Here is a 57,671-nt window from a genome sequence, read left to right on the forward strand (position 1 = left end):
ATCAGGCAGCGGTTTTCTTCGATTCTTTGGACTTTAGATACAATAAAGATGTGATAGACAATTCAAGGAATGCGCATGCAATTCCTAGATGGAAGAAGGGCTCTTGGAATGATCTCTAAACAAAAAGGTTTTAACCTTCTTGAAGTTCTAATTTCTTTTCTGCTTATCGGTGTTGGGGCTCTAGGTTTAACGAAGCTAAACGTGTATCTAGAACGCGAATCCGAATATGCCATAAAAAGTATTGAAGCACTGCGTCTAGCAGAAAACCAGCTCGAATGGTTCCGGACGCGTGGTGCTTCTGCGGCGATGTCTACCATCACACCTGCAAATTTTGCTTCTATTGCAACAGGCTCTTCTGTTACTGGATCTTATGTCGTCGAGTGGGAAGTTCCAGCTGCCACGGTTTCAGGAACACTGAAAACTATCACTATTACCTCTAGCTGGAAGGATAGAATCGGCGAGACGCGATCAGTTCAGCTTAAAACGATGATCTCACAATACAGTGAATTCGAAAACTAAGTTCAATTGCATGCATGCGCTGAGACAAATGCGGGTGTAATTCCTGTTTGATACCGGATTTGTCACGGTTAATAAATGGTTTTTGAACTGTTAATCGAGTTGATGTGCTACTGTTTTTATTATGTTTAATTGAAGTGGTGTTTTTGCAAAATATGTCTCCAATTATGAAAAAAAATATAGAACCTTGTGCTTTCTCCATTAGTGTTTACTAGAATACTCGTTGGATAGTAGGCCGTCATAATTACTCAAATAGGCCTTGGCACCAACATCATTCACTATGGAGTTACCATGAGTAACCAAGCTGTAAATAAGGCACCATCATCGAAGCCGAGCGGGATGGAGCGCTTTTTAAACTTTATCGAGAGGACAGGTAACAAAATCCCTGATCCTGCGATTTTGTTCTTCTGGGCATTGATCATTACTTGGGCGGCGTCAGCACTTTTGTCGAATGTATCATTCGATCTTCCAAACCCTCGAACGGGCGAAGCTCTTACTATCACCAACTTACTTACGGGCGAAGCGCTAGCAAGTTTCCTTGCGAACATGGTGACTACCTTTACAGGTTTTGCGCCACTGGGTATCGTACTTGTCGCGATGCTAGGTGTGGGCGTTGCAGACTCTTCGGGCTTTATTACGACGGGTCTTAAGAAGATGCTGAACTTCACGCCAGCTAAGCTTCTTACTCCAATGCTTATTTTGGTTGCTATTGTGTCGCATACTGCGGCAGATGCAGGCTATGTTCTGGTTATTCCTCTGGGCGGTATTATCTTCCATGCGGCAGGTCGTCACCCTCTAGCGGGTATTGCGGCAGCATTTGCAGGTGTATCTGGTGGCTTCTCTGCAAACTTTATCCCTTCTGGTATCGATCCACTACTTGCAGGCTTTACGCAAACCGCGGCGCAGGTTCTTGATCCTGAATACGTGGTTAACCCATTAGCGAACATCTTCTTTACTGGCCTATCTTCCATCATTATTGTAGCGATTGGTTGGTACGTGACAGAAAAAATCATTGAGCCTCGTTTGTCAAAAATGCCAATTGATGACGATGCGGAAACTGCGCCAAACCTAGGCTCATTTACTGAACTGGAATCAAAAGCATTTCGTTATGCTGGTTGGGCAATGATGGCGGGTATTGCCTTACTTGTTGCAGCATTAATTCCAGAAACATCAGCGCTACGCTCGCCTGAAGGTGAAATTACGGCCTTCTCAGCACCGATCATGAAGTCTATCGTTCCGCTGATCTTTATTCTGTTTATCATTCCTGGTTACGTTTACGGTAAAGTGTCAGGTACGTTCAAGACCAGCAACGACATTATCAAAGCGATGGCTGATACTATGTCGACCATGGGCGCATACATTGTAATGTCGTTCTTCTGTGCTCAGTTCCTATCTGCATTTGCTCAGTCAAACATCGGTACGATGCTAGCGTTGTATGGCGCAGAAGGCTTAAAAGCGATGAACCTACCAGGTGAAGTGACTATCATCGGTATGATCCTTCTAACCGCGTCTGTAAACCTACTTATTGGTTCGGCATCGGCAAAATGGGCTTTAATTGGTCCAATCCTAGTGCCAATGCTAATGGCGGTTGGTATCTCGCCTGAGCTATCTCAAGCGGCTTACCGTGTGGGTGACTCTGTATCGAACATCATTTCGCCTCTAATGGTATTTTTCCCTCTTGTAGTGGTTTACTGTCAGCGTTATGTGAAGTCGGCTGGTATCGGTACGCTTGCGTCACTAATGATGCCATTCTCGATCGCAATGCTGATCGGTTGGTCTATCTTCCTAGTTGCTTATTGGATGGTAGGTATCCCGCTAGGCATTCAAGCTCCTTACACTTACACAATGTAAAAACGTGTAGGGTGTGAAAGCCGCTAATTGGCAGCCGAAAAGCGCAGGTCTTCGATCTGCGCTTTTTTGTTATCGCAAAACGAACATTGATAGATCTTGTAACTAGGCTTTTTGGAGTAGCAAACTTTGCCCCGTGATGTGTTGCTGTAGTGAAACCGAAGTTAGTGATAAAATTCCTGAATTCAATCGTTTTTTGTTTCTTTGGAGCCTCCTTTGTCTAACCATCCGTTTACCCCTCAAGATGAATTGTTTATGCGCAGAGCGATGGTGCTTGCTGAGCAAGCAGAAGCAGAGGGGGAAGTACCTGTCGGCGCAGTGCTTGTCAAAGATGGTGAAATTATCGCTGAGGGGTGGAATCGCTCTATTGGTACTAATGACGCTACCGCACATGCTGAGATTCAAACACTGCGTAAAGCAGGCCAAAAGCTAGAAAATTACCGCCTTCTGGATACGACTTTGTATGTAACACTTGAGCCATGCCCAATGTGTGCAGGAGCCTTATTGCATAGCCGCGTTAAGCGGGTCGTTTTTGGAGCGCCAGATTTAAAAGCTGGAGCTGCAGGAACAGTGCTTAATTTGTTTGAAAGCCAAGCTGCTTACCATTACGCCTTGGTTGAAAAGGGGCTACTAGAAGATGAGTGCCGTACTCAGCTACAAGCGTTTTTTAAGCGTCGCCGAAAGGAAATTAAAGCGAAGAAACAAGCACAAAAAGCATTAGAAAATGGAGAGAGTGGACAAAACTATGGAAATAGTGAGAGTTAGCAAACATCTACTACGGGGTAGATGTTTGCCTGAACGTACTAGTGATTGACTAAGTGTACAAAAACACGATTACGTGAACTTACTTTCTTTTTCATACATGTCAGTTTACGTTTACGTCGGATAGCAGCTACTGTGTTATTTAAACGCTTTGACTGCACTCTACGTCTTCTCATATTCAAAACCTCCTGCAGACAAGACTTATACCAGTAAAGCGCGGCTCATCGATGCTTGGCAATAGGCTCGATAATCGCACTAAACATTTGATGGTTTAACGTTCTTCATTTGACTTCTGCATTGCACAGAGCCAGCAAACAATTTCAATACGATACTTAATAATAGGAGTGACGTTACTTCGGCCGAGTGTAGCCGAAAGCGCCGCTTCATCAGTGAGCTAAACCGTGTGGTTACGAAGCAAGCAATCTGTTACAAAGCAATCAGTTTAACTAACGGTGAAAAAAAGGCGACCAACCAAAGGAATGGTTGAGTGTGGTTGGTGTCACTCAGAGTCTTGGATTCTAGATAAGTTTTCGCTAGGACTCAACAAAAATGACGAGCTTCATAGGCTCGTCATTTTTTAGTTTACCGCGGGTCTATTCTTCAGGGCTTTCTTGTTCGGTGTCTTCTTCAACTGTGACGTCAGAAGCACCTGATACTTGCTCTACAACGGTCTCTACTGCTCCTGATATCAAAATGTCAGGGTTGAGCGGCGGAATCACTTGTAAGTCATCGCTATTCTCATCAATCGCTGGTCTTTGGCTGACATGACCAATGATGGATTGATAATAACGTCGAATATTTTCTACGTAATTACGCGCTTCATCACCTCTGGCGTACCCATAGCGAGTTTGACTGTAGTAACGCTTCTGACGCAGTAAAGGCAATCTGTCTTTTACATCTGCCCAAGCGTTTGGATCGCCACCTTGCGCTTTAGTAAGTCGCCGTGCGTCCATCATGTGGCCGTAGCCAATGTTGTATGAAGCCAGAGCAAACCATATTTTTTCATGCTCGTTGATGCTATCAGGCACGCGACCTACAATGCGACGTAAGTACTCGACACCACCACGAACAGATTGCTCAGGGTCTAAACGATTTGTTACCCCGACGCTTTTCGCTGTTGGCAGAGTAAGCATCATCATCCCTCTAACACCTGTTGGCGATTTTGCCGCTGGCTTCCAGTGTGATTCTTGATACGCCAATGCTGCAATTAAGCGCCAGTCGAACTCTTCGCTGTACTTTTGGAATAAAGGTGCCCACTTAGGCAATTTGTCATCCAGAGCTCGAATGAATGCGCGAGTATCAACGTAGTCAAATGCTTCAATATGACCAATGTACTTCTCTTCGAGAGTGGACAGTTCTCCTGATTGTTTAATGTTACCGAAAAACTCTATCAGCATCGCATACAAACTTTCGTCTTCAGAGCGTCGAGTAAACCACGATACTGGTTGATCTTCTGTAAGTTCAAACGCGAGCGCAAGATCGGGATAAAGGCGCTGAGCTAGGGAAAGTTCCACAGAGTCAGTCACAGTAAAACGCAACTCACCAGTGGATACATATTTAAGTAAGTCTCTCGTGTCAGCATCGCCAACAATTTCAAACTGCAGCTCTGGGTATTGCTTCTTTAATGCGGTTAGGGTCGGAACATATTGCGATTGTTCGACGATCTTTAATGTTTGCGCGCCTGCATTTGTATCTTCGTCAGATTCGCTGTCTTTCGATGCTTGGTATTCAATCAGCTGTTCGATATCACGTGGTCGAAGTTGCCCCTTTTTATACACAACTTGTTGGCTTACATAATAATAAGCAGGGCCAGGTCTAAAGCGTTTTACCGCTTGTGACGTTTGATTTAAGCCCGTAGCGATGAGATCAATATCTCCTTTCTTAAGAGCAGGAAAAAGCTCGGCTTGGCGAAAGGCCGGTTTAATCTCGAGCTTGACGCCGAGCTGCTCCGCAAACTGACGCGCCAATTCGTAATCCAACCCAGCGGGACCATCGGGACCAATATAATAGGAAAGCTGATTGTTTAGCGTGCCAACACGAAGCACGCCACGTTCCTGAATTTTTTCGAATTCACTTTTGGGTTCCGACTCAATCTGGCAGGCAGAGAGTAGTAGCACAGAAACAAAAATTAGGGCGCTGCGCTTGAGTCGGTTGAGCTGGCTTATTTGCATTAATAGGTACATCTTAGGAAATTTCTATTTGCCTTTATATCAAAGCGAGCTCATGGGGCAAAGTGAATCACACACTTATAGCGTGACATTGTGTGTTTTATCGACATTTTAGCCGTAATTCAAATTTGACAAAAAAAATGACGCAAACGGTTGCTTTTGGTGTTACATCACAAAAACAATTGCTATATAATGCGCTCGCAATGACGAGGTGGAATCGGCATAGGTTCGACAGGGCTTATTTTAAGCGTCTGAATTTATTCCAATATCACCTTAATCAATTGCATAAGAGACCTAAGCACATGAGAATTTTGCGTGGCTCCCCAGCTCTTTCTGAGTTTCGTGTTAATAAACTACTGGAACTTTGTCGTGAACAAGATCTGCCTGTAACTGGCATTTATGCCGAGTTTATGCACTTTGCCGATCTAAAGTCTGACCTTGATGACCAAGAGTTAGAAAAACTTGAAAAGTTACTAACTTACGGCCCAACCATCGAAGAGCATGAGCCAGAAGGTCTTCTATTTCTTGTTACGCCTCGTCCAGGCACTATCTCGCCTTGGTCTTCTAAATCTACCGATATCGCTGTTAACTGTGGCTTGGATAAAGTGAAACGTCTAGAGCGCGGTACGGCTTATTATGTCGAATCTTCAGTTGTTCTATCAGAAGCTCAAGTTGGCGATGTCAAAGCGTTAATTCATGACCGCATGATGGAAACGGTATTTACAGAATTTGAAGCTGCGTCAGCGCTGTTTACAGTCGCTGAGCCTAAGCCAGTGGCGCATGTTGATATCTTAGCGGGCGGTCGTCTTGCGCTTGAGGAAGCAAACGTTTCCCTAGGCTTGGCACTCGCAGAAGATGAAATTGATTACTTGGTAGAGAACTTTACTAAGCTTGGGCGTAACCCAAACGACATTGAATTGATGATGTTTGCTCAGGCGAACTCAGAGCACTGTCGCCACAAAATTTTTAACGCAGATTGGACTATCGACGGGGTAGATCAACCTAAGTCTCTGTTCAAAATGATCAAAAACACGTTCGAAACGACACCTGACTATGTACTGTCTGCATACAAAGACAACGCGGCCGTTATGACGGGTTCTAAAGCGGGTCGTTTCTTCCCAGATCCAAAATCACGCCAATATACTTACCACCATGAAGATGCACACATCTTGATGAAGGTAGAGACGCACAACCACCCAACGGCAATCTCTCCATGGCCGGGCGCATCGACTGGTTCAGGCGGTGAGATCCGTGACGAAGGCGCGACGGGTATCGGCGGTAAGCCAAAAGCGGGTCTGGTTGGTTTTACAACCTCTAACTTACGTATTCCTGGTTTTGAACAGCCATGGGAAACCGACTTTGGCAAGCCAGGTCGTATTGTTAACGCGCTAGACATCATGCTTGAAGGTCCTCTAGGCGGCGCGGCATTCAACAACGAATTTGGTCGTCCAAATCTATTGGGTTACTTCCGTACTTACGAAGAAAAAGTCACTTCTCATGCGGGTGAAGAAATCCGTGGTTACCACAAACCAATCATGATTGCTGGTGGTATGGGTAACATTCGTGACGAACACGTGCAGAAGAAAGAAATTCCAGTGGGTGCGAGCTTAATCGTACTTGGTGGTCCGGCAATGAACATCGGTCTTGGTGGTGGCGCGGCGTCCTCAATGGCGTCTGGTCAGTCAGCAGAAGATCTGGACTTTGCTTCAGTACAGCGTGAAAACCCAGAGATGGAGCGTCGCTGTCAGGAAGTGATCGACCGTTGTTGGCAGCTAGGCGACGACAACCCAATCGCATTTATCCACGATGTGGGTGCGGGCGGTATCTCTAACGCATTGCCTGAACTTGTCGACGACGGTGAGCGTGGCGGTAAGTTCCAATTACGCGATGTACCAAACGATGAGCCGGGCATGAGTCCGCTAGAAATTTGGTGTAATGAATCACAGGAACGTTACGTTCTTGCGGTAGCGCCAGAAAACATGGAAGCATTCGATGCAATCTGTAAGCGTGAACGCGCACCATATGCAGTGGTGGGTGTAGCAACTGAAGAGCGTCATCTAACGCTAGAAGATTCTCACTTCGACAATACGCCAATCGATATGCCAATGGATATCCTGCTTGGTAAGCCACCGAAGATGCACCGCGACGCAACCACACTAAAGGTGGAAAGCCCTGCCATTGTTCGTGATGGTATTGAGCTTAATGAAGCGGTGGATCGCGTACTTCGTCTTCCAGCGGTTGCAGAAAAAACATTCCTAATTACTATCGGTGACCGAACAGTAACGGGTCTGGTTGCTCGTGATCAAATGGTTGGCCCTTGGCAGGTACCAGTAGCAAACTGTGCAGTAACAGCGGCAAGCTATGACACTTACCACGGCGAAGCAATGTCGATGGGTGAGCGCACGCCAGTGGCATTACTAGACTTTGGTGCATCGGCTCGCCTAGCGGTTGGTGAGTCACTAACGAACATTGCGGCAACAGACATCGGTGATATTAAACACATTAAACTGTCTGCGAACTGGATGTCGCCAGCGGGTCACCCAGGTGAAGATGCAGGTCTTTATGAAGCAGTCAAAGCGGTGGGTGAAGAGCTCTGTCCTGCATTAGGTTTGACGATCCCAGTTGGTAAAGACTCCATGTCGATGAAAACCAAGTGGGAAGAGAACGGCGAGAGTAAAGAAGTCACTTCTCCACTGTCGCTAGTTATCACGGCATTTGGTCGTGTGGAAGACGTACGTAAGACCGTGACTCCACAACTACGCACTGACAAAGGCGATACTTCTCTAGTTCTTGTTGACTTGGGTAACGGCAAAAACCGCTTAGGTGCGACAGCATTGGCACAAGTATACAAACAGCTGGGTGACAAACCTGCTGACGTAGATAACGCTGAGCAGCTAAAAGGCTTCTTTGATGCAATGCAAACACTGGTTCGTGATGACAAACTGGTTGCTTACCACGATAAAGGTGATGGTGGTCTATTTGTAACGCTTGCTGAGATGGCATTCGCGGGTCACTGTGGCGTAAAAGCGAACATCGCAGAGCTGGGTGACGATGCGCTAGCCGTTCTATTTAACGAAGAGCTAGGTGCGGTTGTTCAAGTTAAGAATGATGATCTGGATTCAGTTCTATCTACTCTGGCGGCAAACGGCTTAGAGGCATGTTCACATGTGATTGGTTCAGTTAACGCTTCAGACGACTTTATTATCTCTTCTGGTGATGCAGTTGTGCTTGAACGCTCACGTACCGAACTACGCGTTATCTGGGCTGAAACAACGCATAAGATGCAGGCGCTACGAGATAACCCAGCATGTGCAGACCAAGAGCACGAAGCTAAGAAAGACAACTCTGACCCTGGTCTAAACGTTAAGCTCAGCTTCGACGTAAATGAAGACGTTGCAGCACCGTACATTGCGAAAGGTGCTAAACCTAAGATGGCGATTCTACGTGAGCAGGGTGTTAACTCCCACGTTGAAATGGCTGCAGCGTTTGACCGCGCAGGTTTTGAAGCAACCGATATTCATATGAGCGATATCCTAGCGGGTCAAGCGGTACTAGATGAATACCATGGCCTAGTAGCTTGTGGTGGCTTCTCTTACGGCGACGTACTAGGTGCGGGTGAGGGTTGGGCTAAGTCTATCCTGTTTAACGCACAAGCTCGTGAACAGTTCCAAGCCTTCTTTAACCGTAAAGAGACGTTCTCTTTAGGTGTATGTAACGGTTGTCAGATGCTTTCTAACCTGAAAGAGCTGATCCCGGGTGCAGACTTGTGGCCACGTTTTGTTCGTAACGAATCTGAGCGTTTTGAAGCGCGCTTTAGCCTAGTTGAAGTTCAGAAATCTGATTCTGTATTCTTCGACGGTATGGCAGGTTCGCGCATGCCAATCGCGGTTTCCCACGGAGAAGGGCGTGTAGAAGTACGTGATGCTGAGCACCTAGCAGCGATTGAAGCATCAGGTACGGTTGCGGTTCGTTACGTGGATAACCTCGGTAACCCGACGCAACAATATCCGAACAACCCGAACGGTTCGCCAAACGCGATTACTGGCTTAACAACAGCAGACGGTCGCGTGACAATCATGATGCCTCACCCAGAGCGCGTATTCCGCACAGTTGCAAACTCTTGGGCTCCGGAAGGTTGGGGTGAAAATGGCGCTTGGATGCGTATGTTCCAAAATGCCCGTAAGAATATCGGTTAATTAACCAAAGGTTAATCTAGCTTAAGTAAAGCGTTGGTTGAGAGACCAGCGCTTTCTTTTTTCTTATTGCTCTTTTTCTTCGTCGCTCTTTCTCGTGACTAGGCTAAACGTTGCTTTGTTCTGCCTCTTCTTTGTCATCTATTATCTCGCGTAAAAAACTTGCAGCGTTTAGATTACTTTTATGCTCTAATACCGCGCTTACCAAGGGATGGTGTTAAACAGCTCAGCTTAGATGGAGTTATCAAGTTGACCGAATCCCTGATTGATCCCTAAATCCCTTAGGAAATGAAATAAATGTCTAAGAATCCAAAATTTGCTATCCGCGTCACTGAAAAACGTAACGGCTGGAGCGCAGAAATCACTCGCCAAGTGACATCTCGTAAGACTGTAGTATCAAAGCGTGAAACTGGCTTTGACAGCGAAGAGAAAGCACAAGCTTGGGCTGAACAAGAACTGGCTGGTTTTATCCAAAACCAAGTGGTTCGTAACGAGCGTAAAGCAGCGCAACGTCAAGAGCGTGAAGCAGAACAACTAGCGGCAAAAGTTCGTAAAGAAGAAGCCCGCAAAGCACGTGACGCTGAAGTAGACGCTGACGAAGAATAGATTCAAGTCGGTGAGATGGTGACGTCACCCATCAAACAAAAAGTGAAAATGCCCTGAGCTTTGTCTCAGGGCATTTTTTATTGTATCGACTTAAAAACAATCCGAAGATACTGACAGACTAAACGTACCGTCTTCAGGGGCTGCAAATTGTTTATTGCCAGGAAGAAGGTGAGGGTTATTAGCATAAGTGCGATGTGTTGACTTGCCCTTTGCCGAGTGCCTCTCTGGTAAATCAAAGTGTTGCAATCCGTCAGATAGATCGTTTGCTTCACCGTAGTCGAAATGTGTTGTGACGTCTTTGGGCTGCTTGGCGTAACGACAGTGATCCGGCTTTTCTTCTTCATGCCAAGTTAACGCGTTTGCTTTGGTGTCTAGATTCAGATTATTTGTTGTTGGTTGTGCGTAATGATCCTCAATAACTTGGTGCTGACTCTGCTCTTGTAAGTAGTCAGCAATGCTCTCAGAAGTCTGTGCCAGGCTTTGACTTGCTGGAACGAAGCAAGCAAGAAGAAACAGTGTTTTTAAGTTGTTCATAGTGTGTATGCAAGCAAAAAGAAATGATAGTACTGGTAAATAAAACGGCGTGCAATTATGTCCGTTGGACACGATATAGCAGGGCAGTTAATGTCTGCCCTGCATCTTTTAGGTATGGTTAGTATTGATAAGTGAGGTGCAGTTTGACTTCGCGACCAGGCGAAGGCACGCCATTAGATAGGTATGCTTCGTAGTAACGATCGGTTAAGTTTTTCACAACCGCGCCAACACTCAAGCCTTCGACTTGTTGTATTTCCCAAACCACGTAAGCGTTTTGTAGCGTGTATTGCTCACTTGGCGATTTCACTTTTAAATTGTTACCGCTTGCCTTGGTTTTGGTTTGCGCATCATACCAACGGACTTCCCAGCCAGTGCGTAAACCTGGAATCCATTCGTAACCTAAACCTAAGTTGATATTTAATGGTGGCACATCAGGGTGATCATCATCTGAACCTGTCGAGTCAGATAGGCTACCTTTGTTTTTGCCGCGAATGTAACTTGCTGAGAAATTACTGTAGAAATCTTCAATCCGGTATTGTGAAATTAGCTCAAAGCCGTAGTTTTTAAAGCCATCTAGGTTTGTATTCCAGCTTTGTAACTCAGTAGTATTTTTGTCGAGGTTTTCGCCCGTTCGTATATCAACTGTGTCGCTAACATCGTTATAGAACAAAGTTAACTCTGTTGCGAGGTTATCGCGAGAGTTCACCAGCCCTTCCGTTAAGTTGATAACGCTTGCTTGATAAGCATGGATACGAGACACGTCCAGATTCAAAGCAGTAGCCGTAGCGGTAGCTCGCGCATATTGCACTGAGTAGATGTTATCAACGGTTGGTGCTTTTAAAGCGTAGGCGTAGGAGGCGTTTAAACGCGTATTATTGGTCGCATCAAAGTCGATATCCAAACGTGGGCTAAAGCCTTTATGCGTCGTTTCACCGTAGTCATGTCCAGCGGCTGGGTCATTATAATCCGGCGCAGCGTTCCCTTTTCCTTCACTCTTAATGTATTCGTAACGCAGAGAAGGTGTGATGGTTAGACGGTCTGTTGCTTGATAGTGATCAGCAATGTAAGCCGCATAAATTGACTGAGTGCCAGATGGTTCGTAGTAAGGGGTATACCAACCGTAGTTTTTGGCTTCATTACTGTCGTATGATGCGTTGAATACTAATGAGTCTCTATCGGTTTTTTGATATTGAAGCCCTGTGACTAGAGTGTGGTCTCCGAACTGCGCTTGGTTAAACACATCAGCATAGTCTCGCTCGTAACTTAACCAAGACTCGTGACCGTAACTGCCAACAGAAACGAACATTTTCTCGAATGCCACGTCAGGGCGAACCCAGTGACGATCGTTTTCAGAACGTGCCATTTTGATATTGAAATCAATATACGGATTAGTCGGCATGTAGTGGTAAGAGATGGTCGTGGTGTTATCCGTGTATTTATTATCGACGGTGTATGCGTATTTGGCTTTTTCTAATGATCCGTATTTCTTGATGTTGTACTCAGTGATGTTAGGCATTTTCCCGCGGCGGTTAGCCCAAGGTTTACGACCTTCATCTTTATAGCGCGTGTGGCTAATTTCAAACTCGTGATCGTTGTTTTCATAACCGACTTTTACGAGCATGTTTTCTTGCTCATAACCTGAGTAATCCAACGTTTCACCACCACCGACTTTAATGTCATCAGAATCTTTTACAGAGCCATTCGCTAGAAAATAAAAACCAGCATCGTTTTTACCATAGAGTGTTAGCGTGTAGGCATTCTCATCGCCGTTGTTGTTATATGCACTTGAGATGCGAGCACCAAAGTTTCTGTCGCCGTAAAGGAGATCATCGACACTTTTGGTTTTAATGCGAATGGAGCCACCAAACTTTCCGTTGAGTGCTCGATAGTCGTGCGCGCCCTTGATAATTTCTGCTTCACCAATCAAGAACGGATCAAAAAAGAAAGTTCCGTAGCGGTATTGTTGAAAGCCAATTGGAGCGCCATCGACAAATACGGCGATATCGCTTGGATCATCAAAACCACGAATATTAATACGTTCGCCGCCGGAACGGCCGCCGCCATCTAATGATGCGCCCGGAACGGCATCGATCATTGAGGCAAAATTGGAGTACTGTTGCTCTTCAATCTCTGACCAATTAATGGTGGTTTGCGCAGGCTCAGCAACGGTGATGGGTTTGGCATAACGCACACCGATGACTTCGAGCTCTTCATTTGGCGTTGTCTCGGCATATGAATAAAGAGGGAAGAGCAAAGTCAGTGAAATGAGATTTACTTTGAATGGGTGACTTTTTAATCGTTTCATATTGATGATTTATAGTGTTTTTATGAAGCTCGGATTATAAGAACATTATTACGATTAATAAATGATAATGAGATTAATTATCAAATGTGTTTTTGCGATGGCTTGTAAAGTTTTTTATCCATTCGTGGAAACTACGATGAGTATCGTTAGCTTACAGAAAACAAAAAGCCCAGCATCATGGACGCTGAGCTCATTGGCTTTTAAACAAGATGGTGCGAGCACTGTTGCTCCTTTCGAGCTAATCAAGTGCGTACTTGGTAGGAATTACTGAGTTTCTAACGGGATCTGTCCGGTAGTCAGTGGCTCGACATCGAACTCGGTCAGTCCTTCAATGTAACTTTCAACGGCTTGTTCTACCGAATCATCACCTTGGTTGAAGTAAGCAAGGTGGAAGATCGCATCGCCTTCATTAACCAGTGGCAAAGTTTGTTGACCGATCACCAAGCCACGCTTAGGCGCTTTGAGCTCTACCTCATCATGTCCAAGAGGAGAGCTGATATAGGCGAGCGTTTCACCCTGTTCCACTTTGTCTCCCAGATTAACGACAGTACGCAAAATACCGTTACCTGACGCACGAACCCAGCTGGTGGACTTCGCTATGATAGGCTCTGGCAGCTTTTTCCTGCTCGCACGCAACATACCAATGGCTTGCATTACGCGCCGAACCCCGAGTACACCAGCGCTGATCGAAAGTGGATCAAAACGCAATGCTTCGCCAGCCTCGTAGGTGAGCACGGGGATGTCACATTTTTCTGCTTCACTGCGCAAAGAGCCATCACGCAATGCTGAATCAACAATCACTGGCGTCGCAAACGCCTGAGCAATACGCAGAGTTTCTGGGTTGCTTAAGTTTGCGCGAATCTGTGGCAGGTTCGTGCGGTGAATGGCTCCGGTGTGCAGATCCAAGATGTAGTCACAACGCTTGGCAATGTTGTTAAAGAACCCGTGTGCCATTCGAGATGCAAGCGCGCCTTTTTCACTGCCAGGAAAGCAACGGTTGAGATCTCGTCGATCGGGCAAGTACCGTGATTTATGGATGAAACCAAAAACGTTAACGATAGGTACTGCAATGACAGTGCCTTTCAGTTTTTGTGGATCCAGTTGGTTAATGATCTGACGAACGATTTCTACGCCATTAAGCTCATCACCATGGATAGCAGCATTGACCATTAACACAGGCCCTTCTTGTTTCCCATGGATGATTTCCACAGGAATAGATAAAGGCGAATGTGTGTATAGCTTCGCTGCTTCAAATTCGATCTCTAATCGTTGTCCTGGTTGTATTTGATGCCCTAAGAGCTCAAACACTTTGCTTTTTTTACTTCTGGCCATAAACCATCTCTGTCAAATGCGTTATCAGCAATGTAACAATTGCTGCAAAATCGTACTAATCATTCTCATTAAGGACACGACAAATTACTTTAATCGTCATGCGCGAAATCTCAGCATGTGTGACGTTTTTGTTTTCAATATGATCTTTTATATCAGTTTAATACATAACGAGAGGTACAGAAGGAAGAGCAATCATAGGCTTAAAAAATGTGACTGTATTAAAAATAATACTGATAATGAGGGACAAAAAAACGGACTTTTAACCCTACTTTTTATCCGATAATATCCGCGCCGAATTTGAGGTCTAACATTTCTAACTAGAGGTTTTGATGAAAAAGGCAATTGCTAAAATTGGTGCATTGACTGCTTTAGCAGTTTCACTTTCAGGTTGCGTTGGCAGTAATGCCGTGACAGGTTATGTCATGGGGTTTAACTTGAAAGCTGTAGATAACCGTTACGCTCGAGGTGGTCTAAACATGCTTTTAGCACCTGTTTATGGTGTCGCAATCGCAGCGGACTACATCGTGTTTAACTCTCTAGAGTTTTGGACGGGTAAGAACCCTTTAAATGGTAAGCCACATATCTTCGATACAAAGATGGATACTTACATCGATGTAAACCACCAGTTAGATAAATCGTTAACGACGGCGCCAATTGCACCGTTAGCGAATAACCGTGTTATTGAGCAGGGTCGAATGCAGCAAATCGATGAGAATACTGTTCAAATGGATATTACTTACAATAACGGCGAGAAGGCGACACTCATGGGTGTGCGCGATGGTGAGTTTGTCACTTACTACATTGATGGTGAAGTCGTTGCACAAACTTCAATGGATGAGCTAGCTGCTTATACGCAAAATCGCGTGTAATTTGGTCCAGCCAAACAAAAAAGGGTGCCGTAAAGCACCCTTTGTCGTTTTTCGTGCTTGAATTACGCTTTCTCTGGAATTGCCTCTAGAAGCGCGACCATTTGGTCCCAGTACAGCTGAACGGTATCAATCTTCACTTTCTCATCTGGTGAGTGAGGGAATTTAATTGTTGGACCGAAAGACACCATATCCATGTGTGGGTATGGTTCTTTAAACAGGCCACACTCAAGACCAGCATGGATGACCATGATGTTCGGCTTATGACCGTAAATGCCTTCATACATATCACGGAAAATTGCCATGATCTCGGAATCTGCATCTGGCTTCCAGCCAGGGTAAGCACCTGAGAACTGAATTTGTGCGCCTGCTAATTCAGCAATTGAACGTAGCATACTCTCAACTTGGCTGCGGCCAGAGTCAATCAAAGAGCGAATCAGACACAGAACTGTCACTTTATTTTCTTCAGTAGTGATCACGCCAACGTTCAGTGACGTTTCGACCACACCTTCAATTTCGTCGCTCATGCGCATGACGCCATTTGGGCATGCGTTAAGTGCGGCAATGAAGCGTTGCTGATCGGCGATTGAAAATACTTGCGCGTCAGTAGCGAGCAATTCATTAAAGGTTACGATACCTGTTTCGATTTTACCCAGTTCAGTTTTCAGCAGCTCAGTGTAGTGGTTGAACAGCTCAGCAAGCTTGTCTTGGTTTTCTGCAGGAAGAGCGACAGTGACAAACGCTTCGCGAGGGATTGCATTACGTAAACTACCACCACGGAATTCTACCAAACGTAAATCAAGCTCTTGCGCATGACCCGCGAGGAAACGACCAAGTAATTTGTTGGCATTACCGCGACCTGTGTGAATGTCACAACCTGAGTGACCACCTTTTAGGCCTTTCAGCGTCAGTTGGCGTGTTACGAAACCGGCAGGCGTTGCTTCTCGAGAAATGCCGAAAGTCATGGTGCCATCAACACCACCAGCACAACCCATGTAGACTTCGCCTTCTTGTTCAGAGTCTGTGTTGAGAAGGATCTCACCTTCTAACCAACCAGCCTCAAGACCAAATGCGCCAGTCATGCCTGCTTCTTCATCAATCGTCAGCAGAACTTCGATTGGGCCGTGCTTAATGTCTTTAGATGCCAATACAGCAAGGCAAGAAGCCATACCAATCCCGTTATCTGCACCAAGCGTCGTGCCTTTCGCCGTTACCCATTCGCCATCGATGTAAGGTTGGATTGGATCTTTGGTGAAGTCGTGTTCGGTGTCTTCGTTTTTCTGCGGCACCATGTCGATGTGTGCTTGAAGTACAACAGCCTTCTTATTTTCCATTCCAGGTGTCGCGGGCTTTTTGATGAACACGTTACCGGTTGGATCACGGCGAACGTCAAAGCCTTGCTCTGTTGCCCAGTTGATAATGTACTGTGCTAATGCTTCTTCATGTTTAGATGGGTGAGGGATAGAACAAATCTTATCGAAAAACTGCCAAAGTGGAGCAGGTGATAAGGTACTGATCTCAGAATGGAACTCAGACACGGAGGACTCCTTTTGATGTGCTTTGCCAAATATATACCGTAAAAATATTGTCGAGATAGCATTAAATGCTAGACGATTTGGCCTTCAAATTGCCGTTTAGCATACCACCAGATAAGGAGTACGAGTAGTCGCGTGCACAAGGATTTCTCTCAGAACTGTCACAGTTTGTGAACACAATAACAGGCACTATGTGTTCTTTATCATACATTCTGAAAGTGGCTTTATTTTTTAATTCACAAAACTGTAATTTAATTACATTTAAACTCTGATAAAGATCAATTTGTACATTTTTTGTGATTTAAATCACTAAAAGGCTTGTAATTAAATTTCTTGGTGGTATATTTGTAACCAGCTTCTGAGAGAAGAATGAAATGCTCAAAGGATGAGTCCGTTTTATCGCCTCCAAGGAACCGAGAAATCAACGAATGTTTAATTGATTTAAAAGGTGATAGTTATGAAAGGTTTACCAAGTACAATGTTCTGGAATAGCAAGTCTGTTTACACCGGCAACTTTGTATACCCAACAAGCTTTGGCTACTAAGTGAAGTCAACGCATGTGACTCGAACAGTTTGTTCACCCCTATAAATTGGAATTTTTTTTCAGTGATAGTGCTGACATGATTCGCCGCCACCCAAATTGGGTGGCGTTTTTTTATCTCCACTTTCTCTTTCTGACACATTTTCTGCCATCAAGGCTAGATTCTATTCTCCGTTCTTTAGTTTTATCGACTTCCCCGTCAAATCCACCTAGATATGACGCTTAAAACGCCCAGTTTCTATTTGAAAGTTTAGTACATTGTTCAGTTTTTATTCTGTTGTTGGGTTCTGAACGATAACTATTAATTGTTGTTTTATAAGAATATATTTCCTGTTTTGCTTTTAAGAATTAGCGAATGGGTTTCATATCCAAAGAAAAAAATCGCATTAGAGTGAAGATTCTATCTAGAATTTGCTATTTGATAACTTTATAATTCCCGCCAATCGATTACGCAACCGTTTACTTTTTACCTTTACAGGATTCGATCATGCTCGAGAGGCTTTTTAAGCTCAGTGACAATGGCACAAATGTGCGCACTGAGATCATTGCAGGTGTTACCACCTTCCTAACCATGGCTTACATTATTTTTGTAAACCCAGCGATCCTGTCGGATACCGGTATGGACCGTGGTGCCATTTTTGTTGCAACTTGTCTTGCGGCCGCTATCGGCTGTTTCATCATGGGATTTGTTGCCAACTACCCAATTGCACAAGCACCAGGAATGGGGCTGAACGCATTTTTCACTTACTCTGTTGTGTTGGGGATGGGCTATACGTGGCAAGTTGCGTTAGCGGCGGTGTTTGTTTCAGGCCTGCTGTTTATTCTTTTGAGTATATTTAAGATCCGTGAGTGGATTATTAACTCGATCCCGCATTCTCTTAGAACTGGTATTTCAGCTGGTATCGGTCTTTTCTTAGCATTTATCGCATTAAAAAATGCAGGCATCGTCGTTGATAACCCTGCGACATTAGTTTCTATGGGAGACATCACATCATTGCCATCTGTATTGGCTGCGATTGGTTTCTTCCTTACTATCGCGCTTGTTCACCGTGGTGTGAAAGGTGCGGTGATGATCGCCATTCTTGGTGTTACAGCGCTTGGCCTTCTATTTGGTGATGTGCAGTGGAGCGGCATTATGTCAACGCCACCAAGCATTGCACCCACTTTCATGCAACTGGATTTCTCTAGTTTGTTTGAAGTTGGCATGATTTCCGTTGTGTTTGCTTTCCTATTTGTCGATTTGTTTGATACCGCAGGTACGCTAGTTGGTGTTTCTCAAAAAGCAGGCCTCACGGATGAGAATGGCAACATCCCGCGTCTAAACAAAGCGTTACTTGCAGACTCAACGGCAACGTCAGTAGGTGCATTACTTGGTACCTCAAACACCACATCTTACATTGAGAGTGTTTCTGGTGTGGCGGCTGGTGGTCGTACTGGTCTAACAGCAGTGGTTGTTGGTGTGCTCTTCCTACTTGCTCTGTTGTTCTCACCACTAGCAGGAATGATCCCAGCTTACGCAACATCGGGCGCTCTGTTCTATGTCGCGATTTTGATGCTGTCTGGACTGGTAAGCATTGATTGGCGTGACCTAACGGAAGCATCACCAGTTGTTGTGACTTGTTTGGTGATGCCATTAACGTTCTCGATTGCAGAGGGTATTACGTTAGGCTTTATCGCGTACGCGGCGATCAAATTATTCAGCGGCAAGGGCCGTGAAGTGTCGATGAGTGTGTGGGTGATGTCTGCCATCTTCATCGTCAAATACCTCGTCGGTTAATTTCTCGAGCAAAAAGCCAGTGTGGATTTATTCACGCTGGCTTTTTCTTTTTTCACGTTGTTCACTTCAGACGGTTTTTCTGCGGAATAGGCAGAGAATTTTGATATCACCGTTGGTATTAGCGGTGTGTTTCGGTAGAATAATCGTTTGCGCAGCTTGAAATCCTCATCTCCATACGTTTTGGAGAGGTCAGTGAGCATTCCGCTTTTGAGTGAGTTCGCTAGATTTTGAGGATGCATATTTTCAAATTATTAGGTTATTACAATGAGTAAAAAATTCATTATCACTTGGGATGCAATGCAGACTTACTGCCGTGAACTGGCTGAAAAACAAATGCCAGCTGAGCAATGGAAAGGGATTTGGGCGGTAAGCCGCGGTGGTTTGGTTCCTGGCGCTATCTTGGCTCGTGAACTGGGTATTCGTTACGTTGATACAATCTGTATTTCAAGCTACGACCATGATCATCAGCGCGATATGACAGTACTAAAAGCACCTGAAGGCGATGGTGAAGGTTACCTAATCGTTGAAGACCTAGTAGACAGTGGTGATACGGCGCGCAAACTACGTGAGATGTATCCAAAAGCGAAGATGATCGCTGTGTGTGCAAAACCTTCAGGCAAAGCGTTGCTAGATGATTATGTGGTAGATATCGCGCAAGACACTTGGATTGAACAACCTTGGGATATGTCAATCCAGTACGCTGAGCCTGTAAACCGCAAGCAAAAATAAACGCTATTAAAGAATATTGAGAAATGCCCCTGTATAGGGGCATTTTTTTTATTATCATAACAACTCATGCTAATAGCCTAAGGTTCTTCCTATGTCTGAAGACGTCAGTAAAAATCTTTCCGAAACTTTGTTCGTGAAACATAAGCAAGCAAAAGAAACCTCTGCGCTTACCCAGTACATGCCGACCAGTCAAAAAATACTTGATGAGCGAGAGGCGCAGGGTGATCGTGCTTGGTATCGTCATTTGCGCCGCTTGCAATGGGCTTGGCAAGGGTTGTCTCCGATAGAGATGGAAGGTGTGCTTTCTAAAATCGCTTCTTCTTCCCACTCTCGAACCAATGATGATTGGTTAGACACCGTAATGGGATACCACAACGGTAACTGGACATTTGAGTGGATTAAGCTCGGCATGGAGCATCAGAAGCGTTCAAATGAAATGCAAGGTGAGGAGGCCGCCGATGAACTATTCACCGCTTCTTTGTGTTTTAGTATCGCAGGCTACCCACATCTGAAGAATGATAATTTGGCCTTGCAGGCTCAAGTGCTGGCAAACAAAGCGTACTCTGACGGCGCAGAGAAGACCAAGTACACCATCAAGCAAATTGAAGTGCCTTACCAAAATCGCAAAATCATCGCGAACCTTCATTTGCCAAGAACCGACAAACAACTGCCTGTGGTGATGGTGAGCGCTGGTCTCGATACGTTACAAACCGACATGTGGCGTTTGTTCCGCAATCATCTTGCACCACGAGATATTGCGATGTTGACGGTTGACATGCCTTCGGTAGGGCACAGTTCTCACTGGCCTTTGACTGAGAACTCAAGCTGTCTGCACCAAGCGGTACTAAATGAGCTGTATTCATTGCCTTGGGTGGATCATCACAAAGTGGGGTTAGTTGGATTTCGTTTTGGTGGTAATGCCATGATCCGACTCTCTTTTGTTGAGCAAGAGAAGATCAAAGCTTGTGTAGCCCTCGGCGCACCCGTACATGATATTTTTACTTCCCCTGAGAAGCTGCAAAAAATGCCGAAGATGTATCTGGATCTGTTGGCTTCTCGCTTAGGGAAAAGCGCGGTTGATATTAATAGCATGGCGGGCCAGATGATGGCCTGGTCATTGAAGGTTCAGGGCTTCTTGAGCAGTAGAAAAACCAAAGTACCTATTTTAGCTTTGAGCCTTGAAGGCGATCCGGTGTCTCCACACAGTGATAACCAACTCGTCGCGCTGTTTAGCCAGTATGGCAGAGCGAAAAAAATCAGTTCCAAAACGATTACAAAAGGATATGAGCAATCCCTCGATTTAGCCATAAAGTGGCTAGAAGATGAATTATTAGGGTGACAATTCTCCTAAATTAGTTAAAAGTGATATATCTGAGCAAAAAATAAGCTCATGATAATTAAAAATAATAATCATTCTTGGGTGTTTACTTTTAACTATGAAAACGGAGATTCATATGTCAGAGACGACTCAGGGCCCGACTCACTTTCGCTTGATGTCAAAGTTGAAGGCGATAGGGCCTTACCTGCGCGAACCACAATCGCAAGAAGGGCGCTATTATTTTGATTGTCTATCTGTTTGTGTAGACGACAAAAAATCGCCTGAGAAGCGTGAATTTTGGGGCTGGTGGATGGATTTAGAATCCATCGAAGGAGGCTTTACTGCCAAATATCATATCGGCAAGTACAACAAAGAAGGGCAATGGGTATCGGAAGCCCTGCCTAAAAAAGCGGTAGAGGAAGTGTATCTGACGCAGAGCACATTCCATCAAAAGCTGGTTGATACTTTAGAAGAACACTTCAAATTAGAAGTCGAATATCACACGGAGTCTTTCGATTTCGCTTAATTTGGTTGTTTTCATTTAATACCAAACAAAAAGGTGCGAAAACGCACCTTTTCTCTTGTTAATTCCCTCTTTGATTGTTAAAACATCCTCTCTTTATTTGTTTTTCACTTCAGAAGACATCATGACAACGAATCAACAAAATGCAGTTGTTTCACAACCACAAACTGTCGTTGTGAAACTGGGTACAAGTGTGCTGACAGGCGGCACTCTGGCACTCGACCGTGCTCACATGGTTGAGTTAGCGCGCCAGTGTGCTGAGCTTAAAAAACAAGGCCATTCAGTGGTAATGGTTTCGTCTGGTGCTATTGCAGCAGGCCGTGAGCATCTTGGTTACCCCGCATTGCCCAACGAGATGGCGAGTAAACAATTACTTGCGGCGGTAGGGCAAAGTCGCTTGATTCAAACATGGGAGTCTTTGTTTGGTATTTACGGTATCAAGATCGGCCAAATGCTACTAACTCGTGCTGATTTAGAAGATCGCGAGCGATTCTTAAACGCACGTGACACCATCAATGCGCTCGTTGCGAACGATATTATTCCAATCGTAAACGAAAATGATGCCGTTGCGACCAGTGAGATTAAAGTGGGCGATAACGACAACCTTTCCGCTTTGGTAGGCATTTTATGTGGTGCAGATAAGCTCTTACTTTTAACTGACCAAAAAGGTCTGTTTACTGCTGACCCTCGTAAAGACCCAAATGCAGAGTTGATCAAGGAAGTAAAAACCATCGACGATACGCTGCGTAAAATCGCAGGAGGAAGTGGTACAACATTGGGTACTGGCGGTATGGCAACGAAGCTGCAAGCCGCAGACATCGCTCGCCGCGCTGGTATCGAGGTTATTATTGCTGCCGGTAGTGCACCGAATGTTATCTTTGACTCTTTGAGTGCAGAGCCACAAGGCACACGCTTCCTACCTTGCGCTGAAGCTTTAGAAAACCGTAAACGCTGGATTCTGGCGGGACCTGCGGCATCGGGCGACATCATTATTGATGATGGTGCGGTAAATGCAGTGGTCGGTAAGGGCAGTAGCTTACTTGCTAAAGGGGTAATCAAAGTAAGTGGTGACTTTGCACGAGGCGAAGTGGCGCGTGTAACAAATTCTCACGGTAAGTTGGTGGCTCGTGGCATCAGCGCCTACTCAAGTGATGACCTAACTAAAATTACTGGTAAGCACAGTAAAGATATCATCTCTATTTTGGGGCATGATTATGGCTCTGAGGTGATTCATCGCGATGATTTGGTCGTCATTCAGGAATAGAATTAGAGGGAAGCAAAGTGGATTTAACGAATATGGGTAAAGCTGCTAAAGATGCAGCTTTCGAATTAGCGACAGCGTCAACTGCGCAGAAGAACCAAGCATTAGCCATCATTGCTGATGAGCTAGAAGCAAACTCCGTTGCTATTTTGGCGGCAAACGCTAAAGACATCGAACTTGGCCGTGAAGCGGGTTTAACCGATGCACTGCTTGATCGCCTTTTGCTGAATGAAGAACGATTGACTGCAATTGCGAATGATGTTCGCAACGTCATTAGCTTGAACGATCCTGTAGGCAGCGAAATCGACAGTAAGGTACTGGAAAATGGGATGTCACTGTCTCGTCGCCGCGTACCACTGGGTGTTGTAGGCGTAATTTATGAAGCGCGTCCTAACGTGACTATTGATATTGCGGCGCTGTGCTTGAAAACCGGCAACGCAAGCATTTTGCGTGGCGGCAAAGAGACATTTTTCTCGAATATGGAATTGGTAAAGGTTATTCAGTCTGCGCTAGCAAAGGCGAACCTTCCTGCCGCTTCGGTTCAGTACATTGAAAAGCCAGATCGTGAGCTAGTCTCTCAACTGCTTAAACTGGACGATTACGTCGACATGATCATTCCACGCGGTGGTGCTGGCCTACACAAAATGTGTAAAGAAAACAGCACGATTCCGGTGATTATTGGCGGCTTTGGTATCAGCCATATCTTTGTCGACGAATCCGCTGATCTAGAGAAATCCCTGAATGTGGTTGAGAACTCTAAAGTTCAACGTCCATCTGCGTGTAACTCATTAGATACGCTGCTCGTGCATGAAAAAATTGCAGCACAGTTTCTGCCAATGATCGTTGAGCGTATGGACGAAAAAGTGACGTTCGTGGCAGAGCCAAAAGCAAAAGAACTCATGGAGCAAGCGAAACAAGTTCGCGATGCTGTTGAAGGTGACTTTGATACGGAATGGTTGAGCTACACCCTTGGTGTAAAAGTCGTGTCTGATGTGAAAGATGCAATTGATCATATGCGTGTTCATAACGCGAGCCACTCAGATGCGATCATGACCAATAGTTTGGAAAACTCAGAACTGTTCATCAATTCTGTCGGTTCGGCGGCGGTTTATGTGAATGCTTCAACGCGCTTTACAGACGGTGCGCAATTTGGCCTTGGCGCAGAAGTCGCAGTATCTACGCAAAAGCTACATGCCCGTGGTCCAATGGGTTTAGAAGAGCTAACTAGCTACAAGTGGGTTGGTAAAGCGAATTACTTAGCACGCAGTTAACACATTCAACGAGATCTTGAGTGAAAAAGGGGCCTTTGGGCCCCTTTTTGTTTTGTCTAACATACCAATTCCGCTACACTACATGAGCTTTTATTTCGGTTTGAAAGCGTTATACCCAAATAGCTTTAATAGAGTCCGTATAACCATGAACGCGTGGTTATTCGTGATTGCTCATGAGGTTATTTTGGTATAGATATGGAGGTGATATGCATTGTCCTTTTTGTTCCGAGAACGATACCAAAGTTATTGATTCCCGCTTAGTGGCTGATGGCCATCAAGTTCGACGTCGCCGTCAGTGCTTGGCGTGTAGCGAGCGTTTTACTACGTTTGAAAGCGCAGAGTTAGTGATGCCTAAAGTGATCAAATCGAATGGCAACCGTGAACCATTTGATGAAGATAAAATGGTTGGCGGTATTCAGCGCGCATTAGAGAAACGCCCAGTGAGTGCCGATTCTATAGAGTTAGCGATCAGCATGATCAAATCACAACTGCGTGCGACGGGTGAACGAGAGGTTCCGAGTGAAATGATTGGTAATTTAGTCATGGACCAACTCAAAGAACTCGACAAGGTCGCTTATATCCGTTTCGCCTCAGTTTACCGCAGTTTTGAAGACATTCGCGAGTTTGGCGAAGAGATTGCCCGCCTAGAAGACTGAGTAGCTCATGACTCAACACACTCCTGAAAGAGCGTTTTCTGATTTAGATTTCGCCATGATGTCACGAGCTATTAAGTTAGCGAGACGTGGCATTTATACCACCGCCCCAAATCCAAATGTGGGGTGCGTCATCGTTCGTGATGAAGAAATTGTTGGTGAGGGCTATCACCACCGCGCTGGTGAGCCGCATGCCGAAGTGCACGCGATGCGCATGGCGGGTGAAAAAGCAGTTGGTGCAACCGCTTATGTGACGCTCGAACCTTGCTCTCATTACGGCCGTACACCGCCATGTGCTGAAGGGCTAATCAAAGCTAAAGTGGCACGTGTGGTTTGCGCAATGGTAGACCCAAACCCTAAAGTTGCGGGGCGGGGCATCCAGATGTTGCGTGATGCCGGAATTGAAGTACAAATCGGCTTGTTAGAGCAAGATGCCCTTGCCCTTAACCCTGGTTTTATAAAGTACATGCGTACAGGCATGCCGTTTGTTCAATTAAAAATGGCAGCCAGTTTGGATGGGCAAAGCGCACTCAGCAATGGGCAGAGCCAATGGATCACCTCCCCAGCGGCCCGCCAAGATGTGCAGCGTTATCGAGCGATGAGTGGTGGTATTCTCTCTACCAGCAAAACGGTGATTGATGATAATGCGTCACTCAATGTGCGTTGGGATGACTTACCTACCAGTGTTCAAGCGCAGTATTTACGAGAAGAACTTCGTCAACCAGTACGTGTAATCTTAGACCGTCAGAACCATTTAACGGATGCGCTCAAGCTGTTCCACACCGATGGAGAGCGAGTTATTGTTAGCCCAGATGGAGACTGTATCCCTCTATTGGACAGCGCTGACCAAATTGACTTATCAACAACATTAAAACGTATCTCGGATGAGCACCACATCAATCACTTATGGGTTGAAGCTGGAGCCACGCTAGCGAGTGCGATGATAAAGGCTAATCTTGTAGATGAGCTCATTGTTTACCTTGCGCCAAAACTCATGGGCAGCGATGGTCGGGGGCTTATCGGTGCTTTAGGATTAAGCGCTATGGCTGACGTCATTGATTTAAACATTACAGACGTTCGTATGGTCGGGGTAGACATTCGTATCACCGCCACCATCAAACGTAATGAACTTAGATAAGAAATAGTATGTTTACAGGAATAGTAGAAGCAGTTGGCAAGTTAGCTGCGATTACGCCGAAGGGCGAAGATATCACCGTCACGGTTGAAACGGGGACGCTTGATATGTCAGACGTTAAGTTAGGCGATAGCATCGCGACCAATGGTGTTTGCTTAACGGTAGTTGACTTCGGAAGCCACTATTACAGTGCTGATCTGTCATTAGAAACCTTGAAGAAAACTGGGTTTGCTGAATACCAAGTGGGCGATAAGGTGAATCTAGAAAAAGCCATGTTACCAACAACGCGATTGGGTGGACATATCGTTTCAGGTCATGTCGATGGGGTTGGTGAAATTGTCGAACGCAATTTAGTTGGCCGCGCGATAGAGTTTTGGGTTGCAATGCCTGCGGAAATTAGCAAGTACGTCGCAGAGAAAGGCTCGATTACTGTTGATGGTATTAGCCTAACCGTCAACGACTTACGTAAAAATGCTTTTAAGCTGACGATCGTTCCTCATACGAGTGAAGAAACTACGATTGACCAGTTTCAAGTGGGGCGCAAAGTCAACTTAGAAGTTGATGTACTTGCGCGTTATATGGAGCGTTTACTGCAAGGACAGCAAGAAGATAAGGCCGAGTCTCGTATCACGATGGACTTTTTACAGCAAAACGGTTTTGCATAAGTCTTGGGAGTGGCTGCGTGAGGCATGCGATAAAGAGCAGACTCACAGAACACCGCGAGATTCATTGACTTGCTTGGTGCAAAGCTCAAACTATTGACCTAACTAGCATTCACTGCAACATGATATTTCATTGCTGTCGCAATAACAAATTTAGAATAACGGGATAACAGACTATGCCAATCAGTACGCCACAAGAAATTATTGATGATATTCGCGCAGGCAAAATGGTCATCCTAATGGATGATGAAGACCGCGAGAATGAAGGTGACTTGATCATGGCTGCCGAGCATATTACGCCGGAAGCCATCAACTTTATGGCAACCTATGGCCGTGGCCTGATTTGTTTAACCATGACCAAAGATCGTTGCGAAAGCCTAGGTCTGCCACCAATGGTGCAAGACAATAATGCGCAATACACAACCAACTTTACCGTTTCTATTGAGGCGGCAGAAGGGGTAACGACGGGTATTTCAGCCGCGGATCGCGCACGTACCGTTCAAGCAGCAGTCGCACCAAGCGCCAAAGCTGCGGATTTGGTGCAGCCTGGTCATATCTTCCCGCTCGCGGCCCAAGATGGCGGTGTACTGACTCGCGCAGGTCACACTGAAGCTGGCTGTGATTTGGCTCGCCTTGCTGGTTTAGAGCCTGCATCGGTTATTGTTGAGATCTTAAATGACGACGGCACTATGGCTCGTCGCCCTGATCTAGAGATCTTTGCAGAGAAGCACGGTATTAAATTGGGCACTATTGCCGACCTAATTGAGTACCGCAATAACACTGAGACAACGATTGAACGTGTGGCAGAGTGCAAGTTACCGACAGAGTTTGGCGAGTTCACGTTAGTCACGTACAAGGACACCATTGATAACCAAGTGCACTACGCAATGTGCAAGGGCGATTTGAAAGAAAAAGCGCCACTGGTTCGCGTACATCTTCAAGACGTTTTTACCGACTTACTACGTAGCGATCGTAATGCAGAGCGCAGCTGGACACTAGATAAGGCAATGAAACGCATTGGTGAAGAAGGTGGTGTGCTGGTTGTTCTTGGCCATGAAGAATCGACCGATCTACTTATTCATCGCGTGAAGATGTTCGAAGCGCAAGACAAAGGTGAAGCCCCAACGCTTGCTAAAAAACAAGGCACGTCTCGCCGTGTTGGCGTTGGTTCACAGATTCTTGCGGATCTCGGTGTACATGATATGCGCCTTCTGTCATCGACCAACAAAAAGTACCACGCGTTAGGTGGTTTTGGTCTGAACGTTGTTGAGTACGTCTGCGAGTAACAACCGAACAATAAGTTCCTAGTCTTTGACGTGCTTAACTCGTCAATGGCTAGGAACCGGTGATTTGCCTCCAATTTCCATTAGATATTGCTCACAAATTTGTGCTAGAATCCGGCGATTCTCACTTGATGAACATATTTCACTTATAAATAGAGTTAAAGGAAAGCTTATGAAAGTGATCGAGGGTGGCTTCCCAGCGCCAAATGCAAAAATTGCTATCGTTATTTCTCGTTTCAACAGTTTTATTAACGAAAGCCTACTTTCTGGTGCGATCGATACACTAAAGCGTCACGGACAAGTAAGCGAAGACAACATCACGGTTGTGCGTTGTCCAGGTGCCGTAGAACTACCTCTAGTAGCTCAGCGTGTTGCTAAAACTGGCAAATTCGACGCTATTGTTTCTCTAGGGTCTGTTATTCGCGGTGGAACGCCTCACTTTGACTATGTTTGTAGTGAAATGAACAAAGGTCTAGCACAAGTGTCTATGGAATTCAGCATTCCAGTAGCATTTGGTGTTTTGACTGTTGATACGATCGATCAAGCGATTGAACGCGCAGGAACCAAGGCTGGTAATAAAGGTGCAGAGGCTGCACTAAGCGCACTTGAAATGATTAATGTACTATCTGAAATTGATTCCTAATGGGGGCCAGTGTGAAACCAGCCGCACGTCGTAACGCACGTCAATTCGCTCTACAGGCGATCTACTCATGGCAAATTACTAAAGAGAATGTTGCCAAGATTGAAGAACAGTTTTTGTCTGGCGACAAATACGATGAAGAAGAACTTCATGCATCTGAGCCAGCGCTTGCTGCTCCAGAGACAGACGTAGCTTACTTCCGTGAACTATTAAGCGGTGTTGTACTTAGCCACGCTGAGCTAGATAGCAAAATTCGTCCATACATCTCTCGTCCTATGCAGGATTTAGATATGATGGAACTTGCTCTTCTTCGCCTTGCTATGTACGAGATGACTCGTCGCGAAGATGTTCCTTACAAAGTTGTTATCAATGAAGCGATTGAACTTGCAAAAGTTTTTGCAGCAGAAGATAGCCACAAGTTTGTGAATGGTGTACTTGATAAAGCAGCACCTCACATTCGTAAGAAATAACGATTTCTTCAATGAAAAGGTCAGCACATGCTGACCTTTTTTGTATCAAAAGCTTTTACATCAAAAAGTAAGTGAATTATGTCTGGTGAATTTAATCTGATAGACAAGTATTTCGTCGGTCGTCAGAGCCAACGTAAAGATGTCCATCTAGCCGCTGGTGATGATTGCGCTTTGGTCAAAGCGCCAGCTAATGTTCAGATTGCGATTAGCACGGATACATTGGTAGCTGGAACGCATTTCTTAGCCGACGCGAACCCAGCATGGGTCGCACACAAAGCATTGGCTTCTAACATCAGTGATTTGGCGGCGATGGGCGCAACGCCTGCGTGGGTGAGCTTTGCATTAACGATGCCTGAGCCAGATGAAAAATGGCTTGCTCCTTTCTGTGATGCATTTTTCGAACTGGCTGATTACTATGGTATTCAGTTAATAGGCGGTGATACCACCAAAGGGCCATTGTGTCTGACACTCACGGTGCAAGGTTTTGTACCTGAAGACAAAGCGCTCACGCGATCCGGAGCCAAGCCTGGGGATTGGGTATATGTAACGGGAAACCTTGGCGATGCAAAAGCTGGCTTGGATGTGATTCTAGATGACTCTCTGCGCAGCAGAGCCGGCGCGGAAGCACTAGAGCGAGCTCATTACCTTAGTTCTCCGCGTGTGCTTGCTGGACAAGCTCTTGTTGGCTTAGCCTCGTCGGCGATAGATATTTCAGATGGTTTAATCTCTGATATTAAGCACATTTTACAGCGATCTCAGGTTGGGGTTAGTATTGATGTCTCTCAGCTACCGATCTCTTCAGAATTAGTTCAGTTTTTAGATGATAAGATCAGCGCGCAGCAGTATGCTTTAGCAAGTGGCGAAGAATACGAGTTGTGTTTTACCGTGCCGGAGCAAAATCGAGGCTCGTTACAAAGCGCTTTATCTCATACTGGCTGTAAGGTCACATGTATTGGTCAAATCCGACCAAATGGAACCTTCGAGCTGCATGATAACAATCAACCACTTGATTGGGACTTAAGTGGCTTCGACCACTTTAAATGATCTGAGCTAAGCTCTAGCCAAGAGCCTGTTACTATTGAGTAACTCGCAGGCATGACGATTGAAACCAAACTAGCAGTATAGGTTTAAGGATATGACCAACCCTCTTTCTCTGATTTCATTAAAGAATCTGTGGCATCTATTGGCGACGGGTTTTGGCAGTGGATTATCCCCGTTTATCCCTGGAACAATGGGCACACTGGCGGCCGTGCCTTTCTTTTTGCTGTTGGCACAATTACCATTTACGGCGTATGTCATTGTTGTTCTGATTTCGTGTGTGATCGGCATTCAAATATGCCAAGTGACGTCTGCAGACATGAAAGTACATGATCATGGTTCAATCGTATGGGATGAGTTTGCGGGCTTTTGGATTACGATGAGCATTGTACCTGCACTGAATATTCCACTCACTGAATGGAAGTGGTTGATCACTGGCTTCATCTTATTTCGTTTTTTCGATATGGTAAAACCTTGGCCAATTGGGTGGCTAGATAAGCGAGTTCACGGTGGGCTGGGTATTATGGTTGATGATATCGTGGCGGGAATTATGGCTGGTGTTGCCCTGTTTCTAGTCGCAAAATACGCTGGCTGGATGAATTAAACCATGAACTAAACACTGGACGTAAAAAAGGGATGCCATGAGCATCCCTTTTTACATGCTATTTTGCTAAATAATCCAAGATGGATTTTTCAATTCCTTTTGCATCGAGACCAAGCTCTTCATGCAGTTCATCTTGTGTTCCCTGATGAATAAACTCATCGGGTAAACCTAGGTTTAAGACTGGCTTAATGATTTTATCTTTCATCATGAACTCAACGACACCCGCACCTGCACCACCTGCGATAACATTTTCTTCTAACGTCACGAGCACGTCATGATCTGCGGCTAATTGACGAATTAATGCTTCATCGAGCGGCTTCACAAAGCGCATATCAGCAACAGTGGCGTTAAGGTATTCTGCCGCTTCTAGCGCGTTACCCAAGAAAGTACCAAAGCTCAGAATAGCAACTTTTTCACCTTGGCGAACCATGCGTCCTTTACCGATTTCTAAAGCCGTAAACTCAGTTTCGATTTCTACGCCCATGCCGCTACCACGAGGGTATCGAACCGCACTCGGGCCAGAATGCTTATGGCCAGTGTAAAGCATTTGTCGGCACTCGTTTTCGTCGCTTGGCGCCATGATCACCATGTTTGGAATACAGCGCATAAAGCTCAAATCGAACGCACCTTGGTGAGTTTGACCATCTGCGCCAACGAGACCTGCGCGGTCGATCGCAAACATCACTGGTAAGTCCATGATCGCGATGTCGTGGATCAATTGGTCATAACCACGTTGCAAGAAAGTCGAATAGATAGCAACGATTGGATGATCGCCCGCAATTGCCATGCCTGTTGCCAGTGTCACTGCGTGCTGCTCAGCAATCGCCACATCAAAGTATTGGTCTGGGTACTCTTTTGAGAAACGCACCATACCTGATCCTTCGCGCATTGCTGGCGTAATTGCCATTAGCTTAGGATCTTGGGCCGCCATGTCACATAAAAAGTCACCGAAGATCTTTGAGTAAGTTGGCTTACCGCCACTGCTCTTCGGCAGACAATTATGCGTTGGATCGAATTTAGGAACACCATGGTAGCCGATAGGATCTTTCTCGGCAGGCTCATAACCTTTGCCTTTCTTGGTCATGATGTGCAGGAATTGAGGGCCTTTGAGCTCACGCATGTTTTTTAGCGTTTTGACGAGTTCATTGACGTCGTGTCCATCAATCGGGCCAATGTAATTAAAGCCGAACTCTTCGAACAGAGTACCAGGCACTACCATGCCTTTGAGGTGTTCTTCCGTACGGCGAACCAACTCTTTAATAGGTGGAACACCAGACAACACTTTTTTACCGCCTTCACGGATAGAAGTGTACAAGCTGCCAGAAAGTACTTTCGCAAGGTGGTTATTCAGGGCGCCGACGTTTTCTGAAATCGACATTTCGTTGTCGTTCAAAATCACCAACATATCAGGATGAACGTCGCCAGCGTGGTTCATGGCTTCGAATGCCATGCCTGCTGTAATTGCGCCATCACCAATCACACTGACAATTTTACGACCTTTACCTTCTTTTTGTGCGCTGATGGCCATGCCAAGACCTGCACTAATCGATGTCGAAGAGTGGCCGACAGATAAGGTGTCATATTCACTTTCTTCACGCCAAGGGAAAGGGTGTAGACCATCCTTTTGGCGAATTGTTGGCATTTTATCGCGACGTCCGGTGAGGATTTTATGCGGGTAAGCCTGATGACCAACATCCCAGATCAGTTTGTCGATAGGGGTGTTGTAAACATAATGCAGAGCGACAGTTAGCTCCACGGTGCCTAAGCCAGACGCTAAGTGTCCGCTAGATTGGCTCACTGAATTTAGCAGATACGTTCGCAGTTCATCACACAGATTTGGTAATGTTTCTTTCGGAAGGAGACGTAATTCTTCCGGTGTATTTGCTAACGCCAGTGTTGGGTACTTTGAAATATCAAGAGTCATATAAATGCGCGCTTATAGTGTTAATTTTTGCGCTCGATGACATATCGGGCGAACTCTTCGAGTAACTGAGTATTGTATGGGATAGCTTCCAATGCTTGAAGTGCTTCCTGTAACAGAGTGTGAGCTTTCTCTATGGCTCCCTCTAAACCCAGCAGGGAAGGATAAGTGCTCTTATTCAGACCTTGGTCGGAACCTTGAGGCTTACCCAGTGTTTCTGTGTCACTGATGATATCAAGAATATCGTCTTGAACCTGAAACGCCAAACCAATTGCTTTTGAGTAGCGCTCCAAGTGAGGTAGAACCTCGATACCTTTCTCACCAGCAGCTAATGCACCTAATTTTACCGCACAATCAATCAGAGCTCCGGTTTTTTTACGGTGTATCTCTTCCATTTCTTCAAGAGAAACTTGGCGATTTTCTGCGCCTAAATCTAAGGCTTGCCCAACACACATGCCGTTGGCGCCAGAAGAATGCGCCAACGCTTTGATCATGTTGATGCGTTGAGTCTCGGCTGCCGGGTTTAATTGACCATCGGCAATAATGGTGAAGGCGAGAGTTTGTAGTGCATCACCTGTCAGTATTGCGGTTGCTTCATCAAACTTAATGTGACAAGTTGGTTGACCTCGACGCAGTTCATCATCGTCCATGGCTGGCAGATCATCATGAATGAGTGAGTAGGCATGTATACATTCGATAGCAGCGGCAGGAGTGTCTAAGTCTTCTGGTTTACAGCCGAGCATTTGACCTGTGATGTAAACAAGAAAAGGGCGAACGCGTTTTCCACCTAGCAAAAGGCCGTATTTCATTGCTTGAATCAATGGCTGCTCTTGATATGGAAGCTGATCGAGCCACAAATTCAATTGCTGATTGTTTCTTTGTTGAAAAGACGTCAATGTCTGTTGCATCACATTGCTCACTACTGATGGTTATTCTGAATCTGGTTTGAAGTCACTCAGTGGTGCTTCATCATCTTCGCTGAGAAGAATACTTACGCGCTGTTCGGCGTCGCTAAGTTTAGTTTGGCCAGCACGAGCTAAGGCAATGCCTCGTTCAAACTTACGTAGAGCATCATCTAGGGCAAGATCGCCATTTTCTAATTGATCAACCAAGCTATCAAGCTCTTCAATGGTTGCTTCGAAGGTCATGTTTTCTGGTTTCTTGACCGCCATCTTTTTTCTGCCTTAATCAAGCCTTGGAGAAGATGCACGAAAGTTACCTTAGCCTAGTAACTTGGTCAAATTTAACCTTATATAATTGTCACAAAATTAGCGTTAAACGAGCCTAAGCGCTGAAACCCCATATTTTGGTTAAGGTTGTTAAGTCTAATTTGTGATCCATTAGCTAAGATTTTTCTAAAAATTCTGCGCGAGTTGTCGATACAGGTAATAATCCGCCCAATGGCAGTATTTGAGTATAGCGTGAGGAGTGCTTTGTGGATTTAGCAACCCTATTAGGTTTGATTGGTGGTTTTGCATTCGTCATTATGGCGATGGTGCTTGGTGGCAGCATCGGCATGTTTGTCGATGTCACGTCGATCCTTATTGTCGTTGGTGGCTCAATATTCGTCGTATTGATGAAGTTCACAATGGGACAGTTTTTTGGTGCGACAAAGATTGCTGGCAAAGCCTTCATGTTTAAAGCGGATGAACCCGAAGACCTGATCGCAAAAATTGTGGAAATGGCCGATGCGGCGCGTAAAGGTGGTTTTCTTGCTCTTGAAGAGATGGAAATAAACAACACATTCATGCAGAAAGGCATTGATCTACTGGTTGATGGCCATGATGCCGACGTTGTGAGAGCGGCACTCAAAAAAGACATCGCGCTTACAGATGAACGACATACGCAAGGTACTGGCGTATTTCGCGCCTTTGGTGACGTTGCTCCTGCGATGGGGATGATTGGTACCTTGGTTGGTCTTGTTGCGATGCTTTCAAACATGGATGATCCAAAAGCGATTGGACCAGCAATGGCGGTTGCACTCTTAACCACATTGTATGGCGCGATCCTGTCCAATATGGTGTTTTTCCCTATTGCGGATAAGCTTTCTCTGCGCCGTGACCAAGAAACGCTAAACCGCCGTTTGATCATGGATGGTGTATTAGCGATTCAAGATGGTCAAAACCCGCGAGTGATTGATAGTTACTTGAAGAACTACCTCAACGAAGGTAAACGTGCCCTTGAGATTGACGAGTAACTTGGAGAGTAGTGATGGATGATGAAGATAACAAATGCGATTGTCCGCCACCCGGTCTCCCGTTATGGATGGGGACATTCGCGGACTTAATGTCGCTACTGATGTGTTTCTTTGTTCTTCTGCTCTCGTTTTCTGAGATGGACGTGCTGAAGTTCAAACAGATTGCGGGATCAATGAAATTTGCCTTCGGTGTACAAAATCAACTTGAAGTGAAAGACATTCCCAAAGGTACTAGCATCATTGCTCAAGAATTTCGACCGGGCCGACCGGAACCAACGCCGATTGATGTCATCATGCAGCAAACCATGGACATCACTCAGCAGACGCTCGAATTTCATGAAGGGGAGTCTGACCGAGCTGGTGGCACAAAGCGTGATGAAGGCAAGTTAACGGGGAGCCAGTCGCCAGAAACGTCAACGCAAAACAATCAATCTGCAGAAGCGGACATGCAACAGCAGCAATCTGAAGAGATGTCGCAAGAGATGGAAACCTTGATGGAAAGCATCAAGAAAGCCTTAGAGCGAGAGATTGAACAAGGTGCCATTGAAGTTGAAAATCTTGGCCAACAGATTGTCATACGCATGCGTGAAAAAGGTGCATTCCCTGAAGGTTCGGCCTTCTTGCAGCCTAAATTCCGCCCTTTAGTTCGACAAATTGCAGAGTTAGTAAAAGATGTGCCAGGCATTGTGCGAGTATCTGGTCATACGGACAACCGACCGTTGGACTCAGAGCTTTATCGTTCTAACTGGGATCTCTCTTCTCAGCGCGCCGTATCGGTCGCACAAGAGATGGAGAAGGTGAGAGGCTTCTCTCATCAACGTTTGAGAGTGCGAGGCATGGCAGATACTGAACCATTGTTGCCGAATGATTCTGATGAAAATCGCGCGCTTAACCGACGGGTTGAAATCAGCATCATGCAAGGCGAGCCACTATACAGTGAAGAAGTGCCTGTAATTCAATAACTAGACTTTAGTTTTAAGTCAGTAGAGAGATAAGAAAGCGAGCAGATTGCTCGCTTTTTTTGTTTTTCCAATCCGCTTGGGTGTATAATCTTGCGCCTTAAAAGTGAGCTCAGACTACTTTTTGTGACTGAAACGCGGTTTTACTGCGTATGAAGCATTGAAGTTGAGTGTCACTCTTTGTTGATTGCGAAACTAACCTGCGAATTAGACTATGAAATTTATTGTAAAGCCCCATCCAGAAATTTTTGTAAAAAGTGAATCTGTGCGTAAGCGCTTCACAAAGATTTTAGAGTGCAACATTCGTAACATCATTAAGAGCCGCACGGAATCTGTCGCGGTATTCAACCGTCGTGATCACATTGAAGTGACCTCTGAGAGTAACGAATTCCACGCTGAAGTTCTTGAGGTTTTGACTCATACACCAGGCATTCACCACGTACTGGAAGTGAAGCAGACCGAATTTAAAGATTTGCACGATATCTTCGAACAAGTACTGGAGCTAAATCGCTCTGCACTCGAAAATAAAACCTTTGTTGTACGTGCGAAGCGTCGCGGTAAGCACGACTTTACCTCTATCGAACTAGAGCGTTATGTCGGCGGTGGTTTAAACCAAGCGATTGAGAGCGCAAGAGTTAAGCTGCAAAACCCAGACGTGACGATCAAGGTGGAAGTCTCGAACGATAAGCTAAACCAAGTGCTGGCTCGTCATAAAGGTCTAGGCGGCTTCCCACTGGGCACGCAAGAAGACGTGCTGAGCTTGATCTCTGGTGGTTTTGACTCTGGTGTTTCTAGCTATCTGCACATCAAACGTGGCTCAAAAGTACACTACTGTTTCTTTAACCTAGGTGGTCCAGCGCACGAAATCGGCGTTAAGCAGGTTTCTCACTACCTATGGAACAAATACGGCTCTTCAGCAAAAGTACGTTTCATCTCAGTTGATTTCGAACCTGTGGTTGCGGAAATCCTAGAGAAAGTCGATGACGGCCAAATGGGGGTTATCTTGAAGCGTATGTTCATGCGTGCAGCAGGCATGATCGCTCAGAAGATGAAGATCGAAGCATTGGTAACAGGTGAAGCGCTAGGTCAAGTATCGAGCCAAACGCTAACCAATCTACGCCACATCGATAACGTAACAGACACGCTGATTCTGCGTCCGCTTATCAACTGGGATAAAGAAGACATCATTAACCTAGCACGCGAAATTGGCACGGAAGACTTTGCGAAGACTATGCCAGAGTATTGTGGTGTTATTTCTAAGAAGCCGACAGTAAAAGCGATTAAAGCGAAGCTAGAAGCGGAAGAAGAGAAATTTGACTTTAGCATTCTTGAGCAAGTAGTTCGTGATGCACGCATGATGGACATTCGTGATATCGCGAAAGAATCTGAGCAAGCTGCACCAGAAGTCGAGCAGGTTGAAGCGGTAGAGGAGCACGCGGTTGTGCTAGATATTCGTAGTCCTGAAGAGGAAGACGATCACCCGCTCGAAATCGAAGGTGTGGATGTGAAACATATCCCATTCTACAAGTTGGGTACACAGTTTGGTGATTTAGACCAATCTAAGACATATCTATTGTACTGTGACCGTGGTGTGATGAGCCGTCTGCAAGCACTTTACTTGCAAGAGCAAGGCTTCAATAACGTAAAAGTTTACCGCCCATAGTTGACTGATAAAAAGACGTTAAAAGGCGCAAATTGAGACATCAATTTGCGCCTTTTTTTGTTTTTGATCGCGTTACAGCTAATCATTACTTAGCATAATGTTGAGGCTTATCGCAAAGCCATACACTTTGTGTTGATATAACGATAATTAATCCGAAAGAAGAGTAATAAAGTGATGTTGCTGCCAGATATACGGATGAGATTTTCGATAGATAAAAAAACACCGCCTAATTTAGGCGGTGTAACAAATTTGACAGACAGGTCAAAAATAAATACAGGAAGTATATGTTTTGTCACAGGGAGTGTGGACAAAACATTATGGTAGAAATCTACCTAACTCGAAATACGAGTTTGCAAACACAACATCGCAACAACGAAGCCAATTGATTTCCAAAGAAATCAAGCCGTTCAGGCTCGTGTTGCGGGGTGAAATATAGAATTTATCTGGCTGTTCGACAACGGACATTTTATAATGTTTCAGATTAAAAAAACTAATCCTATTTGAGGTCCCATATGTCTCGCAGATTGCCTCCATTAAATTCGCTTCGAGTCTTCGAAGCGGCTGCTCGCCATCTCAGTTTTACGCGAGCGGCAGAAGAGTTGTTTGTTACTCAAGCCGCGGTCAGTCACCAGATTAAAGCACTCGAAGAGTTCTTATCGTTGAAGCTCTTTCGTCGCCGTAATCGTTCGCTATTGTTGACAGAAGAAGGACAAAGTTACTTTCTCGACATCAAAGATATTTTCACCTCGATTGCCGAGGCGACAGATAAGGTATTGGAACGTAGTGAAAAAGGAGCATTGACGATCAGTCTACCGCCGAGTTTTGCTATCCAATGGTTGGTGCCTCGTTTGGCCGATTTTAATGCTCAAGAGCCAGATATCGATGTACGTATTAAAGCTGTGGATATGGATGAAGGTTCACTGACTGATGATGTAGATGTCGCTATCTACTATGGCCGAGGGAATTGGCCGGGTTTGCGAGCGGATAAATTGTACCAAGAGTTTCTGATCCCACTTTGTTCACCTTCGTTACTTTTAGGCAACAAACCATTAGAATCTCTAAGTGACCTCAAATTACACACTTTGTTACATGATACTTCGCGTAAAGACTGGAAGCAGTTTGCGCGTCACTACAACATCGAAGGTATCAATGTAAACCACGGTCCTATTTTCAGTCACTCGACGATGGTGCTACAGGCTGCTGCGCATGGTCAGGGGGTTGCGCTTGGTAACAACGTACTCGCCAAGCCAGAAATGGAAGCTGGACGACTCATCGCGCCATTCGACGAGGTGTTGATCTCCAAGAATGCATTCTACGTGGTGTGTCATGAACAGCAGGCAGATATGGGCCGAATCGCAACGTTTAGAGACTGGATGTTAGCGACCGCGAGAAAAGAGCAAGAGGAAGTATTAGATGAGCCAATGGATAGTTGAGGGACCTGAAAGCGGTCCTCTATTTATCTTTGCCCATGGCGCTGGAGCGGGGATGGAACATGATTTCATGACCGCCGTTGCCAAAGGATTAGTTGAGCAAGGAATTCGCGTGGTGCGATTTAACTTCCCGTATATGATTAAGCGAGCGGAAGATGGGAAAAAGCGCCCACCAGATCGTGCGCCAAAACTGCTGGAAGCCTATGAAGAAGTGATTGCTCACTTTACCTCTCAACCTATTGTCATTGGTGGTAAGTCAATGGGTGGCCGCATGTCGAGTTTACTGGCTGAAAATGAGCTGGTGGCAGGGATTGCATGCTTAGGTTTTCCCTTTCACCCACCGGGGAAGCCAGAAAAGTTCAAAGGCGATCACTTAGCGAATATCGAGAAACCTACGCTGATTCTACAAGGGGAGCGAGACACCTTTGGTAAGCGTGAGGAGTTCGATGACTTTGTCCTTTCATCGCAAGTTAAGGTGAGTTTTTTACCCGATGGTGACCACAGCTTTAAACCGCGCAAGAGCTCAGGTCATACCGAGGCGGGTAACATCGATCTCGCGGTAGAGCAGTTAGCGGCGTTTATCAAAGAGGTGTATCGTGAAAAGTAAGTGGTTACTCTCATTTTCTGGTCTGTCTGGGCTGGTTTCTGTCGCTCTAGGAGCCTTTGCTGCACATGGGCTAAAAGCTCAGCTAGCTCCGTATTTACTTGGCGTATTTGAGACCGGAGTGTTGTACCAATTTATTCACACGTTGGCGATTGTGTTTTGTGCGGTTTTATTGCTATTGAATTTGGGACAAAAAGCACAAAAATATTTTTTCATTGCAGCAATTTGCTTTATCATCGGCATCTTTTGTTTTAGCGGCAGTCTTTACGCGCTGGCGCTGACAGGCATTAAATGGTTTGGGCCGATTACTCCAATGGGAGGATTGCTGTTCATTATTGGTTGGTGTCTGTTCTTTTTTGCTGCGTTCAATATCAAAGAGGTCTCCAAGTGAAACAACTAATGCTCTATTGCCGTTCTGGCTTTGAGAAAGAGTGTGCTGGTGAAATTCAGGACAAAGCGACACAGTTGGAAGTGTATGGCTTCCCTCGTGTGAAGAGAAACTCAGGTTATGTTGTCTTCGAGTGTTACCAAGATGGAGATGCGGACAAACTTGCGAGAGGTTTGGACTTTAAGTCGTTAATCTTCGCTCGCCAAATGTTTGCGGTAGCGGCTGAGTTTCAATCGCTGCCAAGTGATGACCGCATTAGCCCAATTTTGAATGAGCTAGCAGACATTGAAGCGTTTCCTCGCTGTGGGGATTTGAGAATTGAAACTCCGGATACGAATGAAGCGAAAGAACTACTGAAATTCTGCCGTAAATTTACTGTCCCAATGCGTCAAGCGTTGCGCGGTAAAGGTTTAATGTTGAACAAAGACAACGCGAAGAAGCCAGTACTGCACATTTGTTTTGTGGAGCCTGGCCACTGTTATGTCGGTTATTCTTACACTGACAATAACTCTCAGTTCTTCATGGGTATTCCTCGCCTTAAGTTCCCAGCAGACGCCCCAAGTCGTTCAACGCTTAAACTGGAAGAAGCATTTCACGTCTTTATTCCACGTGAAGAGTGGGATGAGCGTTTGGCTCCAGGAATGTGGGGGGTCGATTTAGGGGCATGTCCAGGCGGTTGGACGTACCAACTGGTGAAGCGCTCGATGTTCGTTCACTGTGTCGATAACGGCATGATGGCAGACAGCTTGATGGAAACCGGCCAGATCAAGCATCATATGGTGGATGGTTTTAAATTCGAACCAGACCGTAAGAACGTAACATGGATTGTTTGTGACATGGTAGAAAAGCCAGCTCGTGTTGCTCACCTTATGGGCCAGTGGCTGTTAAAAGGTTGGGCGAAAGAGGCAATCTTTAACCTTAAGCTGCCAATGAAAGGCCGCTATGACGAGGTGCTGCAAGACCTTGAAAACCTGAAGCAGTTCCTGATTGATAATAAGGTAAAGTTCAGACTACAAGCTAAGCATTTGTATCATGATCGTGAAGAAATCACGATTCATATCCAGTGTCTATCGAACATTTCGCCGTACTAATTCTATCTCCGAGTCATTTGGGGATAGTCCCGAGAATAGAAAAAAGCGCCTTCAAATGGCGCTTTTTTATTGTCTGAGAGCTTTATGGTTTGAAACCATCATCAGACACTATTCCGCTTTATTTGGTCCTGTAAAGCGAATGTCCTGTAAGTTAAAGCCGAGTTCAATGTCGCACTTTAAAGCCGCGACGCGTTTACATAAGCGTGCAGACTCAATGTGCTCGTCTAATTTTTTACGGTATTTCGGTGCGAGGTCTTCACTGGCGTAGGCTGCTTCAATATTCTCAAACTGAGTAAGAATCTCTTTCGCCGCTTTTGGTCCAATGCCCGGAACCCCCGGCACTTGGCTAGAGCTGATCCCCGTTAACCCCCAATAATCGGCCAGTTGTCTCGGTTTTACGCCGAACTCTTTTTCGATAAACGGTTCATCTAACCAACGATGTTGGAAGTAATCACGGATCTGTAGGGTAGGAGAAAGCAGCTGACAGTAGCCTTTATCCGTAGAAACGATGGTGACTTTTTCACCATGACTGGCCACTTTCGTCGCGAGAGTAGCAACCAAGTCGTCCGCTTCGTCGCCTTCAGAAAGCAATGAATCAATACCTTGTTCCCACCATGCTTGCTGAATCGCATCTAGACCTTGCATCAGTGGTTCCGGCATTGGTTTTCGATTTTGCTTATAGTCTGGGAGAATCTCAGCTCGCCATCCTCTGTCTTGTTCATGGTGATCGAAAACCGCGATGATGTGTGTCGGGTTGGCTTCTGACAGAATGCGAGTGAGGGTTCTTTGTGTCGTGGTGATGGTTCTTGCTATGTCGGTTGGATCCGGTTGTGCAGAGTGCACACGGCGGATCAGGTTTAGGGCATCAATAATAACAAGATGAATAGACATAATGACTTAGCAATAAAAAAGGGGCGTAATGCCCCTAGTGTAACGAATGCTAGCCTGACTATCGACCACCAATTTCTGGGTGAGCGATGCGATAACACGGTTCGTAGTCTGAACCGCCAGGTAATTTCATTCGGTGTTGTTCGACAAAGTCTTGTAGTAACTTATCGAGCTTTTTCATTAGCACAGGATCACCGTGAATGGTGAAAGGGCCTCGACGTTCGATTTCTCGAATGCCTTCGGCTTTTACGTTACCAGCCACGATACCGGAGAAGGCTTGACGCAGGTTGGCCGCTAAGACTTGAGGTTCTTGATCTAAGCTTAAATCCAATTGCTCCATCGACTCATGAGTTGGATCGAATGGTAACTGGAAGTTAGGCTCGATTTTTAATGACCAGTTAAAGCTATAAGCATCGCCTTTTTCTTTTCGGTGAAGGCGTACAGAGTCCATGGAGCGCTTCATGATACGTGCCACTTCTGCCGGATCGTCAATGACGATCTCGTAATGCTTTTGACCTTCTTCGCCAAGTGTATCGCGAACAAACTCGTCGATAGAGCGGAAGTACTCTTCACTCTCTTTTGGTCCTGTTAACACGATAGGCATTGGCTGATCGGTGTTGTCTGGGTGCATCATAATGCCAAGAATATACAGTAACTCTTCTGCAGTACCCGGACCACCAGGGAAAATCACAATGCCATGCGCCATACGTACAAAGGCTTCCAAACGCTTTTCGATGTCTGGCATGATAACCAGCTCATTCACGATTGGGTTTGGTGGCTCGGCTGCAATAATCGAAGGTTCGGTTAAACCAAGATAACGTTGCTGAGTATAACGCTGCTTCGCATGTCCGATAGCAGCACCTTTCATTGGCCCTTCCATCGCACCAGGGCCACAACCCGTGCAGATATTAAGTTCACGCAAGCCAAGCTCGTTACCGACTTCACGTGTATATTGATATTCCACGCCATTGATAGAGTGACCACCCCAACACACGACGAGGTTTGGCTCGATACCTGGTGTGAGTGCTCTGGCATTACGCAGAATACCGAACACGAGGTTAGTGATGTGAATTGGGTTCGTCAGGTTGAGTCGTTGTGCGTCTGCTAAATGCATATTGACATAAACGATATCGCGTAACACGGAGAACAGATGCTCTTGGATACCTTTAATTATCTCGCCATCGACAAAGGCGTGCTCAGGTGGGTTAGTCAGCTCAAGCTTAATACCACGCTCGCGGCGCACTACGTTGACATCAAACGACTGGTGTTTATCGAGCAGCTCTTTAGAGTTATCGGTATGACTGCCGGAGTTCAACACCGCTAACGTGCAGTTGCGGTACAGTTGATAAAGTTCACTCGAGGCCGTGTTTTTTAAGCGCTCTACTTCTAATTGAGATAGCAAGTCCATGCTACCAGCGGGGCTTATATGGGTAATCATAACGCCTCCTTGTGTTGCATTATTTTGAGGGAAAGTACCAACTCACCTTTTTGGGTTATACGTATGGTTTGATGAAAGGCAGTTGGCCGATTTGGTTTTATGGTTATTGACTCCCAAGCAACCTCAAGATGGTACATTCGCGTTCTGTAAATGCATCATCTTGAAGTGACTTGGGTTTTTACAGCTTAGCAGACTGAAAGGGAAGAAATGTGATAACTCGTTGAAAATGGGTGGTTATAAAGCGTAAATTGCGCCAATTCTGGTTTGTTTGTTCGCTTTTTGTACGAAATCTAGCTCCAGTTAAGCTGATTTGTTCCACGTTTTTTAGCGTCCGCAAGCATCTTGCCGAGTCGATCGAGTACATACTCTGGCGTATCGGACTCTTTAAAAGAGGTCGACACAGCCGCTAGGGTGATCATGATATTTTGCTCACGGAACTTAAATGGTAATTGGCTAATATCACGCTGGATATGTTTAATGAGATCCAGTGTGTATTCTTCAGATTGTTCTGGAACGAGTAAAATAAACTCTTCGCCACCAAAGCGAGCTACCGTTTCAGTTTCTGATACGCGTTTATTAATGGTGCGAGCGATGATCTTCAACGCTTTATCACCAGCCGTATAGCCATAGCTGTCATTCACCGCTTTGAAGTTATCAACGTCAAACAACACTACACGCAGGTTCTGTTGAGAGCGAATCCAACGGCGATACTCTAGCTCTAGTCGATCATTAAATGCGGTGCGGTTATAGACTTTAGTCAGGGGGTCTAGCAACATGCGCTGAGCTTGGTCATCTAAGCGTCGACGATGATCTTGGGTGGTTTCAAACACGGCTTCGAGCTGGTTCTTACTGTAATTCAAACGCTCTTGCAGCGCTTGTTCTCGTTCTTCCGTCATTTTAAGTCGCTCTGTCAGCGACGCCATTTTCGCAAGTAACGGGGCGATTTCTTTTTTTACATCCGCTAGATCTTGAGCTTGGTCGAGCGAAAGTTGACTCAATTCAACCAGACTGTTCATTTCTGTGTTGAGCTCTTGGCGGTGCTCAAAGTAGGTATGATGTTGGTCGACGTTCTGATGAACGGTTTTTAGGTTACTTGCGAGAGAAGTGTTCAGCTGATCAAGGAATTGGCTAGACGTTTCGCGCTCGAACTTTGTTGCTTCGACAACCAATTTCAGCGTTGAGAGCGTAAGCTCAATGAGAGATTCTGCACTCACGCCAAGAAGCAGCTTAGCCCGAATATCGAGCAACCTATCTCCCGTTTCTCCCTCAAAATCCAGCTCGGTGATGGTATGTTGTAGATCGCTGGCTAAGCACTCAAGTTGAGACTTATCAGGATTATTCTCAAACTCACTGAGATGCAAACGCGAGTTGGAAGTGATGATTTTCAGAGCGCGTTCGTAAATGCTCAGTAGCTTAGTGGCTTGATCGGCTTTATTGCTGGCATGAGCTTCTGAGAAACTCATTAAGTTCCGTAGTTCACGTTTTAACTGAGCAGGTAACCCTGTGACACGTTGGAGTGTTTCACCACTGTGTTTGATTTGTTCGTCTAGGTAGCCGTTCTGTTTGTCCATCGTCTTCGACTGCTGTTTGAGCATTCTCTCTAATACCGCTAAACGTGGGATAAGAGTACTGATATCTTTTTGATGTTGCAGCTCTTGTTGGATTTCAAACAGGTAATTGGATACCTGGGTATTCGAACCCTGGCAAGCTGAAGACAATGATGCCACAACGCGTTTAAGAACTTGTTGTTCACGTTTGAATTTGAGTGAAGTATCACGATGTGTCAGTCTGAGTTGGTCAAGTTGACAACTCAGCTGATGAAGCTGCGACTGAATATCGGATTCCAAGATTCCCATGAAGTGACTACGGTTAAGTCCATGTACTACTGACAATTATCCGATAATAACAAAAAACGTTATAGCGTCATTAGTTATTATGTCTAACAGGCGTTTAATTATCCATTTTTTAATATTTTCTTGATGTCGTCCTCATTCTTGTAGGACGAATGGATCTTAATCAGGCCTTGGCTAATGGCATGCTGACAGGCGGTTCTTATGTTACCCGTTGCAAAGCTCGCGGCGGGTGCGTTATCGATGGCTTTCAAGAAAACCCAGTGGCTTTGCTTATCCTTCAAGCTGACTTCTCGCGCAATGTGAGTCGCAAGCAGCAACAGATCGAGTAATTCCTCGTCGTTAATTGCAGTGTAGGCTCGGGGTAAGAACGGATAATCGCTGATACCCATGCGAATAATACGGTTGACGTTGTGTTGTTGAGCGAACTCATCCACCCAAGTCTGGAATTTCTCGAACATGACTTCGGCAGAAGCATCACGGTCAGCATTCGGTTCTATGTAGAGTAGGTTTGCATCTGAGAAATGGTAAAGACGCGACGGTTTTTCTATCTTTTCCGCTAGGAAGTCACCAAATGCGCGCTCCAGCTCCAGGCCTGCTTTATAACCGTTGTGGACGTACATGCTTCGTAGGAATGGCAAGTCGATCATGACAAAGCGCAGGCGATCGTTAAGTGGCTCGTGGATCAATTCGCCCATTTGCCATTGCTCGAAAGTTTCGCTCGACTTTTTCAATGAACGAGACAGCTTCACGTTCAGCATACGCAAGTTACGCAAACGGGAACGAGAGTGAGTGAAGAGATCATTACGCAGTTTTTCGATTTCACTTGCTTGGCGTTGCATGATCACGCCGCGGCGCATAATGAACAAAAACATCACCAACACAGTAATAAACAATGCGAATGAGATTTTCTGGAATTTGCGGTGTTCCCTTTCCACTTGCTCAAGGCGTTCCGATTGGCCGATATAGTGGATGGTTTGTTCAGCAAACTCTTTTTGTTGGCGGAATGCATCCTCACTGATTTGGTTGAGCTGCTTTTGCTCTAAACGCACAAGGTTGGTGTATTTCTTATAAGCCTGCAGAGAAAGTTGGTATTCGCCTGCCTGTTCGTAACCAAGCCCGAGTAAGCGGTAAGACTGCTGCTTAATGAAGTTGTTATTTTCAGGTGACTTTTCAGCAAGTGCTAACGCCAGCTTTGCATTGGTAATGACGTTTTTACTGTCGTTTTGATGATAAGCCAAACCTGACTGAAGCAACGCTGCCTTTGCTTCAAGCTTAGGAATGTCAGTGTATTCTAAAAGCTCTTTAGAACGGTCTAGGTATTGTTCAGCTAGCGCGTAGTTATAGAGTTGCAGATAGGTAGCCGCCAAGCTTAAGCGAATCTTAATGATCCGATTAATGTTCTTACTGGTGCTTTCATGGTCCAGCACGTTGAAGTAGTGCACTAAGGCAAGGTTAAACTTGCCTTGGTAAAAATAAATGTCACCCATTTGCTCAAGGACATCCGCTAGGATGGGAGAGCTAGGGTAGGAGTCATAGAAGTCTGCGGCTTGAGATAAGTATTCGATCGCTTTGTCGTAAACTCGGCGCTCTTGGAAGAGTCTTGCCAACAGGCGATTAACTTTTGCTAACCTTGCGCCACTGTCACTCTCAATAGATTGCCAATAACCATAAAGCAGTTCCGACAAAGCCAAATTGTATTTCTTGCTATTCAGATAAAACTCGCCGACGGCTGTGTAATAGTCGATCAAGGCTAAGTCAGATCGGCTGTCTTCAAGCATAGTTTTGGCTTGAGAATACAAACTTTCCGCTTTAATCAGATCGCCACTATGTGAAGCGAGGAGCGCTCTTTGCATCACTAATCGATAGCGAACGCTGTCGGTACGTTGCAATACCGCACCAGCTTCATCGAGTTGCTGCTCAATTTGGTTAAGCGTGTCTTCCGCTTTTGAGTAGTTTTTGTCGTACATCCAAATCATTTGGTTGCGCATCAGCTGGAGATCTAAGTCCATGTAAGGCAATTGATATTCTTGCGCTAAGCGCTCGGCTTTGTTTAGGTGTTCGATAGCCGAACGAACGTTACCCATGGCGTAGTCTGCCTGAGCGATAATCTTGTGTGCTTCGATGGTGCTGCTTGGTGTGCGAACGCTACGATCGGTCTCGTCACGAGACATCGCAGAAGGGCTGTCACTCTCTTTGCGTTCCGTTAGCTCACGTTGTGACAAGTAGTTGGTTGCCGCTTGTTTTGCTTGTGATGGCTCTATTTCCGCCAATTGTTGTGCTTCGTTGAGTAACGCGGACGATAAAATGGTCGCGTGAAGCGGCTGTACAAACAGCAAGCAAAGAAAGCCAATCAACTTGAATAGACGCGAACTGTCCCAAAACATCCTTTCGTTCCCTCGAACTGTTTTTAGATATGGCGGATAACGGTAAAGACCTCAACAAGCCTCTTAAATGCAGGTTGAAGCCATTTGATATAGTAACATGCTTGGACAATAAAAACGTCCGGTAACCCTTTAGATTACCGAACTTATTTCTGTCACTAACGCGATTACTGACGAGCCATGCGGTGGTTGTGATCTGGCTTGTCTTGTTCCGTTGAGCGGTACGGGTTGATGTCCAAGCCACCACGGCGCGTGTAGCGGGCGAATACGGTCAGTTTGCTTGGTTGGCAGTATTTCATTAGATCCGTAAAAATACGCTCAACACATTGTTCGTGAAATTCGTTGTGCTCGCGGAAAGATACCAAGTAACGCAGCAGTTTCTCGCGATCTATTTTCGCACCTTGGTAGCGAATTTCTACACTGCCCCAGTCGGGTTGATTGGTGATCAAACAGTTTGACTTCAATAGGTGGCTATGTAGGATTTCTTCCACTTGCTCTTCACCTGCTGCGCCTTCAAGCAAATCGGCATCAAAATCGTAACTGGTGATGTCAATGTCTTGGTCATCAATGCATTCGCCTTCCATTGTCACAATAGGCTGATTGGTGTAGTGAGTAACCGGGTTCACCTCGACCAACACCTTTTCACCGGCACATTCAGATAGGTCTTGCGTTAAACGCTCTTCAACTTCTTCCCAGCTTGAAAAACGGGTTTGGTTGTAGCTGTTTAAGTACAGTTTGAAAGACTTCGACTCAATCAAGTTTGCACTGGTGGCTGGAATGTATACTTCGCCAACGGCCACTTGTGGTAAGCCTTTACTATTTAACCAAGAGAGTTCGTACAGCGTCCAAATGTCGTGGCCCATAAAAGGAAGGCTTTCGCCTAACTGAAGGTCATCTCGGTTTAGGCTACGAGGAACTGGTTGCAGCAAGCTTGGGTCGTATTGGTTCGCATACTCGGTCTTTTTACCTAGTGTTAGGCCAGCAAGCTCTTTAGCGTCAGAATATTTGCTCATACTTTGTGGTCGTTTTCGATTAGAATGGCGAGAATTTTACTGAATCCGCTGGTCAATTGCCATCCGGCAAACACGGCTATCTGATAAATAAGGAATGAGGAGACCTTCATGACCCAAAACGTTACTCAGGCGCTACAAGAGTTCAGCCTGCGCTACCAACAAGCTTGGCAAGCTAAATATAATGAGTTGCCAAGCAGTGAAGAGCTTGCAGATCTTGTTTCTCCTTGTGTCGAAGAGAAGCGTGATGGAAAGGTGCTTTGGAAAGCGGTCGCGCGTAATGAGATGGCCGATTTCACTAATGTGGAAAATGCGATTGAGTTGTCACTGCAAGATGATGTTAAAGCCTTTTATGGTTCTCAATACTGCGCCGATATGGAGGCAACTTGGCAAGGTAATTCGTTGACGCTACTGCAAGTGTGGAGAGATGATGATTTTGTGCGCCTACAAGAAAATATTCTTGGTCATTTGGTGACGCAACGTCGCCTGAAACTTAAACCAACAGTATTTATCGCAGCGACAGATGAGGAAATGGATGTGATTTCTATTTGTAACCTCACTGGCAATGTGATTCTAGAGCGTTTGGGCACCTCTAAACGTGATGTATTGGCAGATTCATTGGTTGAGTTCTTGAATAAGTTAGAGGCTGCCGTCTAAGTATGTATGTTGTTGAGTTGCAGTTTGAGTGTTTTGATAACACCACCGTCAGCGCGGTAGACAAAGCCATTAATGGCTTGATGGATGCTCTGCGTTATAACGGCCAAGTACTAGGCCGAGAATTCCCGATAGTGATGGGAGATGGCGAGTTTTATGTTCGTGTCGTTTGCCCAGAGCAAGACAGTTTGCATCCACGTTATCACTCAGATTTTGTCAAAGTGTGCATGAACCGTTTGTCAGACGCGTCTTTGCTTGCACCGAAAATGCGTATGCTTGGCCGTGATTTAAATTCAGAACAAGCGGCCGAAGAAGAGATCCCCAGCTGGCAAGTGTTGTACACGACTTATGTTCATACGTGTTCGCCATTGCGCAGTGGGGAAACGTTGTTGCCGATTCCTTTGTATCGCAATGAGCCGACGCTAAATGGTGACCATAAAGCCGTCATCAAGTGGCAGACCGAATGGCAAGCGTGCGATGAAATCCAAATGGCTGGCGGGTGCCGTGCAGAGCATGCGGCGCTGCACGAGATTTGCGATGTAGACAGCGTGTTGTTCCGCCGCGGTTGGGATTTGCGAGGTCGTATCGAATACATCACCAAGGTTCCAACTTACTATTACCAGTATCGCGTGGGCGGTCAGTCGCTGGAGAGCGAGAAAGCGCGCAAGTGCCCCAAATGCGGTGGAGAGTGGCTACTTGATGAGCCACTACATGACATATTTCACTTTAAGTGTGATGACTGCCGAATCGTGTCGAATATCTCTTGGGACCACCTTAAGTAACTAATTGAGGTTACTTAAATGGTTAGATAGAGAAATAAAAGGGCTGATGTTTTCACATCAGCCCTTTTATGTTCAGACTATATTTTCAGTACGGTTTAGAAAAGTGGGATTACCAACCTTTCACTACGCCGCCTTTGAATAGCTCTTTTGCTGCTTCGTAAACTTCTTCCGTTTGATAAGCTTTTACGAAGTTTTGTACGTTTTGCGCATTAACATTTTCTTCGCGAGCAACAATTAGGTTTACGTATGGTGAGTCTTTATCTTCAACAAACACACCGTCACGCTCTGGCGATAGGTCGATAGAGCTTGCGTAAGTGGTGTTGATGATAGATAGCGTTACGTCATCCAATGAACGTGGAAGTTGTGGCGCTTCTAACTCAATGATTTCGATATTTTTAGGGTTGCCTACGATGTCACGTACTGTAGCGAGTAGACCAACGCCATCACGCAGCGTAATCAAACCTTGTTGCTCAAGAAGCAGTAGTGAGCGACCTAGGTTCGTTGGATCGTTTGGAACTGCGATGCGTGCGCCATCTTGGATTTCATCGATTGACTTCACTTGCTTAGAGTAACCAGCAATAGGGTAAACGAATGAGTTACCCGCGATAGCCAGTTTGTAGCCGCGGTCTTTCACTTGTTGGTCTAGGTATGGTTTATGTTGGAACGCATTCGCGTCTACTGAACCATCATCCAGAGCGGCATTTGGCGTTACGTAATCGGTAAATGTTACTAACTCAACGTCTAGGTTGTACTTTTCTTTTGCTACTTTAGCTGCCACTTCGGCAACTTGTGCTTCAGCACCAGCAATAACGCCAACTTTTACTTTATTTACGTCTACTTCTTTGTCACCACAACCCGCTAGAACAAGAGCAGAAGCGGCTGTTGCTACAGTCAAAAGACCTTTAAGGCTAAATTTCATCTCTATCTCCTTATAATTTGTATTTTCAATGCTTATCTGTGGTCTACACGGCGCACCACTGCGTCACCGATAGACTGAATAATCTGTACTAGAACAATCAACATCACGACAGTCACGGCCATGATAGTTACATCGTAGCGGTGGAAACCGTAACGGATGGCTACGTCGCCGAGGCCGCCGCCGCCTACCGTTCCCGCCATGGCCGAGTAGCTAACGAGAGTGACTAAGGTGATCGTTACTGAGTTAACAATAGTCGGCATTGCTTCAGGTAGTAGAACTTTTGTGATGATCTGTGTTGGTGTCGCCCCCATTGATTGCGCCGCTTCCACCAAGCCTGTTGGTACCTCTAACAAAGCACCTTCAATAAGACGTGCAACAAACGGAATGGCACCAATAGTCAGTGGGACGATTGCTGCGGTTGTACCGATAAAGGTTCCAACTAGCATTTTTGTCACTGGAATAATCGCAACCATCAGGACGAGGAATGGCACAGAACGACCAATGTTAACGACAGCGCCTAAGCTGCTATTTAGTTTGGTGTTTTCAAGTAGGCCGCCTTTCTTAGTAATATGGAGGATTACGCCTAATGGAATACCCACGGCAAAGCCGACTAATCCGGCAACCGCAACCATGTAAAGCGTTTCCCACGTTGCACCTAAAAGTAGTTTGCTGTTTAAACTCAGCCATTCAGAAATTGTATTAAAGGACATAACCAAGTACCTCTACTTTTACGTTGTGCTTACGCAGGTATTCCAATGCTGCGTTGTCATCTTCTTCGTTACCAAATAGCTCTGCGACCATCATGCCGAATTTCACGCCGCCAGCGTAATCAAGATCGGAGCTCAAAATACTCACATCAATATTGTATTTACGAGAAATTTGCGACATTAACGGTGCATCGACGGTTGCGCCAGTAAACTCTAAGCGAACCAACGGGTAGCTGCCATCAACACGCTCTGCTTGCAGACGTGCTTGGTAATCTTCAGGAATGGATAGATCCAGCGTTGAGCGAATGAATTGGTGCGCCAGCTCCGTTTTAGGGTGCGCGAAAATATCGCCAACGGTGCCTTTCTCCACCAACTCACCACCACCGATGATCGCCACTTCGTGACAGATGCTTTTTACCACTTCCATTTCGTGGGTAATCAGGAGAATCGTGATGTTGAGTTTGCGGTTGATCTCTTTCAATAGCTCAAGGATAGATTGAGTCGTTGCAGGATCCAGTGCGCTAGTGGCTTCGTCACACAGTAGTACGCTTGGATCGGATGCCAATGCGCGAGCAATCGCCACACGTTGTTTTTGGCCGCCACTTAAGTTCGATGGGTAGCTCTCGTGTTTGTCGGCTAAGCCAACAAGTTTTAGTAACTCATTGACTTTTGTTGTGATTTGCGATTTGTCTTTGCCTGCCAGTTCCAGTGGTAGCGCCACGTTATCAAACACAGTACGAGACGAGAGCAGATTAAAATGCTGGAAGATCATGCCGATGTTACGGCGCGTTTCGACCAACTGCTTTTTGCTGAGTTTTGTTAAATCAATGCCATCAACGATGATGGAGCCAGATGTTGGTGCTTCTAACATGTTTACGCAGCGGATCAGCGTACTTTTACCAGCACCAGATGAACCGATAACACCGAAGATGGTGCCCTTGGCGATGTGTAGGTTAATGTCTTTCAGGGCAAGGATTTCCTTACTGCCTTGGTAGAACACTTTATTGACGTTTTTTATTTCTATCATGTTTCAACCTGCCCAAAGATACGGGGAACTTCGCTGTCAAAAACGGCCTTTGACAGAACTTAATGTTGAGCTTTATCTCACTTCTCAGTTGATGCTATGGGTTAACCAGAATGAAGTCAATAGATATTTTTACGTCTAGACGTCTAAATGTATGGATGTTCTGTTTTGAAGAGAATGAGGAGTAAGTTACGAGGAGAAGATAAGTGGAGAGCCCCCTCAGAATTACCGATTCTTGCCCAACAAATCAACTGTTTTGTCGAGGCCTAGAATGAATTAGATAGTGTTGAAGTTTATAAGGTATGTAATAATCTGATTAAACCGAGTTAATAGAGAAATACGTTTTGGCAAAACCTGCTGTTTTTATCGATCGTGATGGCGTGATAAACGTTGACCACGGCTACGTTCATGACGAACATGATTTTGAGTACATTGATGGTGTATTTGAAGCGACGAAAGCGCTGAAAGATCAAGGTTACCTCTTAGTGCTAGTGACGAATCAATCGGGCATCGCACGTGGTAAATTCAGTGAAGACCGTTTCTTGTCTCTGACTCAATGGATGGACTGGAACTTTGTTGATCATGGTGTTGAGTTTGATGGTATCTACTACTGTCCACATCACCCTGAGCATGGCATTGGGGATTACAAGCAGGATTGTGATTGCCGCAAGCCTAAGCCTGGTATGTTTATCTCTGCTCGCGACTTCTTGAAAATCGACATGGAAAAATCTGTGATGATTGGTGATAAAGCCGAAGACATGATGGCAGCAGAAGCCGCGGGCGTTGGCACCAAGATTTTGGTTCGCACAGGTAAGCCAATCACCGAGCAAGGTGAAGCATTGGCAACGGTTGTGCTTGATAGTGTTGCTGACGTGCCTGCATATCTAAAGAAATAATCTGCACAATTCGCATATTTAAGGGAAGCGTTTGCTTCCCTTTTCTCTTATTACTGTTAAAGTTCAGTCACCTAAGCATTCATCCATTCTAGTTTGATCACTTATGAGCAAAAAACTCACCATTCTTGATATCGCGAAATTGGCAGGCGTTGGCAAATCAACAGTAAGCCGTGTGCTTACCAACGATCCAAAAGTGAAACCTCAAACGCGAGAGAAAGTAGAGCAAATCATTCGTGAATCTGGTTATGTACCGTCCAAGTCTGCGCAATCAATGCGTGGCGGTAGCCAAAAAGTCATTGGTGTTATCATCTCCCGTCTAGACTCACCATCAGAAAATCGCGCCGTTGGTACAATGCTCAATGCATTGTATTCCGCTGGTTATGATGCGGTGATCATGGAGAGTCAGTTTGACCGAGACAAAACCAATGAGCACTTGTGTGTGCTTAAGCGTCGCAATGTGGATGGCGTGATTGTATTTGGGTTTACAGGATGCGATGAGCAAGCCTTAGCTGAGTGGGGCAATCGCATTGTGGTGATTGCGATGGATACCGATAACGTCTCTTCCATCAATTATGATAACCAAGGCGTGATAGACATGGCTTTGTCTCACCTTGAGCAGCAATTTTTATCTCGCATTGCTTATATTGGTGTTGATCCTGAAGACAAAACCACTGGCTTAGCTCGTCTAAATGCTTATAAATCGTGGTGTCAACGCAAGCAACTTACGCCTTGTTTCCAAACCGGTAAGCTTAGCCATGAAAGTGCTTATCAGCTGGTGGACCACGTTCTCAATGCAGACACGCAAGCCATTGTGTGTGCCAGCGATACCATTGCATTGGGCGTAATCAAGCGTCTTCAAGAGTTAGGTCGTGAAGACGTGGTCGTGACAGGCGTGGGTGGTAACGAGTTGCTTTCTTTCCTTTTCCCTAAAGTATTTAGTGTCGATCCAGGTTATACCCTTGCGGGGGAAAAGTCCGCTAAAATGCTGATTAATCAATTAAATGGTGATGAAGAAGTCGTTCACTTCACTCAACAACCTATTTGCCGCTAATCCACACTACAACGGTTTGCTCTAAAATTATACTGTGATCATTCTCAATTAATGGGACTGTTCCCATTTTGTTTTTTGTCTTTGAATGGCAATATTAAAATTAAGAAATGGGAATGTTCCCATTTATAAAAAAATAAAATGATGAATCGAATGTATCCAATACAGGGTGGACAAAGTTATGAGTAAGATTGCGCGTAAAGACGTGGAGCGTCTTATTGAGCTGGTCGGGGGGCCGGACAATATTGCCAGTGTAAGCCACTGTTTAACTCGCTTGCGTTTTGTTCTAAACGATACGGACAAAGCAGACACAAAACAGTTAGAAGCATTACCGATGGTGAAGGGCTGTTTTACCAACGCAGGTCAATTCCAAGTCGTCATCGGCACTGAAGTTGATGAGGTTTACAAAGTACTGATCGAGCTAAGCGGTAAAAGTGAAGCGAGCAAAGACGAATCCAAGAATGCTGCTCGTCAAAATATGAATATCGTTGAGCGTGGTATTTCCCACCTTGCAGAAATCTTTGTACCACTGTTGCCTGCGATCATTACTGGTGGTTTGATTCTTGGTTTCCGTAATGTGATTGGCGACATCAAAATGTTTGATGGTCAAACCCTAACGGAAATCAGTCAGTTTTGGGCGACTGTTCATTCATTCCTATGGTTAATTGGTGAAGCAATTTTCTTCTTCCTACCCGTTGGTGTGTGTTGGTCGACCGTGAAAAAGCTCGGTGGTACACCGATTCTGGGTATAACGCTTGGTGTGACATTGGTTTCGCCGCAGTTAATGAACGCCTACCTGATTGGTAAGCAAGTACCTGAAGTGTGGGACTTTGGGTTGTTTGCGATTGAGAAAGTCGGTTACCAAGCGCAGGTGATTCCCGCGATGTTAGCAGGTATCGCACTAGCGTTTATCGAAACACGCTTAAAACGCATCATTCCGTCTTACCTTTACCTAGTAGTAGTACCGTTTGTTTCTATCATTGTGTCTGTGATTCTTGCGCACTCTATCATTGGCCCATTTGGTCGCATGTTGGGTGATGGCGTGGCTTTCGCAGCAAAAGCAGCCATGACGGGTGACTTCGCGATGATTGGTTCAACTATCTTCGGCTTCTTATACGCGCCACTTGTGATCACAGGTATCCACCACACAACCAACGCCGTTGACTTGCAGTTGATGCAAGAATTGGGTGGCACGCCGATTTGGCCTTTGATTGCACTATCGAACATTGCTCAAGCATCGGCAGTGGTTGGCATCATTATCATCAGTAAAAAGCAGGATGAGCGTGAAATCTCAGTGCCAGCAGCGATTTCTGCCTACCTTGGCGTAACAGAGCCGGCGATGTACGGCATCAACTTGAAATACAAGTTCCCAATGTTGAGTGCGATGATCGGTAGTGCATGTGCTGCTGCTATCTGTGGTAGTGCGGGCGTCATGGCGAACGGTATCGGTGTGGGCGGCTTGCCGGGCATCTTATCTATCCAGCCGCAGTTCTGGGGCATCTTTGCTCTGGCGATGTTGGTCGCGATGGTGGTACCCGCTGCATTAACGTTACTTCTTTATAAGCGTGCACAAGCGAAAGGTGAGCTTGAGGCGGCAAACGCGTAATTCAATTTGAGGCAGTGACTTGGCTGCCTCCTCCTATTTTTCTTTTCAAATTTTAAGTTTCCGATTACTGGTAAGTGAGTGTTAGAAATGGCTATGACCAAGCATGATGAGAGCTGGTGGAAAACCGCAACCATCTATCAAATTTACCCAAAAAGCTTTTGTGACAGCGGCAGTAAAGGCACGGGCGATATTAAAGGGATCATTTCTAAACTGGATTATCTAAAACACCTCGGTGTGGATGCGATTTGGCTGACGCCGGTTTACCAATCGCCAATGATCGACAACGGTTATGACATCTCCGATTACTACTCGATCAACCCCGAGTTCGGCACGATGCAAGATTTCGATACCCTGTTGTCAGAGGCTCATCAGTTGGGCATTCGAATCATCATGGACATCGTGGTCAACCATACTTCGACAGAACACAAGTGGTTCCAATCTGCGTTAGGTGATAAAAACAGCTCTTACCGTGATTACTACATCTGGAAAGATCCGGTTGATGGCGTAGAGCCCAACAGCTGGCAATCGAAGTTTGGAGGCAATGCTTGGGAATTGGATGAAGCGACAGGGCAGTACTACTTGCACCTTTTTGCTAAAGAGCAGGCGGATTTGAACTGGGAAAACCCAGTGGTGCGCGAAGAAGTCAAAGAAGTCATCAGCTTCTGGGCAGACAAAGGCGTGGATGGTTTCCGTCTTGATGTCATCAACCTGATTTCTAAACAACAAGATTTCCCAAGCGATGATATTGGCGATGGCCGTCGTTTCTATACTGATGGTCCTCGCGTGCACGAATATCTGCAAGAAATCAGCGAAGCCGTGTTCCAAAAGTACGGCAGCGTGACGGTGGGTGAAATGTCTTCGACCACGCTAGAGCACTGCCAGCAATACTCTTCACTAGACGGCAAAGAGCTATCCATGGTGTTCAACTTCCATCATCTGAAAGTCGATTATCCAAATGGTGAAAAATGGACCAAAGCGCCGTTTGATTTCATTCAGTTAAAACAGATCTTCAATCATTGGCAAACGGGCTTAAATGGCAAAGGGTGGGGGGCGTTGTTCTGGTGTAACCACGACCAGCCACGCGTTGTGAGCCGATTAGGTAACGACGAGAAATACCGTGTTGAATCTGCCAAGATGCTTGCGGCATCAGTGCACATGATGCAAGGCACACCTTATGTTTACCAGGGGGAAGAGATCGGCATGACCAACCCGGGTTATACCGAAATCAGCCAATATCGTGATGTTGAAAGTACTAACATGTACGACATCATGGTCAACCGTGATGGTGTATCTCATGACGATATGATGGCGATCTTGGCACAGAAGTCGCGTGATAACTCACGTACACCAATGCAATGGAATAGCCAAAAGCACGCTGGTTTTACCGAAGGCACACCGTGGCTTGAAGTGGCGCAGAATTACTCTGAAATCAACGCAGAAGCAGCGGTTGCTGATTTGAACTCGGTGTTCTACTTCTACAAACGTTTGATTGAGCTACGTAAACAGGTTCCGGTGATCACCGATGGCCGTTATGAAGATTTATTGCCAGAGCATCAACGCATTTTTGCTTACGCTCGCCAGAACGACAAACAAACGCTGCTGTGTATCAACAACTACTACGCTGAAGAGGTGGAATGCGTTC

The 57,671-nt window shown here is 45.5% G+C and carries 50 protein-coding genes (2 of these 50 cut by a window edge); 34 read left to right on the top strand and 16 right to left on the bottom strand.

Annotated features, from left to right (window positions below):
* The 4 genes from NDJ01_RS18900 to tadA all read left to right on the top strand — a co-directional run.
* A protein-coding gene (locus NDJ01_RS18900; RefSeq protein WP_257889602.1) for a hypothetical protein crosses the window boundary here: on the top strand, positions 1 to 119 show its end. 1,135 nt of this gene lie to the left of the window's left edge; the window shows 119 of its 1,254 coding nt (coding positions 1,136–1,254); the start codon falls outside the window, past its left edge; the stop codon is at positions 117 to 119.
* Entirely contained in the window at positions 109 to 519 is a 411-nt protein-coding gene (locus NDJ01_RS18905) for a prepilin-type N-terminal cleavage/methylation domain-containing protein (RefSeq protein ID WP_005381606.1), read from the top strand. The genes NDJ01_RS18900 and NDJ01_RS18905 overlap by 11 nt, the downstream gene beginning before the upstream one ends.
* 288 nt (positions 520 to 807) lie before the next feature.
* Positions 808 to 2,367, top strand: a complete 1,560-nt coding sequence (locus NDJ01_RS18910; protein ID WP_005383758.1) for an AbgT family transporter — start codon at positions 808 to 810, stop codon at positions 2,365 to 2,367.
* Positions 2,368 to 2,619: 252 nt separating this feature from the next.
* Complete coding sequence (gene tadA, locus NDJ01_RS18915) at positions 2,620 to 3,129, top strand: tRNA adenosine(34) deaminase TadA (protein WP_373273872.1); 510 nt, start codon at positions 2,620 to 2,622, stop codon at positions 3,127 to 3,129.
* Between the two features lie 590 nt (positions 3,130 to 3,719).
* On the opposite strand, the gene mltF is transcribed toward tadA, so the two are convergent.
* Complete coding sequence (gene mltF, locus NDJ01_RS18920; RefSeq protein WP_257889601.1) at positions 3,720 to 5,297, bottom strand: membrane-bound lytic murein transglycosylase MltF; 1,578 nt, start codon at positions 5,295 to 5,297, stop codon at positions 3,720 to 3,722.
* Positions 5,298 to 5,596: 299 nt separating this feature from the next.
* Here mltF and purL point away from each other — a divergent pair, with 299 nt between their 5' ends.
* On the top strand, positions 5,597 to 9,490 hold the full coding sequence (purL, locus tag NDJ01_RS18925) for a phosphoribosylformylglycinamidine synthase (protein WP_258587141.1): 3,894 nt from the start codon (positions 5,597 to 5,599) through the stop codon (positions 9,488 to 9,490).
* 294 nt (positions 9,491 to 9,784) lie between these two features.
* Complete coding sequence (locus NDJ01_RS18930; protein ID WP_005391432.1) at positions 9,785 to 10,093, top strand: DUF3622 domain-containing protein; 309 nt, start codon at positions 9,785 to 9,787, stop codon at positions 10,091 to 10,093.
* Between the two features lie 90 nt (positions 10,094 to 10,183).
* Here NDJ01_RS18930 and NDJ01_RS18935 read toward each other — a convergent pair whose 3' ends face one another.
* From NDJ01_RS18935 to NDJ01_RS18945, 3 genes are all read right to left on the bottom strand, one after another.
* Entirely contained in the window at positions 10,184 to 10,627 is a 444-nt protein-coding gene (locus NDJ01_RS18935; protein ID WP_258587142.1) for a DNA-directed RNA polymerase subunit beta, read from the bottom strand.
* Between the two features lie 118 nt (positions 10,628 to 10,745).
* Positions 10,746 to 12,932 carry a TonB-dependent receptor domain-containing protein gene (locus tag NDJ01_RS18940; protein ID WP_257889599.1) on the bottom strand — a complete coding sequence of 729 codons (2,187 nt, stop codon included), beginning with the start codon at positions 12,930 to 12,932 and terminating at the stop codon, positions 10,746 to 10,748.
* Positions 12,933 to 13,196: 264 nt separating this feature from the next.
* Entirely contained in the window at positions 13,197 to 14,264 is a 1,068-nt protein-coding gene (locus NDJ01_RS18945; protein ID WP_005391426.1) for a succinylglutamate desuccinylase/aspartoacylase family protein, read from the bottom strand.
* 329 nt (positions 14,265 to 14,593) lie between these two features.
* On the opposite strand from NDJ01_RS18945, the gene NDJ01_RS18950 reads away from it, so the two are divergent.
* Positions 14,594 to 15,133 (top strand): DUF3332 domain-containing protein, encoded by a 540-nt coding sequence (locus NDJ01_RS18950; RefSeq protein WP_139059808.1) that lies wholly within the window; start codon positions 14,594 to 14,596, stop codon positions 15,131 to 15,133.
* 62 nt (positions 15,134 to 15,195) lie between these two features.
* Here the strand turns inward: NDJ01_RS18950 and NDJ01_RS18955 are convergent, their stop codons facing one another.
* A complete protein-coding gene (locus NDJ01_RS18955; RefSeq protein WP_170903089.1) occupies positions 15,196 to 16,668 on the bottom strand; it encodes an aminoacyl-histidine dipeptidase in 1,473 nt (490 codons plus the stop codon).
* A gap of 1,025 nt (positions 16,669 to 17,693) precedes the next feature.
* On the opposite strand from NDJ01_RS18955, the gene NDJ01_RS18960 reads away from it, so the two are divergent.
* From NDJ01_RS18960 to pgpA, 14 genes are all read left to right on the top strand, one after another.
* Complete coding sequence (locus tag NDJ01_RS18960) at positions 17,694 to 18,983, top strand: NCS2 family permease (protein WP_258587143.1); 1,290 nt, start codon at positions 17,694 to 17,696, stop codon at positions 18,981 to 18,983.
* A gap of 264 nt (positions 18,984 to 19,247) precedes the next feature.
* Entirely contained in the window at positions 19,248 to 19,712 is a 465-nt protein-coding gene (gene tet(34) / locus NDJ01_RS18965; RefSeq protein WP_005391418.1) for an oxytetracycline resistance phosphoribosyltransferase domain-containing protein Tet(34), read from the top strand.
* A gap of 91 nt (positions 19,713 to 19,803) precedes the next feature.
* Entirely contained in the window at positions 19,804 to 21,051 is a 1,248-nt protein-coding gene (frsA, locus tag NDJ01_RS18970) for an esterase FrsA (RefSeq protein ID WP_005391416.1), read from the top strand.
* A gap of 115 nt (positions 21,052 to 21,166) precedes the next feature.
* The gene (crl, locus tag NDJ01_RS18975; protein ID WP_005391414.1) at positions 21,167 to 21,556 is read left to right on the top strand and encodes a sigma factor-binding protein Crl; all 390 of its coding nucleotides are present in this window, start codon (positions 21,167 to 21,169) and stop codon (positions 21,554 to 21,556) included.
* A 121-nt stretch (positions 21,557 to 21,677) separates the two neighbouring features.
* Positions 21,678 to 22,817, top strand: coding sequence for a glutamate 5-kinase (proB, locus tag NDJ01_RS18980; protein ID WP_005391413.1), 1,140 nt, complete (start codon positions 21,678 to 21,680; stop codon positions 22,815 to 22,817).
* Positions 22,818 to 22,834: 17 nt separating this feature from the next.
* Positions 22,835 to 24,085: a glutamate-5-semialdehyde dehydrogenase gene (locus NDJ01_RS18985; protein ID WP_182033333.1), complete on the top strand. Its 1,251-nt coding sequence runs from the start codon at positions 22,835 to 22,837 to the stop codon at positions 24,083 to 24,085.
* Between the two features lie 206 nt (positions 24,086 to 24,291).
* Positions 24,292 to 24,741: a transcriptional regulator NrdR gene (nrdR, locus tag NDJ01_RS18990; protein WP_005381578.1), complete on the top strand. Its 450-nt coding sequence runs from the start codon at positions 24,292 to 24,294 to the stop codon at positions 24,739 to 24,741.
* A 7-nt stretch (positions 24,742 to 24,748) separates the two neighbouring features.
* The gene (ribD, locus tag NDJ01_RS18995; protein ID WP_193447841.1) at positions 24,749 to 25,876 is read left to right on the top strand and encodes a bifunctional diaminohydroxyphosphoribosylaminopyrimidine deaminase/5-amino-6-(5-phosphoribosylamino)uracil reductase RibD; all 1,128 of its coding nucleotides are present in this window, start codon (positions 24,749 to 24,751) and stop codon (positions 25,874 to 25,876) included.
* An 8-nt stretch (positions 25,877 to 25,884) separates the two neighbouring features.
* Positions 25,885 to 26,538, top strand: a complete 654-nt coding sequence (locus tag NDJ01_RS19000) for a riboflavin synthase (protein ID WP_053811835.1) — start codon at positions 25,885 to 25,887, stop codon at positions 26,536 to 26,538.
* 173 nt (positions 26,539 to 26,711) lie between these two features.
* Positions 26,712 to 27,821, top strand: a complete 1,110-nt coding sequence (ribBA, locus tag NDJ01_RS19005) for a bifunctional 3,4-dihydroxy-2-butanone-4-phosphate synthase/GTP cyclohydrolase II (RefSeq protein WP_104974417.1) — start codon at positions 26,712 to 26,714, stop codon at positions 27,819 to 27,821.
* A gap of 169 nt (positions 27,822 to 27,990) precedes the next feature.
* Positions 27,991 to 28,461, top strand: a complete 471-nt coding sequence (gene ribE / locus NDJ01_RS19010) for a 6,7-dimethyl-8-ribityllumazine synthase (RefSeq protein WP_005381572.1) — start codon at positions 27,991 to 27,993, stop codon at positions 28,459 to 28,461.
* Entirely contained in the window at positions 28,461 to 28,928 is a 468-nt protein-coding gene (nusB, locus tag NDJ01_RS19015) for a transcription antitermination factor NusB (protein WP_005381571.1), read from the top strand. Before ribE ends, nusB begins: the two co-directional genes overlap by 1 nt.
* A 78-nt stretch (positions 28,929 to 29,006) precedes the next feature.
* A complete protein-coding gene (gene thiL, locus NDJ01_RS19020) occupies positions 29,007 to 29,972 on the top strand; it encodes a thiamine-phosphate kinase (RefSeq protein WP_047102095.1) in 966 nt (321 codons plus the stop codon).
* 91 nt (positions 29,973 to 30,063) lie between these two features.
* Positions 30,064 to 30,570 carry a phosphatidylglycerophosphatase A gene (gene pgpA / locus NDJ01_RS19025; protein WP_258587144.1) on the top strand — a complete coding sequence of 169 codons (507 nt, stop codon included), beginning with the start codon at positions 30,064 to 30,066 and terminating at the stop codon, positions 30,568 to 30,570.
* 58 nt (positions 30,571 to 30,628) lie between these two features.
* Here pgpA and dxs read toward each other — a convergent pair whose 3' ends face one another.
* From dxs to xseB, 3 genes are read right to left on the bottom strand one after another with little or no spacing between them, the layout of a single operon-like run.
* Positions 30,629 to 32,494 (bottom strand): 1-deoxy-D-xylulose-5-phosphate synthase, encoded by a 1,866-nt coding sequence (dxs, locus tag NDJ01_RS19030; protein WP_005381568.1) that lies wholly within the window; start codon positions 32,492 to 32,494, stop codon positions 30,629 to 30,631.
* Positions 32,495 to 32,514: 20 nt separating this feature from the next.
* On the bottom strand, positions 32,515 to 33,399 hold the full coding sequence (ispA, locus tag NDJ01_RS19035) for a (2E,6E)-farnesyl diphosphate synthase (RefSeq protein WP_005391389.1): 885 nt from the start codon (positions 33,397 to 33,399) through the stop codon (positions 32,515 to 32,517).
* Between the two features lie 21 nt (positions 33,400 to 33,420).
* A complete protein-coding gene (xseB, locus tag NDJ01_RS19040) occupies positions 33,421 to 33,663 on the bottom strand; it encodes an exodeoxyribonuclease VII small subunit (protein WP_005381566.1) in 243 nt (80 codons plus the stop codon).
* A 263-nt stretch (positions 33,664 to 33,926) separates the two neighbouring features.
* On the opposite strand from xseB, the gene pomA reads away from it, so the two are divergent.
* From pomA to rlmM, 7 genes are all read left to right on the top strand, one after another.
* Positions 33,927 to 34,688 (top strand): flagellar motor protein PomA, encoded by a 762-nt coding sequence (pomA, locus tag NDJ01_RS19045; protein ID WP_005381564.1) that lies wholly within the window; start codon positions 33,927 to 33,929, stop codon positions 34,686 to 34,688.
* A 14-nt stretch (positions 34,689 to 34,702) separates the two neighbouring features.
* Positions 34,703 to 35,650, top strand: a complete 948-nt coding sequence (locus NDJ01_RS19050; protein ID WP_258587145.1) for a flagellar motor protein MotB — start codon at positions 34,703 to 34,705, stop codon at positions 35,648 to 35,650.
* Positions 35,651 to 35,861: 211 nt separating this feature from the next.
* Positions 35,862 to 37,310, top strand: coding sequence for a tRNA uracil 4-sulfurtransferase ThiI (gene thiI / locus NDJ01_RS19055; RefSeq protein WP_258587146.1), 1,449 nt, complete (start codon positions 35,862 to 35,864; stop codon positions 37,308 to 37,310).
* A gap of 512 nt (positions 37,311 to 37,822) precedes the next feature.
* The gene (locus NDJ01_RS19060; protein WP_005391378.1) at positions 37,823 to 38,743 is read left to right on the top strand and encodes a transcriptional regulator GcvA; all 921 of its coding nucleotides are present in this window, start codon (positions 37,823 to 37,825) and stop codon (positions 38,741 to 38,743) included.
* The gene (locus tag NDJ01_RS19065) at positions 38,724 to 39,347 is read left to right on the top strand and encodes an alpha/beta fold hydrolase (protein ID WP_145532391.1); all 624 of its coding nucleotides are present in this window, start codon (positions 38,724 to 38,726) and stop codon (positions 39,345 to 39,347) included. Before NDJ01_RS19060 ends, NDJ01_RS19065 begins: the two co-directional genes overlap by 20 nt.
* Positions 39,337 to 39,735 (top strand): DUF423 domain-containing protein, encoded by a 399-nt coding sequence (locus tag NDJ01_RS19070; RefSeq protein ID WP_145532390.1) that lies wholly within the window; start codon positions 39,337 to 39,339, stop codon positions 39,733 to 39,735. Before NDJ01_RS19065 ends, NDJ01_RS19070 begins: the two co-directional genes overlap by 11 nt.
* On the top strand, positions 39,732 to 40,823 hold the full coding sequence (gene rlmM, locus NDJ01_RS19075; RefSeq protein ID WP_005391375.1) for a 23S rRNA (cytidine(2498)-2'-O)-methyltransferase RlmM: 1,092 nt from the start codon (positions 39,732 to 39,734) through the stop codon (positions 40,821 to 40,823). Before NDJ01_RS19070 ends, rlmM begins: the two co-directional genes overlap by 4 nt.
* Positions 40,824 to 40,931: 108 nt before the next feature.
* On the opposite strand, the gene xni is transcribed toward rlmM, so the two are convergent.
* The 5 genes from xni to queF all read right to left on the bottom strand — a co-directional run bounded on the left by xni (position 40,932) and on the right by queF (position 48,396).
* On the bottom strand, positions 40,932 to 41,714 hold the full coding sequence (gene xni, locus NDJ01_RS19080; protein WP_145532388.1) for a flap endonuclease Xni: 783 nt from the start codon (positions 41,712 to 41,714) through the stop codon (positions 40,932 to 40,934).
* A gap of 58 nt (positions 41,715 to 41,772) precedes the next feature.
* Positions 41,773 to 43,149 carry a nucleotide 5'-monophosphate nucleosidase PpnN gene (gene ppnN, locus NDJ01_RS19085; RefSeq protein WP_145532387.1) on the bottom strand — a complete coding sequence of 459 codons (1,377 nt, stop codon included), beginning with the start codon at positions 43,147 to 43,149 and terminating at the stop codon, positions 41,773 to 41,775.
* Positions 43,150 to 43,439: 290 nt separating this feature from the next.
* Entirely contained in the window at positions 43,440 to 45,005 is a 1,566-nt protein-coding gene (locus NDJ01_RS19090; protein ID WP_139060580.1) for a diguanylate cyclase, read from the bottom strand.
* Between the two features lie 98 nt (positions 45,006 to 45,103).
* A complete protein-coding gene (locus NDJ01_RS19095; protein WP_258587147.1) occupies positions 45,104 to 47,386 on the bottom strand; it encodes a lipopolysaccharide assembly protein LapB in 2,283 nt (760 codons plus the stop codon).
* A 164-nt stretch (positions 47,387 to 47,550) separates the two neighbouring features.
* Positions 47,551 to 48,396, bottom strand: a complete 846-nt coding sequence (queF, locus tag NDJ01_RS19100; RefSeq protein WP_258587148.1) for an NADPH-dependent 7-cyano-7-deazaguanine reductase QueF — start codon at positions 48,394 to 48,396, stop codon at positions 47,551 to 47,553.
* A gap of 108 nt (positions 48,397 to 48,504) precedes the next feature.
* On the opposite strand from queF, the gene syd reads away from it, so the two are divergent.
* Together syd and NDJ01_RS19110 are read left to right on the top strand one after the other, a co-directional pair.
* Complete coding sequence (syd, locus tag NDJ01_RS19105) at positions 48,505 to 49,050, top strand: SecY-interacting protein (protein ID WP_258587149.1); 546 nt, start codon at positions 48,505 to 48,507, stop codon at positions 49,048 to 49,050.
* Positions 49,051 to 49,052: 2 nt separating this feature from the next.
* Positions 49,053 to 49,829, top strand: a complete 777-nt coding sequence (locus NDJ01_RS19110) for a Zn-ribbon-containing protein (RefSeq protein ID WP_005391359.1) — start codon at positions 49,053 to 49,055, stop codon at positions 49,827 to 49,829.
* Positions 49,830 to 49,938: 109 nt separating this feature from the next.
* Here the strand turns inward: NDJ01_RS19110 and NDJ01_RS19115 are convergent, their stop codons facing one another.
* From NDJ01_RS19115 to metN, 3 genes are read right to left on the bottom strand one after another with little or no spacing between them, the layout of a single operon-like run.
* Positions 49,939 to 50,748, bottom strand: a complete 810-nt coding sequence (locus tag NDJ01_RS19115) for a MetQ/NlpA family lipoprotein (protein WP_005391357.1) — start codon at positions 50,746 to 50,748, stop codon at positions 49,939 to 49,941.
* A 32-nt stretch (positions 50,749 to 50,780) separates the two neighbouring features.
* Positions 50,781 to 51,458 carry a methionine ABC transporter permease gene (locus tag NDJ01_RS19120; protein ID WP_005391355.1) on the bottom strand — a complete coding sequence of 226 codons (678 nt, stop codon included), beginning with the start codon at positions 51,456 to 51,458 and terminating at the stop codon, positions 50,781 to 50,783.
* Positions 51,448 to 52,482, bottom strand: coding sequence for a methionine ABC transporter ATP-binding protein MetN (gene metN, locus NDJ01_RS19125; protein WP_258587150.1), 1,035 nt, complete (start codon positions 52,480 to 52,482; stop codon positions 51,448 to 51,450). Before metN ends, NDJ01_RS19120 begins: the two co-directional genes overlap by 11 nt.
* 341 nt (positions 52,483 to 52,823) lie before the next feature.
* Here metN and gmhB point away from each other — a divergent pair, with 341 nt between their 5' ends.
* From gmhB to treC, 4 genes are all read left to right on the top strand, one after another.
* On the top strand, positions 52,824 to 53,375 hold the full coding sequence (gene gmhB, locus NDJ01_RS19130; RefSeq protein ID WP_005391350.1) for a D-glycero-beta-D-manno-heptose 1,7-bisphosphate 7-phosphatase: 552 nt from the start codon (positions 52,824 to 52,826) through the stop codon (positions 53,373 to 53,375).
* 103 nt (positions 53,376 to 53,478) lie between these two features.
* Complete coding sequence (treR, locus tag NDJ01_RS19135; protein WP_258587151.1) at positions 53,479 to 54,426, top strand: trehalose operon repressor TreR; 948 nt, start codon at positions 53,479 to 53,481, stop codon at positions 54,424 to 54,426.
* Between the two features lie 178 nt (positions 54,427 to 54,604).
* Positions 54,605 to 56,029: a PTS trehalose transporter subunit IIBC gene (treB, locus tag NDJ01_RS19140; protein WP_005391342.1), complete on the top strand. Its 1,425-nt coding sequence runs from the start codon at positions 54,605 to 54,607 to the stop codon at positions 56,027 to 56,029.
* Between the two features lie 87 nt (positions 56,030 to 56,116).
* Positions 56,117 to 57,671 carry the 5' portion of an alpha,alpha-phosphotrehalase gene (gene treC / locus NDJ01_RS19145; protein ID WP_258587152.1) on the top strand. The gene runs 131 nt beyond the window's last position, so only the first 1,555 of its 1,686 coding nucleotides appear in the window; its start codon is at positions 56,117 to 56,119; its stop codon lies beyond the right edge, outside the window.

The organism is Vibrio sp. HS-50-1 (assembly GCF_024747315.1).
Classification (GTDB): domain Bacteria; phylum Pseudomonadota; class Gammaproteobacteria; order Enterobacterales; family Vibrionaceae; genus Vibrio; species Vibrio diabolicus.

Coding starts and splice junctions, on each gene's coding strand:
- crl (WP_005391414.1), top strand. CDS start 21,167: ATGTCAGAGACGACTCAGGGCCCGACTCACTTTCGCTTGATGTCAAAG.
- syd (WP_258587149.1), top strand. CDS start 48,505: ATGACCCAAAACGTTACTCAGGCGCTACAAGAGTTCAGCCTGCGCTAC.
- NDJ01_RS19120 (WP_005391355.1), bottom strand. CDS start 51,458: ATGTCCTTTAATACAATTTCTGAATGGCTGAGTTTAAACAGCAAACTA.
- NDJ01_RS18940 (WP_257889599.1), bottom strand. CDS start 12,932: ATGAAACGATTAAAAAGTCACCCATTCAAAGTAAATCTCATTTCACTG.
- NDJ01_RS18905 (WP_005381606.1), top strand. CDS start 109: ATGATCTCTAAACAAAAAGGTTTTAACCTTCTTGAAGTTCTAATTTCT.
- pgpA (WP_258587144.1), top strand. CDS start 30,064: ATGACCAACCCTCTTTCTCTGATTTCATTAAAGAATCTGTGGCATCTA.
- ribD (WP_193447841.1), top strand. CDS start 24,749: ATGACTCAACACACTCCTGAAAGAGCGTTTTCTGATTTAGATTTCGCC.
- thiI (WP_258587146.1), top strand. CDS start 35,862: ATGAAATTTATTGTAAAGCCCCATCCAGAAATTTTTGTAAAAAGTGAA.
- mltF (WP_257889601.1), bottom strand. CDS start 5,297: ATGCAAATAAGCCAGCTCAACCGACTCAAGCGCAGCGCCCTAATTTTT.
- NDJ01_RS19060 (WP_005391378.1), top strand. CDS start 37,823: ATGTCTCGCAGATTGCCTCCATTAAATTCGCTTCGAGTCTTCGAAGCG.
- NDJ01_RS18950 (WP_139059808.1), top strand. CDS start 14,594: ATGAAAAAGGCAATTGCTAAAATTGGTGCATTGACTGCTTTAGCAGTT.
- thiL (WP_047102095.1), top strand. CDS start 29,007: ATGTCTGGTGAATTTAATCTGATAGACAAGTATTTCGTCGGTCGTCAG.
- ppnN (WP_145532387.1), bottom strand. CDS start 43,149: ATGATTACCCATATAAGCCCCGCTGGTAGCATGGACTTGCTATCTCAA.
- ribE (WP_005381572.1), top strand. CDS start 27,991: ATGAAAGTGATCGAGGGTGGCTTCCCAGCGCCAAATGCAAAAATTGCT.
- NDJ01_RS19000 (WP_053811835.1), top strand. CDS start 25,885: ATGTTTACAGGAATAGTAGAAGCAGTTGGCAAGTTAGCTGCGATTACG.
- proB (WP_005391413.1), top strand. CDS start 21,678: ATGACAACGAATCAACAAAATGCAGTTGTTTCACAACCACAAACTGTC.
- xseB (WP_005381566.1), bottom strand. CDS start 33,663: ATGGCGGTCAAGAAACCAGAAAACATGACCTTCGAAGCAACCATTGAA.
- nusB (WP_005381571.1), top strand. CDS start 28,461: ATGGGGGCCAGTGTGAAACCAGCCGCACGTCGTAACGCACGTCAATTC.
- NDJ01_RS19090 (WP_139060580.1), bottom strand. CDS start 45,005: ATGGGAATCTTGGAATCCGATATTCAGTCGCAGCTTCATCAGCTGAGT.
- NDJ01_RS19065 (WP_145532391.1), top strand. CDS start 38,724: ATGAGCCAATGGATAGTTGAGGGACCTGAAAGCGGTCCTCTATTTATC.
- NDJ01_RS19115 (WP_005391357.1), bottom strand. CDS start 50,748: ATGAAATTTAGCCTTAAAGGTCTTTTGACTGTAGCAACAGCCGCTTCT.
- NDJ01_RS18960 (WP_258587143.1), top strand. CDS start 17,694: ATGCTCGAGAGGCTTTTTAAGCTCAGTGACAATGGCACAAATGTGCGC.
- NDJ01_RS18910 (WP_005383758.1), top strand. CDS start 808: ATGAGTAACCAAGCTGTAAATAAGGCACCATCATCGAAGCCGAGCGGG.
- NDJ01_RS18945 (WP_005391426.1), bottom strand. CDS start 14,264: ATGGCCAGAAGTAAAAAAAGCAAAGTGTTTGAGCTCTTAGGGCATCAA.
- treR (WP_258587151.1), top strand. CDS start 53,479: ATGAGCAAAAAACTCACCATTCTTGATATCGCGAAATTGGCAGGCGTT.
- NDJ01_RS18930 (WP_005391432.1), top strand. CDS start 9,785: ATGTCTAAGAATCCAAAATTTGCTATCCGCGTCACTGAAAAACGTAAC.
- treB (WP_005391342.1), top strand. CDS start 54,605: ATGAGTAAGATTGCGCGTAAAGACGTGGAGCGTCTTATTGAGCTGGTC.
- NDJ01_RS19095 (WP_258587147.1), bottom strand. CDS start 47,386: ATGTTTTGGGACAGTTCGCGTCTATTCAAGTTGATTGGCTTTCTTTGC.
- nrdR (WP_005381578.1), top strand. CDS start 24,292: ATGCATTGTCCTTTTTGTTCCGAGAACGATACCAAAGTTATTGATTCC.
- queF (WP_258587148.1), bottom strand. CDS start 48,396: ATGAGCAAATATTCTGACGCTAAAGAGCTTGCTGGCCTAACACTAGGT.
- metN (WP_258587150.1), bottom strand. CDS start 52,482: ATGATAGAAATAAAAAACGTCAATAAAGTGTTCTACCAAGGCAGTAAG.
- dxs (WP_005381568.1), bottom strand. CDS start 32,494: ATGACTCTTGATATTTCAAAGTACCCAACACTGGCGTTAGCAAATACA.
- ispA (WP_005391389.1), bottom strand. CDS start 33,399: ATGCAACAGACATTGACGTCTTTTCAACAAAGAAACAATCAGCAATTG.
- NDJ01_RS19050 (WP_258587145.1), top strand. CDS start 34,703: ATGGATGATGAAGATAACAAATGCGATTGTCCGCCACCCGGTCTCCCG.
- frsA (WP_005391416.1), top strand. CDS start 19,804: ATGTCTGAAGACGTCAGTAAAAATCTTTCCGAAACTTTGTTCGTGAAA.
- NDJ01_RS18935 (WP_258587142.1), bottom strand. CDS start 10,627: ATGAACAACTTAAAAACACTGTTTCTTCTTGCTTGCTTCGTTCCAGCA.
- xni (WP_145532388.1), bottom strand. CDS start 41,714: ATGTCTATTCATCTTGTTATTATTGATGCCCTAAACCTGATCCGCCGT.
- tadA (WP_373273872.1), top strand. CDS start 2,620: ATGCGCAGAGCGATGGTGCTTGCTGAGCAAGCAGAAGCAGAGGGGGAA.
- purL (WP_258587141.1), top strand. CDS start 5,597: ATGAGAATTTTGCGTGGCTCCCCAGCTCTTTCTGAGTTTCGTGTTAAT.
- ribBA (WP_104974417.1), top strand. CDS start 26,712: ATGCCAATCAGTACGCCACAAGAAATTATTGATGATATTCGCGCAGGC.
- NDJ01_RS19110 (WP_005391359.1), top strand. CDS start 49,053: ATGTATGTTGTTGAGTTGCAGTTTGAGTGTTTTGATAACACCACCGTC.